This window comes from Allofournierella sp. (assembly GCF_048388525.1).
GTDB lineage: Bacteria > Bacillota > Clostridia > Oscillospirales > Ruminococcaceae > BQOK01.
Window position 1 is genome coordinate 57,163 of the sequence record NZ_DBGCTQ010000049.1, and the last position, 56,324, is coordinate 113,486.

A 56,324-nucleotide genomic window follows, 5' to 3' on the forward strand; every position below is an offset into this window, starting at 1 on the left:
TCTGCCACCCACTCGGCGACCTGCTGGTAGTTAGCCTCGTCGGCGCGGAAATCCTTGGCTTTGTACAGGGCCTTGGTGAACGCCAGAATGGTGTCGGCGTTTTTCTCGGCGTACTCGTTGGTCACGATCCAGCTGGCCACGGAGGCGGACTGGTCGGAGAAGCTCATGTTGTCGGCCAGAACGGTGTAGTTGTCGCCCAACTGCTCCTGGATGGTAAAGGTCATGGGGCTCCAGGCGGCGCAGGCGTCCAGGCTACCGCTGGTCATGGCGGTCACCAGCGCGGAGGCGTCCATCTCCATCGCTTTGATGTCGTTCATGGTCATGCCGTTGGCTTCCAGGGCGTATTTGAGGATCTGCTCGGAAGAAGTGCCGGAGCTGTAGCCCACGATCTTACCCTTCAGGTCGGCCACGCCGTTGATGCCCTTGCTCTTGTCGGCCACCAGGGCGTCGGCGTTGCCCACATGGGCCATGCAGAAGATCTTCGCCTTGCCGTTGATGCACAGCTTGTGAGCGCCGGAACCGATGTAGCCCACCTGCACGCTGCCGGACTCCATGGCCGCGATGATGGTGGGGCCGTCGGCGAACTCGGCCAGCTTCACGGTGAGGCCCTGCTCTTCAAAGTAGCCCTTGTTGATACCGGACACGACCTCCGCCAGGCTGGCGTAGTTGGCCATATAGCCCACCACGATCTCCTGCAGTTCCTTGGGAGCCTCCGGCTGACTGGCCGGCTGGGAAGCGGGCTGGCTGGCCGGCTGTGAGGCCGGGGCCGGGGTGGACGATGTACCGCCGCCGCAGGCCGCAAAGCTCAGAGCCATGGCAGCCGCCAGCACAAACGCTAACAATTTTTTCATGGTATTTCCTCCTTGATATTGTATCTTATATTGCACTTTCAGGCAAGAGGGTCCCGCCCAAAAGCAGGCACATTATTTGCGGACCTCCAGATATTCCTGGTATACCTGGCTCCAGATGTAATTTTTCAGCTCCAGAAAACGGGGGCTCATTTTGGTTTCCTGGGTGCGGGGATACGGGATATCGATCTCCACGATCTCCTTGATCCGGCCGGGGCGGGCGCTCATAATGACCACGCGCTGCCCCAAAATAATCGCTTCCTCCACATCGTGGGTGATAAAGAAGCAGGTCTTCTGTTCCTTTTCCCAGGTCTCCAGCAGCTCGGTCTGCAGCTGGGTGCGGGTCTGCGCGTCCAGCGCGCCGAAGGGTTCGTCCATCAGCAACACCTCGGGGTTCGCAGCGTAGGCGCGGGCAATGGCCACCCGCTGCTTCATCCCGCCCGACAGCTCCTTGGGGTAGTGATCTGCGAATTTTTCCAGATCCACCATCTTTAAGTACTTCTGGATCTCCGCCTCTGCCTCGGGCCCCTTGACCCCCCGCATATCCAGCGCAAATTTGATGTTCTTTCTCACCGTGAGCCAGGGGAACAGGGCGTACTGCTGGAACACCACGCCGCGGTCGGTGCCGGTGCCGTGCACCTCCTGGCCGCTGCAGTACACATGGCCGCTGGTGGGCTCCAAAAGGCCTGCGATGATGTTCAGGATGGTGGACTTGCCGCAGCCGGAGGGGCCTACCACCGTAACGAACTCGTTCTCGGCAACGTCCAGATTCACGCCGTTCAGGGCGACCATTTCGCCGTTGCGGCCGTTGAACTTTTTCACTACATTGTCGATCCTGAGCTTTACAGTTCTCTCTTGTCCTGCCATCCCGTCAGCTTCCTTTCCAAAGTTTTGATGATTTTTTCCACCGTGATGCCAATGATGCCGATGATGATGATGTACAGCAGCATGGGAGCTGTTTCGAAGTTGTTGTTCAGCGTCCGGATGCGCATGCCCAAACCTGCGAATGCGCCGGTGGATTCGGCCGCCACCAGGGTGGTTAAGGCAACGCCCGCGCCCAGCCGCACGGCGGTGAGGATAAAGGGCAGGGTGGCCGGGGCGATGACCCGGATAAAAATATCTTTGTCCTTGGCGCCCAGGACCCGGGCCGCCTTGATGAGAGTCTCATCCACATTGACGACGCCCTGGTAAATGGTCACGCACATGATCAGGAAGGTCGCCAGCGTGATCACGATGATCTGCGGCTTGCGCCCAACGCCCGCGCCGATGACCACCAGGGGCACATACGCCAGGGGCGGGATATTTCGGATGAACTGGATCCAGGGCTCGATGATGTTGCGGACGGGTTTATACCAAGCCATGAGGATGGCCACCGGCAGCGCTATGACAAAGCCCAGTGCGTAGCCCGCGCCCACGCTGATCAAGCTGCTGCCGATATCCGTGAACAGGCAGCCCCGGTCGATCATCACCTTGATCTGCTGCAGCGTCACCACCACGTTGGGGAATACCCGCGCGGTGTTGGGCATGATGGAGAGTATGTACCACAGCACCATTGCCACCGCAAACGAGATGAACAGCCACAGGCGGCTTATCCATTTGCTGTCCGCTTGCATCTTTTTCTTCATTGCCATCGCGCTCCTTCTTTCCTGTTCCGGCCCCGGTCCGGGCCAGGATCTGTTTCTGAGTTTATTGTATCTGTGAAAAAAGGGCAAAACAAGTATGAAATTTCTTGCTACCTTTTTGCTTTTTCGGCGAGGTCATGTGCACAGAACACCCAAAAAAGGCCACCCGCTTTTGTGCGGGTGGCCCAAACCTTGTTACGGAATCGTAAGTTCTCGGTTTTCTTTTCCTGCGGCTTCCAAAATGCTGTCGATATAGCCCAGGGGGTCCTTGACGCCCCTTTCCGCGGCCGCCTGCCCCACCAGCGCGTAATCCTTACCGCCGCGCACGGCTGCCGCGTCGGCCTCGGTCAGCGCACCGGCAAAATAGGCCGGGTTGAGCTCGGCCATCAGCCGCAGCTTGGCCCCCCCCGCCTCCGCGCCCAGGGCGGCAAGTGTTTCCTCCTGCCCGCGGGTGGTGGAATTGTGGGCGAACTGCTCCCTGCCCCAGGCTGAAAAATCCGCAAATACCGGGTCGGTCAGGCCGGCGGCAGCTGCCCATGCTGTCAGGTCGGTCTCCCGGGTGCGGTAGCGGTACGCGGCGCCCTGGGGCCCCGGCTCAACCTCCAATATCCCATATTGGTAAGGCCATACCGCCAGGCTCTCGCCGGCGATATCCCACACCGGCTCGCCCTTTTTGCCCTGCCAGGGAGAAATATCCTGGATGTGCAGGTGACCGCTCAGGGTTACCTGCACGCCATACTGCTGCAGCAGCGCGCCCAGCCGGTCGTTCTCAAACAGGGTATACCCAGAGGAAAACACCGCACTGTGATCGGTCAGGTTCTGGTGCAGGGCCACAAGGGGTGTAGCCCCCGCTTTTTGGCAGGCCTTGAGCTGCTTTTCCAGCCATTGATAGGTTTTTTCCTGCAGCTTGCCTCCCACGAAATAGGGGAGGCCCGGGCTTTGTTCCGCATACTGTTCCGCGTCCAGCATAAACAGCCACACGCTCCTGTTCAGTTTGACCATATAGCTCAGGCTGGCTTTGTCACGGCTGGCAGCGGCGGCAAAACCGCAATTTTTATAGATCGTCTCAAATTCTTCAGCCGTGACCGACTCGGTTCGCTCACGCCCCTCCCCCTCGTAGCGATACGCCGCATAATTGTTGATGTCGTGGTTTCCGGGCAATACATACACCCTGATACCCGCCTCCACCAGCGGCTGCAGCTTTGCCGCCAGCTCTTCATGGCTTGCCTTTTCGCCGTTCAGAGAAACATCTCCGGTGAGCACCAGTGCGTCCGGTTTTTGTGCCAGCACCTCGGCCAAAAAAGCGTCGGTGATGGGGCGGATATAATCCAGCTGGCGGCCATCGCCGTATTCTACCACCTGTTGGAACAATGCGCCTCCATCCTCCACAGCCTGGCCGGTATAGTGCAGGTCGGTTGCCACCACAATACTTGCAGGGCCGGCCTCGGGTACCGTTTCGCCGCAGCTTGCCAGCACGGCCGCCAGGCTCAGGGCGGCCAGCGCCGCCGGGATCGTGTGTTTTTTCATTGCTTTTCCTCTTTTCAAAACAACCCCGCGGGCAGCAGGATATCGGTGGTCGGCACCTTTTCCCAGGAAAATACAGGCGCCAGCTCAGCGGGCATCGCCGGCTCAGGCCGGTCCAACTGGCCCGCCAAAAAGGCCAGTTTTCCCACGATCTCGGGTGCGCTCCATCGGGTTTGGAGCTGTTCCAGGCTCACGTCCCCATCCCGCTTGGAAAGGCGCCTGCCGTCCGGTGCCAGCAGCAGGGGCAGGTGATAAAAACGCGGCTCTGGCAGGCCCAGCAGCCGGTATAGGCAAAGCTGGCGCGGGGTGCTTTGCAGCAGGTCTGCCCCGCGTACCACTTGGGTCACGCCCATCAGCGCGTCGTCCACCACTACGGCCAACTGATAGGCAAACACCCCGTCCCCCCTGCGCAGCACAAAATCCCCGCAGTCGGTGGCCAGCCGTTCACAGTAACGGCCCAGGTGCCCGTCCGCAAACTCCACGGTCCAGTCCGGCACGGCCAGCCGCATGGCGGGCGGGCGTTTTTGCGCCAGCACCGCCTGCCGCTCAGGGCCAAGGCTGCGGCAGGTGCCCGGATAAACAGGGGTCCCATCCTCCCGGTGGGGGGCGCTGGCGGCATGCAGCTGGCTGCGGCTGCAAAAACAGGGGTAAGTGAGTCCTTTTTTCTCCAGCTTTTTGTAATAGGTCTCGTAAATCCCGCCCCGCTCGCTTTGGTAGTAAGGGCCGTTTCGCCCGCCGGTGCTGCCGCCCTCGTCCCAGATCAGGCCCAGCCAGGAAAGATCCGCCTCCAAAAGCCCGGCAAAGGCGCGGGGGCAGCGGGCGGCGTCCAGATCCTCGATGCGCAGCACCACCCGGCCATTTTCGCGTTTTGCGCTCAGCCAGGCCAGCAGGCTGCACAGCAGGTTGCCCAGGTGCATCCTGCCCGAAGGGCTGGGTGCGAAGCGCCCCACCGTGTGCATGGCATTCCCTCCTTTCTTTACCTCCTGCTCGTTTTTGCCTTATCTGCGTTTGCGCCGCTGCGCCTCCTGCTTTTGCCGCTGTGTCAGGCGGCGGCTCTCGCGCATTTTTTGCAGCGCCTTGTTCCAGGTAAAGTCGTCCAGCGCTGCTTGCTCCATGGCTGCCAGTGTGTGGTCAAAATCGGTGGCGGCAAACACGGAATATCCCCATGCCACCCCCATGCGGGCATACAATGCCGGTTGGCGGATGCGTGCATACAATGCCAGGCTCTCTTCCAATTCCTCCGGGCCCGCCCAATACCACAGCAGCATCACCGCCGCAAAACGAGCCTCAAACTCCTGATTGGACGCTACGTATTGTTTTATAAGCTCAATATATTCCTTTTTGTATTCTCTTGCTTCCCGCAAGGCCGCACAAAAGCTGTCGCATACGCCCCAATTATTTATCGCAGGCAAAAATGCCCGGATCAGGCAAAACCGCTCCTCCAGGCTCATTGGCGCGGCCCCAATCACCATGCCCCGCAGCATTACTTCCTCGTAGGTTTCATCCGGACCAGCAAGCGCAGCGCGCCAGTCCCTTTTTGCCAACTGCCGGGCCATTTTCTGAAGCAGCGGCAGCCGCACTCCCAGATAGTTTTCCACCCCGGGCAGCAGCTTTTGTTGAAAAGCCTTGTAGCCCGGGTCCGCCGCCTCGCTCAGTGCAACCCGGATGATGCCGGTCATGGCCGGAACACCCAGCCCTCGCCCTTGGGCGAAAGCCGGGCGGAATACCATGCGGTGCACGCGGTTTTCAGCCAAATGGCATCCTGTGTGCCGGCGGTTTCCACCGCCGAGTGCATAGCCAGCTGCGGCAGGCCCACATCTGCCATGGGCACGCTCACCTGGGCCGCCAGCAGATTTCCCAGCGTGCTGCCGCCCGGCAGGTCCGGGCGGTTATAATATTCCTGTATCGTCACGCCTGCCGCGGCGCACACCGCCTGGAACAGTGCTGCCGTGGCTGCCGTGGTGGTGTATTTTTGGCTGGCGTTGAACTTCAACACCACGCCGCCGTTCAGGCGCACCGGATGGGCTGCGTCGCCCATCTCGGCAAAATTCGGGTGGGTGGCATGTGCGTTGTCGGCGCTGAGCAGCAGGCTTTTTGCCAGCCCCTGCCGGCGCGTTTCGCCGCTTTCCCCCAGCGCCGCACCCGCCCGGGCCAGAATGTCCGGCAAAAAGCTGCTGCAGGCGCCCTGGCGGGTACCGCTACCCACTTCCTCATTATCGAACAGGCAAAACACCGCGCCCTGGCCGTAATCCGTTTCGCCCGCCAGAAACCCTTCCAGCGCGGCCCAGGCACAGCCCAGATCGTCCAGGCGCGGGCAGAGCAGCAGCTGGCCCCCTGGCCCCGCGACCCTGCCGGGCTGGCGGCAGTAAAGCAAAATGTCCTCTGCCAGAAGCTCCTCCGGGGCACAGCCTGCCTCGGAGGCCAGCAGCGCGTGGTAGCTTTCCGGCGCTTCGCCCGGGGCAAAAAGGGCCTGCATGTCCTTTTTTACATCGTATTTATGCCCCTCGTTCATGGCCCGGTCCATGTGGATGGCTAAATGCGGGATTACCGCCAGATCCCCGTCCGGGGCCACAAGGCGGCTCTCGATTCCTTCGGGGGTCTTTACCATCACCCGGCCGGCCAGCCCCAGGGGCCGGTCCAGCCAGGAGGCGCGGATCATTCCGCCATAGCCCTCGGTATCCAGCATGGTGCACCCGGCGTGCACACTGGCGCCCTTTACCTTAAACGCCGGGCTGTCGCTGTGGGCGGCGGCCATCCGCCAGCCCGCACCGGCTGTAAGGGGCATCCGCCAGGCGATCAGACTGGAGCCCGCACGCACCGTGTAATATTTTTGGCCGGGCACCAGCGCCCAAGGCTGCGCCTCTTCCAGCCGTGCATACCCCGCCTCCTCCAGCCGTGCTGCGGTGGTTTCCACCGCGTGCCAGGGGGTGGGGCTTTTTTCTATGAATGTGAACAGGTCCTTTATTTCCTGCATTTCCGCACTCCTCACCTTTCCGTCCTTCTGCTGCTCAAAGCAATTCTATTATACGGCGGCTTTTTGCGGGCCGTCAACGCCGCAAGCCGCCTTTTTTGCAGCGCCTGCTTTTTATGTTTTCCCATCTTGTCCGCTCTGCCCGCATTTTTGCGCCGTTCTACATATACTAAGGGAAAGAAAGGAGCGATCGCAATGAAACAGCTGTGGCTTGCGGTGTGCGCCGCAGCCCTTTTATTTACCTCCTGTGCGGCCGAGCGCGGCAGGGGCGCCGGTTCCGCCCCAGGCGTTCAGCCCTCCCCGCAGGTTGCCGAGGCGGCTGTGCAGGGAGTGCAGGATACGGACGGCCTGGACGCTGCGCTGGATGGCCTGCTTCCCTTTGGTCCCGGCGAGGCCGGCGTCAGCTTAAAAAGCGCCATTGCCGCTGCGGGTCTGCTGGATTGGGCCGAAGACAACGCCGCTTCCAGTGCCATTCCCGCTATGACCGCGCATATGGAACGCTGGCTGGAACGAAAAACTCCGGAGGAGCAAGCCCGGTTCTGGCTGAACTGGCCCGGCGTGAACGACCTGGCCCAAGCCATTGCCCGTGACATGGCGGGCCATCACAGCCTGCTGGCCGACGCTGGCGATCCCCAAACCCACGACCGCTATACCCCGGCCAAATACCAACGGCTGGCCTGCGCGGTGGAAGGGATCGTGGATGTGGGCCTCACCGCCCCTTGATTTTTTGCTGTGCGGTACAAAGTCAGGAAAAAGAACACCCTGCAGCCCGGCTGCTTCAACGCCGGATCGCAGGGTGTTTTTTCTGTGGGGTCAGCCGGTCGCCCGCGCAAAAATCCGGCTTTTGCCCTTTCCTTACAACCTATCTTCTTGGTGATAGGAACTGGTTTCCCGGCTCAAGGTTTTCGGAACCGATAGTTCAGCCTTTCCCGCAGTGCCGCGCCGTCAATTTCGTTCAATGGCATTTTGTTTTTCTGCGCATAAACGCACGCCTCTCCGGCGGCCTGGCCCACATCCAGGCAGGTTGGGATGATACGCACGCTGGCCTGCATCAAAAAGGTGGCCGAAATGCAGCGCCCCGCTGCTACAGCGTTTTTCACCGCGTCGCACACCATACTGCGGTAAGGGATCTCGTAATAGTCCCCATCCTGATACGTGTTGTGATGAAACAACCCCTCTGTGGCCGAGTGGACGTCGATGTACCAGTCGCCGCGGGCGACCCCGTCCGCAAAGCGCGCCTGGCTTGTGTAGTCGTTTTCGGTCAGGACATATTGCCCGGCCAGCCGGTATGACTCCCGAATGCCCAGCATCGAGGCCTCCTGCAGCAGGTACGCGCCCTCAAAGCCGGGCATATACCGCTGCAAAAAGCGCACCAGCCGCTGGATCATGGCATGGCCCTGCACCACCGCGCGCGAGCGCGCCAGCGCACCGGTGTTGTTCGTGAGCGCCGCCAGGTGGGGGCAGTTGAAGGAAAGGCAGCCCGGTTTTCCGGGCAGGCTGAAGGTCTGAAAATAGCGCAGGTCCTCCTCGCGCAGCACCCCGTCCTCCACCCCCCTGCGGAAGAGGGGCTCCAGCACAAAGCCGCGCCCGCCCACCATTGCGGACTCATAAAAGTACCCACGGGGGAAAATGGAATAGGTGTCGTGCAGGCTCATCACATAGGCGCGGTACCGCTCCACGTCGATGCCGCCCATCTCAAACCGCAGGCTGGACATCTGGTTGTTGCCGCGCTCGTCCCCGTGAGCAGTGGGCGCCCCCGCGGCGCGCAGCAGCACGGCATCGCCGCTGGCGTCCACAAAGTGCTTGCCGGCCACCGCGCCGAGCCCCTGCACCGTGGTGACAATGAGGCAGCAGATCGCCCCGTTTTCCACCACACAGTCGCTGAGAGCGGCGTCATATAAGACCTCGCCCCCCGCCTGGGTGTACAATTCTTCCAGCGCCTGGGCGAGCGCCTCAGGGGTGAACCAAAGCATCTCGGTGCCGAGTTCATCCCGCGTGGCATACCCCAGTTCTTCAAGCTTGCGCTCAATGTCAAAAAAGTTTGTGTGGTGCCCTGTGAACGACTTCATCATTGGGGTGACAAGCGCGTTGACCGCCGTGCCCCCCAGGCGGATGTTTTTGTCCACGATCAGCGTGGAGCAGCCGCCCCGTGCGCTGCTGATGCCGGCGCTGGCGCCGGCCGGGCCGCCGCCCACGATCACCGTGTCCCACTCGCCCAGCAGCGGCACGGCGCGGCCCCTATATTCCACCATCTTTTCCATCCTGTTTTCCCTCCTATTTAAAGGCGCCTCACAGGCACTCGGCCTGGTACTCTGCCTCAAGCCCTGCCAGCCGGGCGCATATTTCCTCAAAACTTTTGCCCTCGCGGCCATAGACAAAAACGTAGTCGATCGCCTTTGGGTGCACCGGCAGGCCGCAGAACTCCTTCGAGAACGCAAAGGCCGCGATCTCGCCCGTGCGGCGGATGCGCACCTGACGCGGAAAAAGCCCGAACAGCTTTGTGCAGATGGGCTCACACTGCAGCTCGGTCCCCGCGCCCGAGGAATACTCCAGCCAGTGATAAAATTCGTGTGCCAGAAACAGCCGCTCCAGTTCTTGCGGGCTGACCGGGCAGGGCGTTTTGTCCATGGCGGCGCTCAGCTGCCTTGCCGTGTCGCGGAAGAGATCGACCTGCTTTGCCGCACCGTCGCAGCAAATCTGCGAGTGCAGCCCGCTGGGCGAGGGGTCGGAAAAGCGCCGTATCTCCACGCCGTTGCTGCACAGCAGCGTGCCGAGATCCCTGCCCCGGTAGACCCGCGCGGCCCGCCGCCCGGCGGCAAGCCCTGCGGCAATATAGTACTGCCGTTTTTCGCGCGGGATCCTTGCATAGGCAAAGTCTTCCTTCAAATCGCTGTATGCAAACACCTCGTCGGAAATGCGGCCCAGCTCCATCACTTCCATCGCTTACCCCCTTGCGGCCACGGCGATGACCATCTCCTTGTCGCCCACAAATTCCAGCTCCAGGTCCACCAGCGGCATGAGCTGCTCCTTTTCAGTCACGCCGCTCAGGTCCGCCGCCTTCTGCCGGAAATACAAAAAGCTTTTGGGCAGCAGCGCGCCGCCGTCGTTGTAGGTCGTCATCTCGTCGATAAGCGCGGGCAGCCGCTCTTTCAGCTCGCACTTGGGCACCATGAGCACGCGGGCGTCGTCCTTTTGCAGGCGGATGACCCCCTCCGCGTCCACGATGCGCAGCAGGGTGTTCTTTTTTTTGAGCAGCCCGAAGAACAAGCGGGACGGTTTCGACACCGCGAACGCGTGCCAGTTGCCCGCCTGCGCCAGCTGCATCACATCCCCGGGCTGCACGCCCGCGCTCTCGCTCACGATCGCCGCCAGCTCCTCTTCGGTCTTTTCCACCGCGTTCAGGCTGCGGGTGCGCAGCTCGGTGGCGCCGGTGGCCACCGCCCGCAGGATGTTTTTCTGGCTGTCGATCTCGACCGTCACTTCCACGGTCCCGGGGGTTGCGCCCGCCTTTACCACCATTTCCAGAATGTCGCTGCGCAGTTTGCGGATGTCGTCCGGCGTGGGGTGAACCACGTTGCGCTCCAGCCGCTCCATTACCATGGCCATGGCCACGCCGATGGTGGAGATGTAGGGTGCGTTTTGGGCAAGGCGGTGGCGGATGCCCATGGTTTCGCCCAGACAGGGCGTAAGCACCGCGGCCGAACCGCCGCCGCCCACCAGGTAGATCACGTTCCTATTCAGCTGGTAATCCGCGATCAGGCTCTCCACCACAGCCGCCACCTTGCCCATGGCAATATCCATGGCCCGGCGGCAGGCCCCCTCCACCGTGACCCCCAGCTTGTCGGCCAAGGGCTGCCAAGCCAGGCGCGCCGCCTCCAGGTTGCCGCAGGCATAGTCGCCCTGCGGCACGTAGCCCAGCAGGTTTGCCGCGCCCGCCAGGGTGAGCGCATACCGCTTGCCGCCCGCGCCGCGCACGGCCACGTAGTCCGGCGGGTCCTCCGCGCGCGGGGCGATCAGCTCAAGCTCTGCGCCCTGCAGGTCAGCCGGATCCGCGAACACCTCGTACGCGAGGCCCGCGATGTGGGCGCTGCGCGGGCCGGTGTCGGCGATGGCTCCGCCCCGCAGCACCAGCATGCTGCCGCCCGCGATGCCCAGCGTGCGCACGTCCAGCGAGGTGAGGTACAGCTTGTGGCCGCCCACCTGCGCGTTCTTGATCATCACCCGGCCGTCCTTGATGGCCGAGATGTCCACCGAGGTGCCACCCACCTCAAGAAAAATGCCGTCCGTGATCTTTTCGTACATCAAGGCGCCCGCCACGCCGGCCGCAAGGCCTGAAAGCATGGTGAGGATGGGGCGCTTGCGCACCTCGTCCACGCTCATCACACCACCGTCGCACCGCATGATCATCAGGGGCTTGTCGATGCCCGCCTCCTTTACGCTGGCCTCGGTCATGTCCGCCGTCTCCATCATTTTGGGGATGAGCGCGGCGTTCACCGCGGCGGTGCGTGTGCGGGCCAGCAGGCCATACAGCTGCGATATTTCGTACCCGCCGGTGGCCGGCACGCCGGTCTCGTTCGCTTTTTCAATGATGTGCTTCTCGTTGGCCGGGTCGTCCACCGAATACGCCTCCGAGGCCACGATCACCTCGGCGCCCTGCCCTTTAAGGCTGTTCACCGCGGCAGTGATGTCCCCGTCGGAGCATTTTGCGGCATCGAGATACGTCTGGAACGTGTGCAGGAATTTGCCGGGGGCAAGCTCAATATCGCCCACCTGCGTCTCTTTTTGGGCGCGCATGCCCTCAAGACCCCTGCCCATACCCACGATACCCACCTTTGCCACATCGCCCTCCAGCAGGGCGTTCGTCGCCTGGGTGGTGCCGTGCGCGATGAACACCACATCCGCCGGGTCGATCTGGTTTTCCTGCAGGACCTTATGGATGGCGAGTATAATCCCCGCCGCGACCCCCTTTTCCGCCCGGTGGGTTGTGGGGACCTTAGCCTTTGCCAAAATTTCATGTGTCTCGTTGTCGATGACGACCGCGTCCGTGAACGTGCCGCCCACGTCAATGCCGATGCGGACCTTTGCGCCTGCCATAAAATACTCCCTTTCGCTAAAAAGCAGTTTTGGGCCGGGGCCGCGCACCGGCGGCCCGAACACCTGAAACAAGACCGCCCCCCAGGTGCCGCACACAGCACGCGGGGAGCGGCTTCCAGGTCGATTTAGAAGATGAAAACTGCGCTGTAAACAAGCCCCGCAAAGCACATGAGCATGGTGAACGGCAGCGTCGATTTCAGGATGTCGTTCACATCCACGTGCGCAAAGTCCGCACAGATGACGTTCTGCGTGTTGGTGGGGTCAGAGGCACACTGCACGAAGGTGTTGCAGCGCAGCGCCATGCCCACCGCATAGGGGTTCATGCTGCCGGCGGCCAGCATGATGGTGGCAAGACCGCTGCCCAGCCCGTACATGTTCAGCGGGCCGCGGTACAAAGCCAGCGGCGACAGGATCGCGAACAGCAGCACGTACCCCACCGCCGTTTTGGGGATGATGGCCGTTACCAGCGGCTGGATCAGGGCGGTGGTGGCCACGGCGGTGACGCCGTTCAGCAGGATTCCGATGCCGATCATCAGGCCAATGACGGCAGCCACATCCTTAATACCTTCGATAAAGCAGGCCGAGAGCACATTGACTGCCTGCCTCGGCGTGGTGATAAGCACGGTGAAAAGGATGGCAATGATCAGGCTGGTCAGCGCGTCTATCTTGCACACAAACACCAGGATGAACGGGAGGATGGGAGTGAACAGTGCCACCGCGTTCACGCTCTTTTTCTTGTTTTGGGTGGCCGGCATGGCCCACGAGCTGCGCACCGGGGTGCGCTTTACCTTTACCAGGATGTACACGATGGTGAACACAATGCCGATGGCGGCCAGGATCAAACCCATGGATTTTACCTGCTCCTGGGTCATGCCAAGGGTGTCGATGAACATTTGATACTGGGATACGTTCAACATCAGCCCGACGGTGAGCCCCAGCAGTATAAGGCTGGACGCCACCACCGGGGCAATGCCCGCGGCCAGCAGCAGCGGCACCGCAATGGTGCACACCATGATCACAGGGCCGGCGCCGCTCATGCCGATGAAAATCACGATGATGGCTGCGGTGAGGGCGAACGCCATCGCAAGCGGTTTGTCACCCGCAAGCTCGGCGGCCTTGCGGATGATGGTCTCGGCAATGCCTTGCTTCTCAATGAGCTTGGCAAAGACCGCGCCGAACATGGTAACGATCATGGTGCTGGCCAGTTTTGCAGAGCCGGCGCCGATCACGTAGCCGCAGATTGTCTGGCCATCCTCCGCCGTGCTCGTCAGGAATGGCACCCCGGCGACCGCAGCCACAAGGATGCCGATCAGTGGCAGCGCCAGGATCGCGGGCAGCTTTTTGGCCATCATCAGGGCGATGGCCCCGAAGAACACGGCCAGAATAAGAACGACTTGTACGGTGCTCATAACAACTCCTCACTTTCTTTGCTTTTTCAGTTTGTATATCAAGGGTGCCTCTCGGAAAAGCGCCCTTCTTCCCCAAAGCATTACGCCATTGTCACGTCCGTGCGCTGCGCGACCCGGCGCAGCACCTCAGCGTCGGGCGCGTCCGGTCTCCACAGCAGTTCCGCATACAGCGCCACCGGGTACCAGCACGCCTCCTCCAGCAGGGCGTCCTCGACCAGCGCGTAGACCGCCGCGCCCTTTAAATGCTGCAGCGCGCGGCGGCATTGGCCCAGATTCTCGAGCCAGTAGCTCTGTACGTCGTGCCACTGCGGCCGCAGGGCTTCCATCCGCGCGCGGATCTTTTTTTTGCTTTCACATCCCAGAAGGAACGGCCCCTTCTGGTGTTCAAACCGGTCCCAGTCCAGGCAGACCTGCCCTTTCAGCACCGCACCGCAGCCGCAGCCGGGCCGCAGGGCCATTATTTCGTCGGTAAACGCCAGCGTTTCTTTTTCACCCTCCACCGCGCGGGCCAGGTAGGCATAGGGAAAGGCCCCGCAGTCCTCCCAAAAAATATGGATACGGCTGTCCACCCCCCGGATGGCGGGCAGGCGCCTGCGCACGCTGGTGGCGTGCAGCCCAAACTGGATCTGCAGACCGGGCCACCGCTCCAACATGGCGCCGCCCACCGTGTTCACCCACTTTACCACCGTCTCGGCAATGGGCACTCCATTTATCTCCTCGGCGTCGGTTTCGGTAAAGGACTGGATGTAGATGCCGTCCCCACCCGCGTGTTCATAATCACGCGCATATACCTCGACCGCCCGCTTTTTCCAGCGCGCCAGCTCTTCGTCCGAGCTGATATCCACCGGTTCGTCCCAGCCCCAGGAATAGCCCAGGATTACTTTGATGCCGTAGCTGTGAAAGCACGCCACTACCTCCCGCAGGTTGAGCGGCGCGAAGTCGTTCCAAAGAGTGATGGCGTTCAGGCCCAGCCGCGCCATATTTTCTGCGAAACGCCGGTAGTCGTAAATGCAGTGCCCCCATGTCCAAATACCGCGCTCGGCAAAGGTCGGCGCTTCAGCAGCGGTGTATTCCGGCATTGGTCCCGAAAATACCGCGCGGAAATAGGGCATGTGGTCGCTTCGCTGCCGTGCGAACAGCAGGTAGTGGCCGACAAAATGTGCTGCCGCATAGATCGTCTGCGCCGGGGTGCTGCCCGCCACGATAGCGATCTGCCGGCCGGGCGCGAACGGACTCGCCGTCACCCGCACAAGATAGCCCTCCGGGGGGATCTCCTCCGCCCGCACGGCCTGTGCCAGCAAAAAGTTGCTCTCGCGCGTGCCCACCAAAAGCAGGCTCGCTGTGCTCCGGTCGCGGAGCTTTTCTGCGGTCTCCGCCACCAGAATGTAGGGGACCTCGGCGGATACGCCCGCGTATAACATCTCCGTTGCCCTGCTCTCGGCCCCTTCAAGGCAGCCGCACACGAGCTTCCATCTGTCGCATCCATAGGAATGACGGTCCATCGGCTGATCCCTCGCTATGCTTTTGCAAAACTCTTGCATCTCTGTTTGCTTCATGATACCATAAAAAAAAGCTCGAAAGTGTCACAATTTTGTTCGTTTTTAACACACGGTTGACATTTGCGCTAGGTCAGCCCGCTATGCTTGGGAGGCGCCGCAATGTTAGACAATAGTTTTCAAATCCGGTACGACAAGCTTCCTATCGCCACCTATGCCATTTCCGAACCGCCGCTTAAGGCTTCCATGCCGTTTATGCTGCCCCACCATCACAGCGAGTTTGAGGTAATTGCGGTTGTGTGCGGCCAGTGCGAGGTGACGATCGACCAGGTCCATTATACAGCCGGCGACGGCGACCTGCTGTTTATTCCCCCTTATTCGCTCCACAGCGGCCATATTCTTCCGGGAAAATCGTTTTCACATTTTTGTTTCTGTTTTGATCTGACCCTTCTCAAGGAAGATGGCCTTTGCAAGCAAATCGAAACCGGATATCTGGATGTAGTCCGTGTAGTCCGGCATTCCGCCCCGGGCGCCGCCGCTTTGTTTGGTGCCGCGCAGTGCATCTATCACCAGTGTGAGGGGCGCCCCCGGGGTTGGGATCTCGTGGTGCGGGGGCAGCTTTTGTTCTTGGTTGGGCTGCTGGAGCAATATGAATACTTTTTCAGCGCGATCCGCAAGGATGCACGGTGTGATTTCAGCGCACGGGTATTTGATCTTTTGAACCGCACCTATGCCGCCGATCTCACCTCGCGGGATATTGCGGCGCAGATGTCGTATAGTCAAAGCTACTTTTGCCGGTTGTTCCGCGAAAATTTTTCCGCCAGCTTCCAGCAGTATCTGTGTCAGTTCCGCCTTTGCAAAGCAAAACTTTTGCTGACGCAGGAAAACCTTACCGTAGGGCAGACCGCCGCCCGTGTCGGTTTTAATAGTTCCAGCTATTTTTCCCGGCAGTTCCGCCTGCTTTATGGCTGCACTCCCAAACAGTTTCAGACTGCCAAAGCCTTATCCAACAAGTTTTCCGAGTACTATCTTGGTTCCTCCGTATCTGTCCGTTCGCAGTGATCGGGTGTGATTTATTTCTTATTCCTAAAAAGTCGCGTTGCAGAATAGGAGTTAAAGAATAACGAGGTTAGGAACCCCTTTTGGTTTCCTAACCTCGTTATTTGCGTTAAAAAATGTTCAGGTGGCCGTAAACAGTGAATTCATCATCGGAATTGACGTGTTTTCCCACCGGACAGACTTTTGGGCCCGCTCATCCCTTTTCTCCGCACTAAAAGGCCACGGAGAGAACCGCGGCGCTTCCCAACCCTGCATACATTTCGGCGGAGGGCGGGGTTAAAGCCGCAATGGGTGTGAAATGAACTACACTATAAACTACTTATGTACAGGATGATGAAAATAGCGATCGAATGATTTTTATCAAAATTCCATAGGTCACTGGACCGATCCCTCCCCGCAGAATACAACGATTTTGGTGGATGATTCCAGTTTCGCGCAGCACCTATACCAAAAGTATTTTATCTTTACAATTTTACAATTTTTAGCTCGTATTCCCGGTTTCCGAGACCAATCTTCTCGGCATGTTCCAGGCAGACCCGCCAATCGGTGGTAGGGGCCGAGTCAATAAAATGGTCGCCGCAGCTGCACGCGCCGGGCGCCGCCAGGTTGTCGGCCAGTTGGCTTTTGGGCAGCACGGGCATATTGTTGCAGGCATCGGCACAGGCCTGATCCAGTGCCACTGGGTCAAAGCTTGCGAACATGCCCACATCCGGAATGATGGGCGCATCGTTTTCATCGTGGCAGTCGCAGTTGGGCGAAACGTCGATCACCAGGCTGATATGGAAATTAGGCCGGTGCTGCACCACCGCTTTTGCATACTCGGCCATGCGGCGGTTCAACTCGTCGTTGGCATTGTAGTCCTCGTTTTGAATGGCGTCGAAGTTGCAATGTGCAAGGCAGCGCCCGCAGCCCACACAGCGCCCATGGTCGATCAGTGCTTTGCCGGCGTCGCCAAAGTCGATGGCGTTCTGGCCGCAGGCTTTTGCACAGGCGTGGCAGCCTCGGCACAAAGTTTGATCCACCTGGGGTTTGCCTGCGTTGTGCTGCTCCATTTTGCCTGCCCGGCTTCCGCTGCCCATCCCCAAATTTTTAATGGCACCGCCAAACCCTGTGGACTCATGCCCCTTAAAATGGTTCAGGCTGATTACAATGTCCGCATCCATAATGGCCCGGCCGATCTTGGCCAGCTTCACGCACTCGCCGCCTTCCACTGGCACCTCCGCCTCGTCGGTGCCCTTCAGTCCGTCCGCAATGATAACCTGGCAGCCGGTGGAAAGGGGGGTGAACCCGTTTTCGTACGCGGCCTCGATGTGCTCCAGTGCATGCTTGCGCCGCCCCACGTACAAAGTATTGCAGTCGGTCAAAAAGGGCCGGCCGCCCATCTCCCGGATCACATCGGCCAGGGCTTTCGCATAACCTGGCCGCAGATACGACAGATTGCCCGGCTCGCCAAAATGGATCTTGATGGCCACGAACTTTTGGTCCATATCGATTTTTCCCAAACCCGCGGCTCTCACAAGCCCCTGCAGTTTTTTTGGCAGGTTCATGCCGGGGCGCGCCCGCAGGTCGGTGTAATATACCAGTGATTTTTCCATATTTTCATTCTCCTTTCATCCCCGGGCTCGGTGCCGGGGCCATTCTTGCCGCTATTCCTACCGCTTTTGATCAAAAGCCCAGCAGCGCCGCCGCCAGAACCACTGTTCCCAGCACAATGCGGTACCAGCCGAACGGTTTGAAGTCGTGCTTTTTTACAAACCCCACCAGGAATTTGATGGCGGCCACGCTCACCAAAAACGCGGTCACACAGGCCACTGCCAGCGCAGTCACTTCGCCGCCGGTAAAGGTCAGGCCGGCTGCCAGGTATTTCACGGCTTTCAGAAGGCTGGCGCCAAACATCACCGGAATCGCCAAAAAAAAGGTGAACTCGGTGACCACCGGCCGGCTGGCCCCAAGTAAAAGGCCGCCTACAATGGTGGCTCCGCTGCGGGAGGTGCCGGGGATCATGGCCAGCACCTGCCAAAATCCGATCACGAGCGCCTGTTTATAGCTCAGTTGTGAAAGGTCGGTCACTGTGGGGGTACGGCGGCGGTTTTCCACCACCAGGAACAGCACACCGTACAGGATCAGCATAACCGCCACGGTGATGTAGTTGTACAGATGGGCGTCCAGCCAGTCATCGAACAAAAGCCCCAGTACCAGCGCTGGGAGGGTCGCCACCAAAATTTTAAACCAGAGGGTCCAGGTGTCTTTTTTTACAAATTTTTTGGCCGGGTCTGTGCAAAAAGGCCAGAGCTTGGGGAAATACAGCAGGACCACCGCAAGAATGGCGCCCAGCTGGATGACCACCCGGAACATGCTCATAAACTCGTCGCTGTAGGGCATATCCAAAAGCTTTTCAGCCAGGATCAAATGGCCGGTGCTGCTGATGGGCAGCCATTCGGTGATCCCTTCAATGATGCCGTAAAGGATCGTCTTCAAATATTCCATTGCTTCTGCCTCGTCTCTTTGTGGTCTGGGTCTTTATGACCTATTGTATCAGTATAGCATATCCGCTTTTAAAACAGAACGCTTTTTTGCTGCCCGCTCTTTCTTTTACCCTATAAATAAAGTATAATAAGGGGCGCCGGAACGGGCGCAGAGCTTTGTCTGAAACAGCCCTGGCCGGCATATCCTTTTCTGGGGCTGCCCCTGCGGCGTTTGAGCGCAGCCCATCCGGGGCATCTTATAATAAAACGAGGTGTTTGTTTTTGAATATTTTGGTGGTTGGCTGCGGCCGCGCGGGTGCAAACCTGGTGCGCATTCTGGAACAGCTGGGGCACGAGGTGTCGGTGCTGGATGCCGACCCCGCCGAACTGGAGCGACTGGACGGCTTTGAGGGCTATGAATTTTCAGGCGAGGCCCATGCGGGCATCCCCATCGACACTGATGTGCTGCGGCGGGCGGGCATTGAAACCTGCGATGCGGCGGTGGTGTCCACCAACGACGACAGCGTAAATATCATGGTGGCCCAGATCGCCCGCGAGGTGTTTGGGGTGGAGCGGGTGGTGGCCCGCATCACCGACCCCACGCTGAAGGACTTTTTTGTGAAACAGTACGGCATTCAAGCCGTGTGCCCCACCAATCTATCGGTGCAAAGCATGCTGCTGGGCGTTCTGCAGGATCAGGAAAGCCGAACCCTTACCGTGGGCGCTTCCACCGCTGCCTTTTTTACCGTGCCGGCTACTGAGCATGATGTGGGCCGCCTTTTAAACCGGATCAAGGCGCCCCGGGGCGAGGCGGTGTTCGGGGTGCTGCACCAAAACGGCTCAATGGAATTGGCCGCGCAGCCCAGCCCTGTGCTGCGCCAGGGCGACGCCATTATCTATGCCCGCATCGCGGACTGAAAGGAAGCAAACATTCATGAAAGTGTTAATCGTAGGCGGCGGCAAGGTGGGTTATTATATGGCAAAGACCCTGCTTGCCCACGGCCACCAGCCCCGCGTTTTGGAACGGGATCACAAACTATGCGAGCAGATCGCGAATGAGCTGGATATCCCGGTGACGAATGGCGACGGCTCCACAGTGGAGTACCTGCGGGCCGCCGGGTGCGACAAATGCCAGGCCCTTGTGGCGGTGACCGGCCGGGATGAGGTCAACCTCATTACCTGCCAGATCGCCAAAAAGGCTTTTGCTGTGGAAAAAACGGTAGCCCGGGTCAACAATCCCAAAAATGCGGTCGTTCTGCGCAAGCTGGGGGTGGACATTGCGGTGTCCAGCACCGACAATCTGGCCCGCATTTTGGAGCGCGAGGTGGAAACTGCCGCCATTCAGCAGGTGCTCAGCCTGGCGGGCGGCACCGCCACCCTGATCGAGATCCAGGTACCGGAGGAGTTTAAGTACCACGGCAAAAGCCTGGCCAATATCCCCATTTCCCAGGATGCGGTCATTATCTCCATCACTCGTTCGGGTGAATTGTTGATCCCCCGCGGCAACACCGAGGTGCGCTCTGGCGATAAGGTTCTCTGCGTTGCGCGGGATACCGCGATGCACGAGCTTGCGGCAGATTGGGGCCTGGCCGAACACTGACAGCGAGGCGCTTTGGGTATTCTGTGATTTTTGTGAGAGGAGGTGTGCGGTGTGCTGCATTTTCGCATCGATCCCGCGGGTTCGAAGGTCCTTGGCCTATGGCTGTTTTTGCCCGGTGCGGTGATTTCGCCTTTTTTGTTTTGGCAGACCTTTTGGGGCGGGGCCGCTTTTTTGGTTGCATGGAGCCTTCTTGCGCTTTGGTTGGCTCCTCTGCGCGCACGCACGCTGGAGGGCAGTGTTTCCCTGGGTGAGGTGCGCCTTGCCCAGGGAATCCTTTTTAAAACCAATCATCGGGTACCCACCCGCTTTGTGACCGGCATTTCCCGCTTTCGCACTCCCCTTTTGCGGGCCTGCCGGTGCAGTTTGTTGCTTCTTTATACCAGCGGCGCCGTACTCATCCTCCCCGGTATCGCCGACGAAACTGCCGACCGGCTGGTGGAAGCGCTGCAGGGGGGTCGCTCATGAGCGCGATACAAGTGCAAGGCCGTTTCCATTTTGTATATATCGCGAAATTTATACGTTATGGCCTTATCCTCTGCCTGGTTCCTATGCTGCAGGCCCTGATTCGTTTTGACTTGCAAAGCCTTTACACCGCACTTCGGCAGGATGCTGTGATTCTGGTGGTGATGGCGGTGATCTCGGTGTGGCTGTGGCGGCAGGCCGGCTTTTCCCTCACACAGGAAGCTCTCACTCTGAAGCTTGGGTTTCTTATCACGCGCCAGATCACCCTCCCCTGCAATCAGGTGGCTGTTTTGGAACAAAGCCGCCCCCTGTGGCTGCGCTTGCTGGGGGCCAGCCGGGTCACCGTTTATGCCGCCCGCAGCGCCCATTTTAAAACGGTGCAGTTTTTTTTGCCAAAGCACCAGGCTGCCATTTTGGCCGAAACCATGCTTCCTGTGCGTTCGGACGCCACCTTTTTTGAGCCTACCGGTGCCGAGCGCATCCGCTTTACCGTACTGAGCGCCAACATTGCCACCACCGCAGCTCTTTTGTGGGTGAGTGCGCGGGAAACTACCCGCATTCTCGGCGAGGGGATCGAGGAACAGCTCAATCACCTGGCGCTGGATAATCTTACCCGCATCGAGCAGATTGCCGAATTGTTTTTGCCGGCGGGTGTGGCCTGGCTCTTTACGCTTGTTTTCGTATTTTGGGGCGTGGCGCTTTTCTGGTCTCTTCTCTCTACCGCAGGTTTCCGGGTCAGCCGCAGCGGCGGGGTCATTCTTGCCAAGGGTGGCCACGTAAACCATATCGAGCGGCGCATCCTGGCCAGTGCTGTGATCTGGTGCGACGTGCGCACCACTCCCTCGGCCCGGTTGCTGCGCCGTTATCCGGTGTATCTGTGCGCGGGCAGCTTTGATGGCGGCGATATCCCCATCCTTGTTTATAAAAAGGGTCAGGAAGCGCTTTTGGAAGCTTTGATGCCTCAATTCCGCCTATGTCCTGCTGCGCTGGGTCCGGTCGCGGACCGTTCTCTGCCCCAATTTCTGTGGAAAGGTGGAACTGCCTTTGCCTTCTGCGGCGCTCTGGCCGGGGTATCGGTGTGGCAGCTGCCTCAACTTACCCCTGTGCTGATCATTCCGCTACTGCTCAGCCTGGGCCTGGTTTTGGTTTCCCTTGAAGCCTGGTTTACCGAAGGGGTGCATCGCAATTCCAACCATACCCTGGCGATCCAGTATAGCCGCTGGTTTACCCGGCACAGCCTGTGTATATTTACTCGGGACCGGGCTTTTTCCACGTTTCAAACGCCTTTTTCCGAAAACGTGGCCCGCTGCAATTTTACGCTGCGGCTGCCCTGCCGCCGCAGGATAAAGCTTCGCGGCATCAAACGCTATCAGGCCGACCAGCTCAAGCTGGCAGATTAAAGAGAAAGGGCCATGCAATGTACCATACTGTACTTTTTGACCTGGACGGCACGCTGCTGAATACCATTCAGGATCTGGCCGACGCTGCCAATTGGGTCTGCGCCCAAAACGGCTGGCCACAGCATACTTTAGAGGAATACAAGCGGTTTGTGGGCAATGGCATTCCCAGGCTCTGTGAGCGGTTTACCCCACCCCAGGCCCGCGGGCCGCAGCAGCTGGCGCACACACTGGCAGCCTTTGAAGCCCGTTATGGGCTTCACAAACAGGATGCCACCGCGCCCTATCCCGGCATTTCCGACCTGCTGAATCATCTTTCCTCTGCCGGAATCTGCTTTGGGGTACTCACCAACAAGGAGCACCGCCTTGCTCAGGCTGTGGTGGAATACTATTTTCCGGGTGTGTTTTCCTTTGTGCAGGGTGCAGTGCCCGGCGTGCCCCCCAAACCCGATCCTGCCGGGGCAAAGGCCCTGATGGCCCGTATGGGCGCCGTGCCCCAAAGCACTCTTTTTGTAGGCGACAGCGACGTGGATGTTTTCACCGCCCACAATGCGGGCCTGCCTGCCTGCGGGGTGTTGTGGGGGTTCCGCGGCAAAACGGAACTGCAGAATGCAGGAGCCGAGCGCCTGGTTGCCAGTCCCCCTGAATTGCTGGATATTATCCTTACATAAAAAACGAAAGGGTTGCCTTTCTGTTCGATTCCCACGGGCCATGCCAAAAAAAGAGAACCAAACCGGGGTACGGTTTTTGCTGGGATCTCCCCCTTTGGTTTTTTGCTTTCCGGGCCCCGTCCCTCGCGGGCTAAGCAACAGCCCACCGGGCTGTTGCTTGCGGGCTGCGGCCCGCCGCCCTGTTCGATTCCCACGGCCCATGCCAAAAAAAGAGAACCAAACCGGGGTACGGTTTGGTTCTCTTTTTTTGGTGACCCGTCCGGGAATCGAACCCGGGTTACCGCCGTGAAAGGGCGATGTCTTGACCGCTTGACCAACGGGCCTTATAAATACAAGGCTTAGCTAAAACAGCAAGCATTTTGTCGCCCACTATTGCGGGCGACCCCCCATGTATTCTAGCTAAACCTTGTATCAGTGGTAGCGGTAACTGGATTCGAACCGGTGACACTTCGGGTATGAACCGAATGCTCTAGCCAACTGAGCTATACCGCCACATTTATCCGCCGTTTGAAAGGCGCCCTTATATTATATTAAACAGGCTGGGGCTTGTCAATACTTTTTTGCCCCGTTTTTACAAAATTATCCCCTGCAAAACAAAAGGCGCGGGGCCGGAAAATTTTGCCCCGCACCTTTTGCTGCTTCTGCAATTAGCCTTGTTTGGGCAGCAATTTTTCTTTGCCGCCCATATAGGGCCGCAGGACCTCAGGAACCAACACGCTGCCGTCGGCCTGCAGGTTGTTTTCCAAAAATGCGATCAGCATACGCGGAGGCGCCACGCAGGTGTTGTTCAAAGTGTGAGGAAGGTAATTGCGGCCGTCCTCGCCCTTGACCCGGATCTTTAGCCTGCGGCTCTGGGCATCGCCCAGGTTGGAGCAGCTGCACACCTCGAAGTATTTTTGCTGGCGGGGGCTCCACGCTTCGATATCGCAGCTTTTCACCTTCAGGTCTGCCAAATCTCCCGAGCAGCACTCCAGCTGACGCACCGGAATATCCAGGCTGCGGAACAGCTCCACACTGTTGCGCCACAGCTTTTCATACCAGTCCATACTTTCTTCGGGTTTGCAGACCACGATCATTTCCTGCTTTTCGAACTGATGGATGCGGTATACGCCCCGTTCCTCCAGGCCATGGGCGCCCTTTTCCTTGCGGAAGCAGGGGCTGTAACTCGTGAGGGTTTGGGGCAGCTGATTTTCCGGAATGAGCTGATCCACAAAGCGGCCGATCATGGTGTGCTCGCTGGTTCCGATCAGATACAGGTCTTCCCCTTCGATCTTGTACATCATGGCATCCATTTCGGGGAAGCTCATAACGCCCTGCACCACGCTGCCGTGCATCATAAAGGGCGGGATCACATAGGTGAAACCCTTGTCGATCATGAAGTCGCGGGCATAGGCCAGCACCGCCTCGTGCAGGCGGGCAATATCGCCCAGCAGGTAATAAAAGCCGTTGCCGGCCACCCGGCGGGCGCTGTCCAGATCAATGCCGCCAAAGCTCTCCATGATCTCGGTGTGATAAGGAATTTCAAAATCCGGCACTGCCGGTTCGCCAAAGCGCTGCACCTCCATATTGTGGCTGTCGTCCGGCCCGATGGGCACGCTTGGGTCAATCATATTGGGGATGACCAGCATAATCTCCCGGATTTTTTCATCCAGCTGCGCTTCTTTTTCTTCCAGCTCTTTCAACCGGTCAGCCTGAGCTGCCACCTGGGCCTTGGCCACCTCGGCCTCGGCCAGCTTGGTGGGATCCTTTTTCGCCTGCCCCATCAGCATGCCCACCTTTTTGGACAGGGCATTGCGCTCGGCCCGCAGGGTGTTCGCCTCGGTGACGACAGCGCGGTTTTCAGCGTCCAGAGCCAGCACCTGGTCCACCAGCGGAAGCTTGGCATCCTGGAACTTCTTTTTGATGTTTTCTTTTACGGCGTCCGGGTTTTCCCGAACAAAACGCAGATCCAGCATAGTGTTTTGTTCCCCTTTATTTCAGTTTGTGGTTTCTTTCTGGTAACCGCCCAGCAGATTGGCAAAGGCGGTGAGCTGAGCATCCGAGTAAAAGTGTACCGTCAGGCTGCCCCGGCCGTTTTTATAATCCACCCTCACCTCGTTGCCCAGGGTTTCCCGCAGGGCTATTTCCACCTCGCCCGGAAGGGCCGGGCGCTGCGGCTCAGGTTTTTTTTGCGGCTCGGGCCTGGCCAGCTTTTTGCACAGCGCCTCGGTCTGGCGCACATTGAGCCCGTTTTCCACCACGGCGGCAGCGGCGGCAAGCTGTTTTTCCTGATCTTCCAGGCCCAGGATCACCTTTGCATGCCCAGTGCTGAGCGCCCCTTTCTGCAGCCATTCCAGCACTTTTTCCGGGAGATTTAAAAGGCGCAGGCTATTGGCCACAGCGCTGCGGCTTTTGCCCAGCTTTTTTGCCGCCTGTTCCTGGGTGAGGCCGCACCGGTCCATGAGCTGGCGGTAGCCGAACGCTTCCTCCACCGGGTCCAGGTCCTCGCGCTGCAGGTTTTCGATCAGGGCCAGCTCCATGGCCTCGCTCTCGGTCACGTCTTTAATGACTACCGGAACTTCCGTGAGACCTGCCAGGCGGGCGGCCCGCCAGCGGCGTTCACCGGCAATGATCTTGTATCCCCCACTGGGGGCGGAGCGCACAGTGATGGGCTGCAGCACCCCGTGCTCCGTAATGCTGGCGGCCAATTCCGCCAGGCTTTCGTCGCTGAACGATTTGCGGGGCTGATCCTTATCCGGCTCAATTTCCCGCAGGGGCAGGGTCTCGACTCCCCCGCCGCCCACATCCCGGGCCGTTTCCTCGAACAGGCTTTCCAGGCCCCGCCCGAGACCTCCTTTTTTCGGTGCCATTCTATTCCTCCTTTTAACGGTTGTTGCGCAGCAGTTCCCTGGCCATATCCCTGTAGGCCTCGCTGCCCTTGCTCACCGGGTCATAATGGTTGATGGGCATGCCGTAGCTGGGCGCTTCGGACAGGCGCACGTTGCGGGGCACAGTGGTTTTGTAGACCTTGTCGCCAAAAAACTTTTTCACCTGGTCCACCACCTGCAGGGTCAGATTGAGCCGGCCGGCATACATGGTGAACACCACGCCCTCGATTTCCAGATAGCGGTTATACATTTTGCGCACTGTTTTGAGGGTACTCATCAATTCCGACAGGCCTTCCAGCGCGTAGTATTCGCACTGGATGGGGATGAGCACCGAATCGCAGGCGCACAGGCCGTTGAGGGTGAGCAGATCCAGGCTGGGCGGGCAGTCGATGAATATGTAATCGTATTTCCCGGTCACACCAGCCAACGCCTCCCGCAGGCGGCTTTCGCGGCGGGGCAGGTTGACCAGTTCCACCACCGCGCCGGAGAGCTGAATGTTGGAGGGGATGATGTCCACCTGGAACTGGGTGGGCAGAATGGCTTCCTCGGCCTTGGCCTCGCCGATCAGCAGCTCGTAGACGCTTTTGCCCACGCTGCGCTTGGAAATGCCGTATCCGCTGGTGCTGTTGCCCTGAGGGTCCAGGTCTACAACCAGAACCTTTTTGCCCTCGGCCGCCACACAGGAAGAAAGGTTTACTGCCGTGGTGCTTTTGCCCACGCCGCCTTTTTGGTTTGCCACTGCGATCACTTTACCCAAAATTTGTGCCTCCCACATGATCTGTTTCCCCTGCCGGATTTACCCCGGCACAGGGGAGGAAATTGTCGGAAAATTTTGCAGTTTTGTACCTGGAAGCCGTGCAACGGTTTGATTTTGTGTTTTTTACGGCGCAGGCCTGTAGTTGCTATTATAACATAGGTTTTGGGGTTTTTAAACGGGCAATATCTTGTGGTTTTTTCGTTTCATCCCCAATTTACGCCTCTTCTCACAAGATATAGTGGTTTTCAGGAAGAAGCTCCAAAGCTTGCTTACAGGGGAAGAATGTTCCACGTGGAACATTCTTCCCCTGTAAATTGAATTTCATGCGAGTAAACAGAAAAGAAAGTTTGGAGTTTTTCAGAAGCAAAAAACCTTCCCAAATGTTCCACGTGGAACATTTGGGAAGGAATGGACAGCTGAGGCGGGAATGAGGGGCCAGGCGGGAATGAGGGGCCAGGCGGGAATGAAGGGGCCAGGCGGGAATGAAGGGGCCAGGCCGAAATGAGGGGCCAGGCGAAAATGGGCGGCCAGGTAAGAATAGGCGGCCAGACGGAATGGGCGGCCTGGCTGGAAGGGGGCCGCTGGGGCGCAAACAGGTAACCACGGCCGAAGAAGCCAGCCGGACAGAGATGGACAGCCGAGAGGGATCTGAACAGTGAGGGAACGGATGAGTGGCGGAAACAAGGCTGCGGGGAGTGAGGTGCGGAAGAAGAGCTTACCGCAGCGATAGGGGCCAAAAGGGAGCGAACGCAGCTCCGGGCAGGAAGGCGCAAAACAGATGTGCGGCTGGAGCGCAAACAGGCGGGCGCTTGGCGAAACAAAAAATAAAACCGGAATAAAAAACGCAAGGCCCCCGCCGGAGCTTCCGGCAAGAGCCTTGCGCTTGTTAAGGGCTTTGTTACGAGCTGGCGCTGGTGGCGGTGGGAATGTGGACCGTGTATTCCACATACCCCTCCCCTTCCGTGCGCTTGGTGCTGGCGGGTACTCCCGCATCCACCATCAGGCGCACCGCCCGGTTGATGGTGTTCACAAAAATGCGCACGTCCCGCACCATGGGGATCGCGTGCCTGTGGCGGGGCTTATCGGTGAGAAGGCGCTCCACATAGGCGTCGGCCTGGCGGGCGTTCATGCTCTGCTTTACAAATTGCTCCAGGGCCTGGGTGCGCTGCTGCTCGGCGGGCAGCCGGAGCACCGCCCGGGCATGGCGCTCGGTAAGGCCGTGGGCCACGCAGTATTCCTGCTGCTGCGCCGTGAGCGCCAGCAGCCGCAGCTTGTTGTTCAGGGTGGGCTGCGCAATGCCCAGGCGGCGGGCAGCCTCTTCCTGGGTGCAGCCCCACAGGGCGATGACCTCTTTAATGCCCCGGGCCTGCTCGAAGGGGTCGAGCCCCTGCCGCTGCACATTTTCCAAAAGGCCCAAGGCCGCGGTCTGGTCGTCTTCATAATCGCACAGGATGGCCGGGATCTCGGTGAGGCCCGCCAGTTTGCAGGCGCGCAGGCGCCGCTCGCCCGCGATCAGCTGGTAACGGCCGTTTTGCACCTTGCGCACCGTGACCGGCTGCAAAAGGCCGTTCTGGGCGATGCTGAGCGCAAGGCGGGCGATTTCCTGCTGGTCGAAATTTGTGCGCGCCTGAAAAGGCGACGGTTCGATCTGCTGGGGCGCCAGCAGCAAAATTTTGCCGATGCTTTTGACCCGATGTTGTAACATTTCCGTATTCCCCTTTCCTTTGGCCGCAATGCAAAACCAGCCCGCAGCGGGGCGCAAAACAAAAAAACGCACCCGCGGCCTGCCGCAAAACCAGCCCTTTTGCGGGCAGTTCAGCGGTTTTTCCTGCCTGTGAGGCAAGTATACCACGAATGCGATTTATTTACCAGTATTTTCCATCGACAAACAATTACCAATTTTTGCCTTAACCTCTGTCATTTCAGGGGCGACTTGGCAATTTTTCCGCCGTTGCGGGGATAGACGGTCGAAGTTTGCGAAATCTTTTTGCATACCACAAGGCTGCGCGCGTCGCCCCCGGGCAGCTGAAAGGCGCGGGTGGCCTGGTATTCGCCGCCGAGCTTTTGAATGGCGGGGCGGGCGGCTTCCAGCTCTTCGGCAGCGGAGGCGCCCTTCATAGCAATGAAGAAGCCCCCCACCCGCACCAGGGGCAGGCAATATTCGCTGAGGGCGGGCAGCGCGGCCACCGCGCGGGCCGAAGCAAGATCAAAGGCCTCACGCCACTGCTTGCGGGCGGCCTCCTCGGCGCGCTCTTTTGCAAACTCAACCCCGGAAAGGCCCAGCTGGCCGCACACCCAGCGCAGAAACTCCACCCGCTTACCGGTGGGCTCCATGAGGGTGAGGGCGAGATCGGGCTTGTGGATTTTGGCGACCACCCCGGGGAAGCCGGCGCCGCAGCCCACGTCCACCATGCGGCCCGCCACCTCGGGCTGGGCGGCAAAAAGCAGGCTGTCGATAAAATGCTTGTCCTCGACGCCCTCGGGGTCGGTGATGGCGGTGAGGTTGACCTTTTGGTTGTATTCTACCAGGCAGACGGCATAGCGGGCCAGCAGGTCCAGCTGGCCGCCGGTGAGCGCAATTCCGTAAACGGCGGCCTTTTGTTCCAGACGGGATTTGTTGATCATGGGCGTTCCTCCTTTTGTTCTTCGGCAGCGGCGGCGCGGGCGGCGGCCACCGCCACGCTGAGCACCGCGAGATCGGCGGGCGAAACGCCAGGGATGCGCCCGGCCTGGGCCAGATCCCGGGGGCGCAGCTTTGCCAGCTTTTCCCGGGCTTCCAGCCGGAGGCCCGCCAAGGGCGCGTAGTCAAAATCCGGCGGGATGAGGGCGCTTTCCATGCGGCGCACCTCTTTGATGGCCCGCTGCTGGCGCTGGATGTAGCCCGCGTAGCGGATTTCGGTGGCAATGCGCCGGCCAAGGCGCGGGTCGACCCCCTGCCCCGGGCCGATGACCCGGCACACCAGCTCGTAGGTGAGCTCGGGCCGGCGCAGAAGTTCGGCGGCGCTGGCACCCTTTTCCACCGGGGGAAGGCCCTCGGCGGCAAGCACCTGGTTCAGGGCCGCGGCGCGCACGGTGGTGGATTCCAGCCGGGCGCGCTCGGTGCGCTTTTGCTCCATCTCCCGCTCAAAGGCCTGCCAGCGGGCGTCGCTCACAAGGCCCGCCTGCCTGCCGATGGGGGTGAGCCGCTCGGCGGCGTTATCCTGCCGCAGGGTGAGGCGGTATTCGCTGCGGCTGGTCATCATGCGGTAGGGGTCCAGCACGCCTTTGGTAACAAGGTCGTCCACCAGGGTGCCGATGTAGGAGGAGTGGCGTGGCAGCACCAGCTGCTCTTTGCCCTTTACGGCCAGGGCCGCGTTCAGGCCCGCCAAGAGCCCCTGGGCCGCGGCCTCCTCGTAGCCGGAGGTGCCGCAGAATTGGCCCGCGCCGTACAGCCCGGCCACCGCCCGGGTTTCCAGGGTGGGGCGCAGGGCCAGGGGGTCGATGCAATCGTACTCGATGGCATAGGCGGGGCGCAGAATTTCGATGCGCTCGAAACCCCGGATGGTGCGGTACATGGCGTTCTGCACATCCTCGGGAAGGCTGGAACTCATGCCCTGCAGATACATCTCCTCGGTGTTGAGGCCGCAGGGCTCCACAAAGATCTGGTGGCGGTCCTTTTCGGCAAAGCGGACCACCTTATCCTCAATACTGGGGCAGTAGCGGGGGCCGATCCCCTGGATGGCCCCGCCATAGAGGGGGGAGCGGTGCAGGTTCTGCTGAATGATCCGGTGGGTCTGGGGGTTGGTAAAGGCAATGTGGCAATCCACCTGGTTTTTCACCCCGCCCATGGGGGTAAGAAAGCTGAAAGGCTCGGGCGGGTCCTCGCCGGGCTGGCGCTCCAGCACCGAAAAGTCGATGCTGCGGCGGTGCACCCGGGCGGGGGTGCCGGTCTTGAAGCGGCGCAGGGGCAGGCCCGCCCTTTTGAGGCTTTGAGCCAGCAGCTCGGCTGCGTGCTGGCCGTCCGGCCCGCTGGGCACGCTGGCATCGCCCACAAAAATGCGGCCCCCCAGGTTCGTGCCGGTGCACAGCACCACGGCGCGGGCCCCGTAAAAGCCGTGCAGCCGGGTATACACCCCCGCCGCGCGGCCCTGCTCTACCTTTATGTCCACCACCTCGGCCTGCTTGATTTCCAGGCCCGGGCACTGCTCCAGCAGGTGCTTGGTGTAGGAGTGGTAGGCCTGCCGGTCGATTTGGGCGCGCAGCGAGTGCACGGCCGGGCCCTTGCCCCGGTTGAGCATGCGGCTTTGCAGGGTGGTGGCGTCGGCCGCAAGGCCCATAACCCCGCCCAGGGCGTCGATCTCGCGCACCAGATGGCCCTTGGCGGTGCCCCCGATGCTGGGGTTGCAGGGCATGTTGCCAATGCCGTCGAGGCTGAGGGTGAACAGCGCGGTGCGCGCGCCGAGCGCGGACGCGGCGTGCGCCGCCTCGATGCCCGCGTGCCCCGCGCCCACCACGATCACATCATACTCACCCAAAGGGAACGCCCCGTTTTGGGCGGGCGCGTGTTCGCCCCGCCCCGCCGGGGCGCCGCTTGCTAAGATTTCCGGCACCTTTTTACTCTCCCTTTTTAACCGTTTACTTGCCCACGCAAAACTTTGAAAACACTTCCTCCACCACGGAGGCGGCGGCGTCCTCGCCCGAAAGGCGGCACAGCGCGGCCAGCGCGTCGTCCACACAGACGCTCACTGCGTCCAGCCCAAAGCCGCCGGCCAGCGCTTCCAGCGCGTCGGCCAGGGCGGCGCGCGCCTCCACCGCCGCGGCCAGCTGCCGCTGGCTCACAAGGCAGGGGGCGGCAAGATCGAGCTCCGCCACGCCCAGCACCCGGGCCACCGCAGCCTCCAGCTGCGCAAGGCCGCCGCCCCGGCCCGCGGCCATGCGCACAACAGCGCTGAACCCGCCTTGCAGCACGGCTTCGTCGAACCGCTGGGGCAGGTCGTTTTTGTTGATGAGGGCCACGGCCCGCCGCCCGGCGCAGGCGCGCGCAAGTTCCCGGTCGGCAGGCAGAGCGGGGCTGGAGCCGTCGAACACGGCCAGCACCAGCCCGGCCTGGGCCAGCTTTTCGCGGCTTCGGCGGATGCCCTCGGCCTCGACCAGGTCGCCGGTTTCGCGCAGGCCGGCGGTATCGAACAGGTTCAGGCGCACCCCGCCCAGCATGACCGCCTGCTCCACCACGTCGCGGGTGGTGCCCGCCACGGGGGTGACGATGGCCCGGTCGAACCCGGCCAGCAAATTTAAAAGGGTGGATTTGCCCACGTTGGGGCTGCCCACGATGGCCGTATCCACCCCCTGGCGCAGCACCGCGCCCGCGCCGTAGCTTTCCACCAGGGCCGACACGCCGGCCAGTACCTCCCCCAGGGCCTTTTGCAGGGCTGCGGGCTCCAGCGCGGGCACATCCTCCTCGGGAAAATCGACCCAGGCGGCCAGATGCCCGGCCAGGGCCAGCAGGGTTTGCCTGTAGCCCCCGATCTGTTTTGCCAGGGCGCCGCCCAGGGCGTGCTCGGCCAGGGCCGCGCCCTGGCGGCCGGCGGCGGAGATCACATCCATGACGGCCTCGGCCTGGGTGAGGCTGATGCGGCCGTTCAAAAAGGCGCGCTTTGTGTACTCGCCGGGGCCGGCGGGCGCAGCGCCCGCGGCGATGCAGGCTTCGATCAGGGTTTGGGCGATGACCTGGCCCCCGTGGCAGGAGAGCTCCACCACGTCCTCGCCGGTATAGCTGCGGGGGGCGCGGAAGAACAGGGCCACGCCCTCGTCCAGGGTGCAGCCCCTTGCCTGAAAGTGCCCGAACAGCGCGGTGTAGCCCCGCGCGTTTTCCACCTTTTTGGCCGGGTCCTGTGGAAAAAACACCCGGGCCGCCACGGAATAAGCCCCGGGGCCGGACAGGCGCACCACGGCGATGCCCCCCGCCCCCGGGGGGGTGGCCTGGGCCACAATGGTGGACGGCTGCGCCATAGAAAAGCCCCCTTTACACAAAAAGTTCCGATTTATTGTAGCACACACCGAAAGCAAGGGCAAGCGGGGCGCACCTTGCGGGCGTTCGGCCCGCGGCTGCCGCCCGGCGCACCCAAACGGGCCGAAGGCTCATTTTCGGAAGATATCCAGCGCATGGCTTGTGATGCCCCACAGATCGCTGCGCTCACAGGTCGCAAAGTGGTATTGAAGGTACAGCGCAAAGGCGGCGGCATCCATGGCGTCCACCGCCTCGCGCATGAAGAGGGCGCAGCCGTCGGCGGCCACATAATGCAGCCGGGTGACGGGGAACGGGGCCATGAGCGCGTCGATCTCCTCTTTGCGGACAAGCTCAAACAGGTCTTTGGGCTGGGAGCGGGCGGCAAAGGTGCGGCCATCGAGCAGGCCCTCGGCCACATATTGGGCAACGTTGACATTGCCGCGGTGAAAGCCCTCGTCCAGCAGGCAGCCGTCAGAAATGACATAGGCGGCAAAGACCACACCGCCCGGTTTGGTGACCCGGATCGCCTCGCGCAGGGCCTGGCGTTTGTCCGGCACGCTATAGAGATGGTACAGCGGCCCCAGCAGCAGCGTGATATCATAGGCATCGGCCGGAAATGAGGACAGATCCAGGGCGTTGCCCAGGGTGACGGACACGGTTTCGCCCGGGCGGGTGTTTTGGCGAAAGAGCTCCACCTGCCGCGGCACCAGCTCCACCGCGTCGACGGCATAGCCCCGGCGCGCCAGCGCGTGGGAATAGCGGCCGGTTCCGGCCCCGATTTCCAGCACGCGGCTGCCGGGGCGGAGGTATTTTTCAATGTAGCGCATGGTGGTGAGGAACTCAACGGAACCATGCTGGACGGCCAGGCGGCCGTCCTCGTTGTAATGATCGTAAAAATCGATCAGGTATTGGTTTGTTTGCATACTGCACCTCTCCCCTTTTTTTTCGCCGTCAGGCAGAACCGCGGGTGGCCGGTGTTTGCCGCTGCAAAAAAGCCGACAGGACATTTGCCACCATGTTTTCCACATCGCGTTCCCCGAGCGTCAGCTTGTTTGTTGCCGCCAGGACCGCGATCCCGTGGGTATAAAGAAACAGATCCAAAAAAACGACCTTTGCGCGCTCCGGGTCCAGATCCAGGGCCCGGGCGAAGGCCGCCGCCTTTTTTTCGTTGCCGCGCTCTTTGTAAAAATCCTGCGGGCGGTGCAGGGCCAGGTCCATGTCGCTGATGAACAGCAGCCGGAACAGGTTGGGCTCCTGCCGGGCAAATTCCACATAGGAGAGCGGGAGGAGCAGGCCGGGGCCGACCCGGGAGCCGGCGCGGTAAGCGGCCACATAGCGCTCGTAATATTCGTAGGCAAACGCAAGAAATTCACTTTTTAACTGCTCCATGTTTTCGTAGCAGGTAAAGAGCGGCCGGGTGGAGCACTGCAGCTTGCCCGCAATGCTGCGGGCGTTCACCGCTTCAAAGCCCGCTTGCCTTGTAAGTTCCAGAGCCGTATCCAAAATCATCTGCCGGGTTATTTTTGCTTTAGGCGGCATAGCCGTTCACTCTCCATTTGATCTTATTTTGTTACAAGCGTTATGTAACTATTGTTGCACATTAAGACAAGCTTGTCAACGGTATTGGGGGAATAGACGGCATTTTATACGCAAGCCCCACAGCGGATTATCTGACCGCGCTGATCGTGGCGCTGCTGCTGCGGCATAACGGAAAGAGCCCGCAAAAAAGCGGCGGCGTTCTATCCGGCCAGGACCAAAGATGAGAGGACAGGCCCTTTTCCATGGGGTATAATAAAACCTGCAGCGGCCGGGGCATTGAAAGGGAAACGATATGGAGTGGAATGAAAAGCTACAGATCATCATCGACTATGTGGAAAACCGCCTGCAGCGCCGGCAGGAGCCGATTGATCCGCGGGAGATCGCGGAGATTGCGGGCTGCTCCTTTGGCTTTTTTCAAAAGGTATTTTGCTATATGAACGGCATCAGCTTTTCAGAGTATGTGCGTTCCAGAAAAATGACCTTGGCCGGATACGAGCTGAAGAGCACGGATAAAAGAGTGGTGGAGGTGAGTTATCAGTATGGGTACGACTCGCCCACTTCCTTTACAAAAGCCTTCCAGCAATTTCACGGGGCTACGCCCAAGGACGCGCGCCGGCAGGATGTGAGGCTGCGGGCGGTGCCGAAAATGCAGCTCCCGGTGAAACAGGAATATCAATGGAAGCTGGAGCAAAAGGGCCCCTTTCGCCTGATCGGGACGAGCCTTCGCCTATCCCGCAGAAACGGGGACCACGCTGCCAAGATACCGGGATTTTGGAGCGACTGCCAGAAGAACGGCACCTTTTCCCGGCTGGCCTCCATGGACGCCGGAACGCCGAAGGGGCTGTTCGGCCTGTTCCGCCGGGATGAGAAAAACCCGGATGCCCTGGAGTATTGCATTATGGTAAAGGCAGATGCGGCGTTGCCGGAGGGCTGGACGGAAATTGTGATACCAAAAACCGCCTGGGCGGTTTTTGACTGTGTGGGCCCTGTGCCCCAGGCCATCCAGAATGGGTGGAGATTTCTCGAGGAGGAGTGGCTGGTGAACTATCCGTTTGAGCATGCAAACTGCCCGGAGCTGGAGTGGTACAGCGATGGAAACGCTTACGCGGCGGATTATTGGAGCCAGATCCTGATCCCGGTGGCGGACGGCAAACAATCGGCCTGCAAACAAACAGACAGGAGAACCAAAAATGAATAACCCTTTTCGGATCGAAAAAAGAGAGAGCTTTCGCGTTGTGGGCTTTTTGATGCAAACGACAAACCACCGGGGCGAGGGCCGAAGGGCAATCCCCGCGCATTGGGCGGGCTTTCGGGCGGAACACCGGGACGAAGCGCTGCTGGCCCTGGCAAAGCAGGAGCCGCAGGGCCTGTTCGGGATTCATCTATACAACACAGACCCGGCAGACCCCAAAAAATTTGAGTATCTGATCGCTGTTTCCAGCGACCGCGACGCGCCGGATGGATTTGCGGAATACACCGTTCCGGCCATGACCTGGGCGGTGTTTCCCTGCAGGCTGGAAACCCTGGGAAAAACCGAGGCCATGGCGATTTTGAAATGGCTGCCCAAATCGGACTACAGGCCGCTCAACAAGGGCTATCTCACCGGCAGGATGAAAGCGGGAGCGCCGGATGTGGAATATTACGGAAAAGACGGGCTTGTGGAGGTGTGGATCGCCGTGAGGGAGAAACAAGAAGGAAAGCGGCCTTGATCAACAAGGCCGCCCGACAAAACAAACGGGAATTGGATCATTCCGTCATTGAAGAAAATACAAGGTTTATTATGGAGCAAATATCCAACTAAAGTTGTGTTTACCGGGCCTGTACCTTTCGTTGGAAAAGCACTTTTTATGAATTATCATCAAGCCAGAAGCTGTTGGAGGACAATAAGGATGAGTGAAAAATACACGTTTCAGGATTTTTTAGCTTCCGTGGATGGGGAGAACCAAAAATTTGTGAGCGAAGTGCATAACGAGCTGACCGGGCTTGGCTGCAAGGCCGAGGTGAAGGCCGCGAGGAGCGGATATGTGGTTTCCTACAGCCTGAACAAAAAGACCCTCGCCAATTATGTGTTCCGCAAAAAAGGGCTGATGGCCCGCATCTACGCGGGCCATATTGCCCAGTACATGGAACTTTTGGAGCTGCTGCCCGACAGCATGGTATGCGCCATTCAGGCAGCGCCGGTCTGCAAGCGCCTGGTGGACCCGGCGGCCTGCAACCAAACGTGCTCCATGGGCTACGACTTCCTTTTAAAGGGCGAACGGCTGCAAAGGTGCCGCAACAATGCGTTTATGTTTTTGCTTGATGAAGAGAGCAGGCCCCACGTGAGAGCGTTGTTGCTGCAGGAAGCCGGCGCGCTGGTTTGACCGGGATCCAATGCCATTCCTCTGAATCTTTTTTCCTTCATTCCTTCAGTGCCGTTAACGGCGCGACGAATACCCCGTCCGGCCGCTGATATGCGGCATTGGCCAGGCCGCAGAGGACGCAGAGGACAGCGGGGGGCTTGCCCTTTGGATCCTGCGCGATCTGCTTTTTGATCTCAAGAAGATTCTGTGCCGCCGCGTCGATCTGGTTGGCCCCCAGCTTGATTTCAAAGGCGCACCACTGGCCGTCGGGCAGCTCCACCACCGCGTCGATCTCCTGATTTTTGTAGTCCTGGTAGTGATAAAGGTTTCCGCCGAAGGATTCGGCATAAATGCGCAGGTCCCGCTCGCACAGGGCCTCGAACAGGAAACCAAGGGTTTGCAGGTCGCCCAACAGCCCCGACGGTGCGGCCTTCAGCAGGGCACAGGCCAGGGACGGGTCGGCAAAGTGCCGCTTTTCCGCCTGCTTGACCCGGACGGAGGAGCGGATGCCGGCGGAAAAGGGCGGCTGGTCGTCGGTGAGAAAAAGCCGCTTGAAAATATCCAGATAAGCCGCCACGGTATTGCCGTCGATGTCCTCATCATCCACCGCCTTCACGTCCCGCATGAGGGTCTTGTTGGTGACGGTGGTGCTCTCGTTGCGGGCCAGAGAACGCAGCAGCAGGCGCATTTTGCGGGTATCGCGCTTTACGCCGTCGATGCGGTATACATCGTCGGCGATGACAGCGTTCAGGTATTCCATGGGAAGCAGCGCGGCCTGCTGCAAGGGCAGGCCCAAGCTGCCCGGCCAACCGCCGCGGACGATCAGTTCAATGAGCTTTTTTAAATCCACCTCGCCGGTCATAACGGGGGTCAACTCGCCGCGGCACAGCTTTTCCAGGGACACCTTTCCACTGGAATCGCCGGATTCCCAGAGGGCCATGGGGCGCATCCGCAGCCGGGCAATCCGGCCCGCACCGCTGTGGAGGATGCCTTTATGGTTTGGGGTAGCGGAGCCGGTAAGGATAAACTGCCCCTTTTGGGCGGTTTGATCGACCCTGTATCGCACCGCATCCCAAAGGGGCGGCACCTCCTGCCATTCGTCAATGAGGCGGGGCGTTTCGCCCTCCAGCACTAAAGCCGGGGACAGCTCCGCCAGCTTCCGGTTCTGAAAATTGCCGGCGGGGTCGCCGATGCAGATCCCGCTCCTGCTGTGGTAAGTAGAGGTCCAGGTTTTGCCGCACCACTTGGGGCCCTCGATACAGACGGCGCCAAAGGCGGACAGATATTCTTCCAGCTTTTGGTCAATGATGCGCGGCCTATAGCTTTGCTGTTCCACAACGTGTCACCTCGGTTCAGATATTAACTTCATTATATTCTATTCCACTGATTTTTACAATTACAATCAGTCGAATTTTATATTTTCATTCAGTCAAATTATCAAAACTTATTCAGTACAATTTTTAAAACACATATACACTCCCCTGCCACAGCCTGGCAGCGTGTGCCGCGGCAAAAAACAGGTGTGCAAAATATCTTGTACGCCGCAGGCATATAAAGCGATTTTGCGCACCTGTTTTGAAGCAAGGGCATGCGGGCGGGGAGAACGCCTGCCGCCAAAGAAAAAGCCCCGTAAAAGCGCGTTTGCCTTTGAAAGAAACCTGGCCGGAACCTTTGGTCTCCATTCCCTGGCGGAAACCAAAGCCTCCCCGCTTCGCCCCCTGGCGGCCCAAAAGCCACTTGGCATTTTAGCTGAAAAATCGCTCTGATTTTCGCTGGACACCGGCCGGTGTTTTTTCAGCGGGGGTCGGATTTTTTTGTGTTATACTGAAAAAACCTTGTTGATTTGATTTTTTTATCGCTTCAGGCAAAGAAAAAATAAAAGCAACAAGGGCAAAACAACAGATTGTTTGAGGAGGAATACAAAATGAACGAGCAATGGAACGATCTGTTTTCGATGTTCGGCTGGTCCAGGGGCGGCTTTGACCCGGGCACCGCGGAGCTTTTCAGCGATCTGGAACAGATGATGCAGCAGAGAACACAGGAAATGGCGCTGGAGGGCCAGGCGGCGGAGGCATTTGCGGCTTACCGGCAGCACCAGGGCGAACAGCTTGATTTTGTGGCGCTGCAAAACTTTAAGGCAGGGATCTTTTTTGCGCTGTGGCTCACCGGCTCGACCTTTTTTCACATGTATTAAAAGCCGCCGGTTTTCCACAATGCAGGGCCCGGAATGTGCAAAACCCAAAGCGCCCCGCAGCCACAAAAAAGGAACGCCGGCAGATCTGCCGGCGTTCCTTTTTTGCAATGGGATTTACAGCTCGACCTTGCCGTAGAGGGCCAGGCCCTCGGCGTCGTCGATGAGCTGGGTGCGCTTGGGGGCCATGGGCTCGGCGCCCTGGGGGCGGGGGGTATCGGCAAATTCGCGCTCGGGCACGCTGGAACGGCGCTCGCCGCCCCGGTAGCCGCCCTTGCCACCCCGGTCGTTGCGGTCGCTGCGGCCATGGCCGCCCTCGCGGCGGGGTCCGCCGCGATAACCGCCCTGGCCTCCCCTTCCCCCGCGGCCGCCCTCGCGGCGCTCGGGGAGGTTGCTGGCGTTCGGGTCGGTGGAATAAATGACCACACGGCGGTCGGCGCCCTCGCCCTTGGACTCGCTGCGCACGCCCTGCATGGCGCCGATGGTGCTGTGGATGATGCGGCGCTCATAGGGGTTCATGGGGTCCATGGCATGGCTGCGGCCGGTTTTGGCCACCTTGGCGCCGATGCGGCGGGCCAGGGATTCCAGGTCCTTTTCGCGCTTGGAGCGATAGCCGCCCACATCCAGGCCCAGCTTGAGATAATCGCCGGGGAGGCGGTTCGCCACCAGGCCCGCCAGGTAAGACAGGCTCTCCATGGTCTCGCCCCGGTGGCCGATGAGCACGCCCACGTTGGCGCCCTCCACCTTCAGGATGGTGGCCTCGCCCTGCTTGACGGCGGTGAGGGCGACTTCACTCACACCCATGGCGGCGAACACGGTTTTTAAGTATTCCACCGCAGCGGTGAGCTTTTCGCTGGACGCGATGTCCACAGGGCGCTCCTCCATGGCGGGGGCTGGTTCCTGTTTGGGGGCCGGGGAGGGTTCGGGCGCTTTTTGCGGGGCGGGAGCGGCCTGCTGCACAGGCGGCTGGGGCGCGGGGGCCGGAGCCGGCTCTGGCTCGCCGCCCTCGGCGGTGGCCCGGACCTTGGCCGGGGTGGATTTGAACAGCTTGCGGGTGGGCAGCTCGAGAATTTCGATGCTGACCTCTTCCCGCGGGAGGCCCAGCTCACGGCAGGCCTGTTCGGTGGCTTCCTCGACGGTTTTGCCCGTTACAATGACTTCACGCATGGTTATTCCTCCTTTGCCTCTTCGGCCAGCGGGGTGGTGCGCTCGTCCTTATACTTTTCCTCGTCCAGCTTGCGGGCCATTTCCAGCCGCAGGCGCGCCATTTCGCTCTCGGTCACTTCCTTGAGGACCTCCTGGCCGGTGGGATCGACGGTCTTGATCTGCTTTTTGGCTTTTTTGGCCTTTTTCTTGGCCTCGATTTCTTCCTGCACCTGCTGCTTCATCTTTTCGGGGTCGTAGATTTTTTTCAGGATCACGCTCTGAACGAACATGAGCAGGTTGGAAACGGTGTAGTAGAGCGAGAAGGCCACGGGCACGGTGAAGCCGAACCAGACGAACATCAGGCTCATGATCCAGGGCATCCATTTCATGCTGCCCTGCATCTCCTGGCCGCTCATTTTCATGGTGATGACGTTGGTGAGGGCCATGGTGAGGACACTGAGGATGGGGAAAATGAGCAGCGCGTTGAACGCGAGTTCGGGCTTTTGGGTGAGGTCGATGCCCAGGAACACCACGTTGAAGTTCTGGATGGCCTCGAGCTGGCCGGCGGTGAGCAGCTTTGCGGCGTCGGCGGCAAGGGAACCGTTCTGCACCTGCTGGATCAGGGTGCTGCCGAAGTACATGTCGTAATTCAGGCCCATGGCCCCGGCCACCTGGGTGAGCACATCCTTGCCGATGTGCAGGATGTGCTGCAGCGGATAGTACACCGCCTCGATCACGCCGAACAGAACGAAAAAGTTGAGGAACATGGGCAGGCAGCCCGCCATGGGGTTGTAGCCGTATTCCTCCTGCAGGCGCATGAGCTCCTGGTTCTGCTTGTCTTTATCCTTGGCGTACTTTTTCTGGATCTCGGCGATCATCGGCTGATAGGCCGACATGCGGGCCGTGTTTTTTTGCTGCTTGAGCTGCAGCGGGAAGGAGAGCAGCCGGATCAAAATGGTGAATACCACCAGCGCCCAGCCGTAGCTGCCCAAAAAGTCGTACATCCACTTCAGCACATAGCCGAGCGGCGTACCCAGAAAGCCTAGAAAACCCATAACTTGTCCATTCCGCCCCGGTTGCGCGCCGGGGCTTTTTATAGTTTATTCGAAGGACTTGGCACCGGCGCAAACGGGCAAGTCACAAGTGGCTGTGTTGAAAATGGCCTCAGACGCGGCGCAGCCTGCGGCAGTCGTTTTTCCAGCGGCCCTTTTCGGGAACGGGGTCGTAGCCCGTTTTGCCGAAGGGGTTGCAGCGCAAAATGCGCCACACCGCCAGCAGCGTGCCCTTTGCCGCGCCGTGCACCTCCAGCGCCTGGAGCGCATACTCGCTGCAGGTGGGCAGGAAACGGCAGTGATGCCCCAGATGGGGCGAAATGTACTTTTTATAAAAGCGGATGGGCGCCGCCAGCAGCCGGGCGATCATTCCACCAGACCCGCGCTGTGCAGAAGCTGCCGGGCGGCCTTTGCCACCTCGCCGCTTTTGCAGCGGGCCGTTTGGCCCCTGGCCACGAACACCAGGTCCCAGCCGCCCACGTTGTAGGGCAGGGTTTCGTACAGTGCCGCGCGCATGACCCGGCGCGCCCGGTTGCGCTGCACCGCGCCCCCCACCTTTTTGGTGGCGGTGAGGCCCACCCGGGTATGCCCCAGGCGGTTTTTATTTACATAGAGCACCAGTTTGGGGTGCACGTAGGACCTGCCCCGGGCGTAAACCCGGCCAAACTCCCTGTTGCGTGTGATGGGCCGGTAGCGCATGTTCCCTCCATATGGAAAAACAAGGCCACCGATCACTCAGCGGCCTTGCGGTTCGACCTTGCTCTGCGGTCGGTCTTATCAGGCGGACAGCTTGGCGCGGCCCTTGGAACGGCGGGCGGCAATTACCTTGCGGCCGTTCTTGCTGGCCATGCGCTTTAAAAAGCCGTGCACGCCGCTGCGCTGACGCTTCTTGGGCTGGTACGTTCTTTTCATGTTTTTATCCTCCATTTTCCCCATTTTACGGGTCTTATTATTTTGTGCGATGTTCCCCGCCAAAAGGGGACGACCTTGCAACTTAAAAGTATACTGGAAAGGCGCGGAGTTTGTCAACACCCAAAGCTGATATTTTTTGGCTCAAAGGGCGGCGCACGGGCATTTTTTCCAAATTTTAAGCCCATGCTAACCCTGTGCCGGCCCTATATAGCTAAGGTAATTTATATTTGTAAAGGGCGGCGGTTTATGGTATAATCATTTGGATACAAATTTTTGCGATAATGGAGCGTACCATCACTATGGATTCCTTTAACGACGTTTTGAATGCAGCGAAAGAATACTGCAAAGAGCGCCTGGTAGACGCCACCTATAACCTGTACATCGACGGGCTGGAAGCGGTGAGCTTTGAGGGCAGCGGCAAGGTGGTGCTTGCTGTGCGCAACGACTTTATCTGCACCATTGTGCGGGACCGGTACACCCCCCTTTTGAAGGAGGCCCTGGCCGCGATGCTGGGCTTTGAGGTGGAGGTGGAGTTGATGGTGCCCGCCGCCGCGCCCGCGCAGCCCGAGGCCGCCGCGGAAAAGCCCCTGCCCCGCACCGACCCGGACGGCCGCTACGATTTTAATTTTGAAAACTTTATCAAGGGCCCCTCGAACCAGTTCGCCTATGCGGCGGCGCAGGCCGTGGCCTCGAACCCGTCGGGCGCTTACAACCCCCTGTTCATCTACGGCCAGTCGGGCCTGGGCAAGACCCACCTGCTGACCGCCATTCAGATTGAGATCAAAAAGAACCACCCGGATTTCAACATTGTTTACGTGGACTGTGAAAAATTCACCAACGAGATCATCACCGCCATCCGGGAGGGCAGCACCGAGCAGTTCCGGCTGAAATACCGGGCCGCGGACGTGCTGCTGGTGGACGACATCCAGTTTATTGCGGGCAAAGAGAGCACCCAGGAGGAATTCTTCCACACTTTTAATACCCTGCACAACGCCGGCAAGCAGATCGTGCTGGCCAGCGACCGCCCGGCCAAGGAGATCAAGAGCCTGGAGGAGCGTTTGCGCACCCGGTTCGAGTGGGGCCTGACCGCGGACATCCAGCCGCCGGACTTTGAAACCCGGGTGGCGATCATCCGCCGCAAGGCCGAGCTGTTCCACCTGGAAATCCCGGACGACGTGGCCGAATTCATCGCGAACCACCTGAAAAACAACATCCGGCAGCTGGAGGGCGCAGTGAAAAAGCTGAACGCCTATTACATGCTGGAGGGCATCCAGCCGGTGATCGGCGTGGCCCAGAACGCCATCAAGGATATTCTGAACGAAACCCAGCCCGTGCCCGTGACCATTGAAAAGATCATTGGAGAGGTGGGCCGCACCTACAACGTGAGCCCGGCGGAAATACGGGGCATGCGGCGCACGGCCAATATCTCCTCGGCACGGCAGACCGCCATTTATGTGGTGCGCGAGATCACCGGCATGAGCATGGAGGACATCGGCAAGGAATTCGGCGGCCGCGACCACTCCACCATCGTGTACTCGCTGAAAGCCCTGGAAAGCAACCTGGAAAACGACCGGCACCTGAAAGAAACCGTGGAAGACATTATTAAAAATGTACGCACCTGAACCGGCACAAAAAAAGAGCAAGTCTTTCACATAGTTTTCCACAATTAACAACAGGTTTTCCACATAGGGTGTGCAAAACATCGCCGTTTATTCTTATCAACATCTTGTCCACAAAAACAGTGGAATTTTAAACGGCAGGAAAAACGGCTTGTCCAAAGGGCGGAAAGGGCTTTTCCACGGTTTCAACGGCCCCTACTATTACGTCTATTGAAAAGTATGTTTTAAAGAGCTATTTTTGAATTTTTCTTCCCAGGGAAGATTTCCTTACGAAAGGAGCGGCAAATATGAATATCGTATGCGATAAGACCCTGTTGTCGGCAGCCATCGACGGCGTGTCCAAGGCGGTGACCCTGCGCTCTTCCATTCCCGCGCTGGAGGGCATCCTGCTGAAAGCGGAGGGATTCCAGCTGACCCTGACCGGCTACGACCTGGAAATGGGCATTACCACCACCATTGAGGCCAACGTGCGGGAGCCGGGCGAGATCGTGCTCTCGGCAAAGCTTTTGGGTGATATGGTGCGCAGGCTGCCCGGGGGCGAGGTGACCATCTGCACCAACGAGGCGGGCAACGCCACGGTGAAAGGCGGCGTTGCGGAGTTTGATATCCTGGCCATGAGCGCCTCGGATTACCCCGACCTGCCTAACCCCGGCGCGGACCGGACCTTTACCATTTCGGCCGGGATGCTGCGGGACATGATCGACAAGACCCTGTACGCCGTGAGCCAGGACGACAAAAAACCCGCCCATACCGGCGAGCTGTTTGCCATTGAAGAGGACAAACTTACCGTAGTGGCGCTGGACGGCTACCGGCTGGCAATTGTGGAGCGGCCAATCCAGGCGGAAAAGCACATCCGCATTATCATCCCCGCCAAGACCCTGACCGAGGTGAACAAGCTTTTGGGCGAGGACGACCAGGAGGTCGCCATCTCGGCAAACCGGCGGTTCGTGGTGTTTGAGACCGGCAGGTATGTGATTCTTTCGCGGCTGATCGAGGGCGAGTTTTTGAATTACGCCAACGTGATCCCGGAGGGCTACAAGACCCGGGTAGTGCTGGAAAGCCGGGATTTTATCGACACCATTGAGCGGGCCTCGCTGATCATTACCGAGCGGCTGAAAAACCCGCTGCGCATTCTGTTTGACAACAAGGTGACCGTGCGCTGCCAGACAAACCTGGGCAAGGTGGTGGACGAGTTCGAGGCGAAGATCGAGGGCGAACAGGTGGAAATCGGCTTCAACAACCGCTACCTGCTGGACGCGCTGCGCAATTCCAAGTGCGAAAAGGTGGTGCTGGAGATGAGCGGCCCCCTGTCCCCCGTGAAGATCCTGCCGGAGGAGGGCGCCGACTTTATCTACCTGGTGCTGCCAGTGCGCTTTAAAAACGATTGAGGGGCCTCTTCCCTTTTGAAAGACAGGAATGGAAACGATGGAACGGATCTTGATCCATACGGAATTTATAAAACTGGATTCCCTTTTGAAGCTGGCGGGCCTGGCCGAGACCGGCGGCGAGGCAAAGCTGCTGGTGCAGGAGGGCCGGGTTCTGGTGAACGGCGAGGTGTGCGAAATGCGGGGCAAAAAGCTGCGCGGCGGCGACACCGTGACCCTGGACGGCCGCACCGTGACCGTTGGGCAGGGAAAATAAGCCGGTGCGCCTTGTATCGCTTGCCGTGACCGACCACCGCAACCTGAAACAGGTGGAATTCGCCCCCGGGCCGGAACTGACCGTGCTGTGCGGCCCCAACGGCCAGGGCAAGACAAACCTTTTGGAGGCTGTGTGGCTGCTCACGGGGGGAAAGAGCTTTCGCGGCTCGAAGGACGCCGAGCTGATCCGCCGTGGCGCGGAGTTTTCCGTGCTGGACGGGGTGAGCGAGGCGCAGGACGGGCGGCAGGACCACATTCGCCTGACCGTGGGGGGAAAGGACACCCCCCGCCCCGGGCGCACCGCGCGCCTGAACGGGGCCGAGGTGGGCCGGGCGGCGGCTTTGGCGGGCCGGTTTACCGCCGTGGTGTTCGAGCCGGACGATCTGAGCCTTGTGAAAAGCGGGCCGGCCGGGCGGCGGCGCTTTTTGGACGCGGCGCTGTGCCAGCTGTGGCCGGGCTATGTGGCCACGCTGCGGCGTTACAGCCGGCTGCTGGCACAAAAAAACAGCCTGCTGAAATATTGGGATCGCACCCCCGGCGCCGGTGAGATGTGCGACGCGTTCGACACGGACCTTGCGGTGCAGGGCGGCGAGATCTGCCGCCGCCGCGGCGATTACCTGGCGCGGCTGGCACCTTTGGCGGCGCAGAATTACGCCGAGCTGAGCCGGGGCGGCGAGGCCCTGAGCCTTGCCTACCGCGCAGACCAGGGGCCGGAGGATATGCTGGACGCTTTGCGGGCTGCCCGCGCCGCGGACCGGAGGGCGGGTTTTTGCACCGTGGGCCCCCATCGGGAGGATTTTACCTTTGCCCTGGACGGCCAGCCGGCCCGGGTGTTTGCCAGCCAGGGCCAGCAGCGCAGTGCGGTGCTGAGCCTGAAGCTGGCCGAGGCCAGCGTGGCCCAGAGCGTGACCGGCGAGCACCCGGTGATGCTGCTGGACGACGTGCTGAGCGAGCTGGACCTCCAGCGGCAGGAATACCTGCTGACCCGCATGCGGGAGAAGCAGACCATTGTGACCGCCTGCGATTCCAGCCTGTTCCACAAAACAGAGGGCGCCATGTTCCGGGTGGAGCAGGGCGAAGTAAAAGAGATGTGAGGGGAAGCTTTTGTATCTGCATTTGGGGCAGGATTATGTGGTCCACACGCGGGACATCATTGGAATTTTTGACATTGACACCAGCTCGGTGGCAAAGCACACCCGCGCGTTTTTGCGCCATGCCGAGGAGGAGGGCGCGGTGGTGACCCTGAGCGACGAGCTGCCGAAAAGTTTTGTGGTGGCTGATTTCCCCGATGACACGGTGTTCATCAGCCCCATCTCGTCGAAAACGCTGGAAAAGCGCTGCGGCCGGATGGACCAATTGAACCAATACTGACACCCCAGAGCCGAAGGCTCTGTTTTCATGTTGGCGGCGGGATAAACGCCCCGCGCGCCGGGTTGTAAGACGCAAAGCACAGGAGGAACGACAATGGCAGAAGAACTGAACCAGGAACAGCAGATCGGCCAGGCCGAGGATTACGACGGCAGCCAGATCCAGGTATTGGAAGGCCTTGAGGCGGTGCGCAAGCGCCCGGGCATGTATATCGGGTCCACCGGGCCCCGGGGCCTGCATCATCTGGTGTATGAGATCGTGGACAACGCCATCGACGAGGCGCTGGCCGGTTTTTGCGACCACATTGAGGTCACCATCAAAAAGGGCAACATCATAGAGGTGAGCGATAACGGCCGCGGCATCCCCGTGGACATTCAGCCGAAAATGGGCATTCCCGCCGTGACGGTGGTGTTTACCATCCTGCATGCGGGCGGCAAGTTCGGGGGGGATAACTCCGGCTACAAGGTGGCGGGCGGCCTGCACGGCGTGGGCGCCAGCGTGGTGAACGCGCTTTCAGAGTGGCTGGAGGTGCGGGTGCGCAAAGCCGGCAGTGAGTATGTGCAGACTTTCCGGCGCGGCGTTGCCGACGGCGAATTGAAAAAGGTGGGCCCCGCCGCTTCCAGCGGCACGGTGGTGACCTTTAAGGCCGATCCGGTGATGTTTACCGAGAGCACCGAGTATGATTATGAGATCCTGCGCACCCGCCTGCGGGAAGAGGCGTTTTTGAACGCCGGCGTGCGCATTACCCTGACCGACGAGCGGGGCGAAGAGGTTCTGCGGGAGTCGATGTGCTACGAGGGCGGCGTGCGCAGCTTTGTGGAGCACATCCACGAGAAGCGCCAGATGACCGTGCTGCACCCCCAGGTGATCTACCTGAAAGGCCAGCAGAACGACATCATTGCCGAGATCGCCCTACAATACAACGACAGCTTCAACGAGCTGGTGCTGAGCTTTGCCAACAATGTGCACACCCCGGACGGCGGCACCCACGAGGAGGGCTTCAAGGCGGCCCTGACCCGGGTGTTCAACGATTTTGGCCGGGAAAAGGGCTATTTGAAGGAAAAGGACGACAACCTTTCGGGCAGCGACGTGCGGGAAGGCCTGACCGCGGTGATCAGCGTAAAGCTGACCGACGCCCAGTTCGAGGGCCAGACCAAGGCAAAGCTTGGAAACACCGAGGTGCGGAGCCTTGTTTCCGGCATGGTGTACGAAAAGCTCAAGGAATTTTTTGAGGAGAACCCGGGCGTTGCCAAGGCCGTGTTTGAAAAGGCGACCCAGGCCGCCCGGGCCCGCGAGGCGGCAAAGCGCGCCCGCGAGCTGGTGCGCCGCAAGTCGGCGCTGGAAACGAGCCGCATGCCCGGCAAGCTGGCCGACTGCCGGGAAAAGGATCCCACCAAGACCGAGATCTACATCGTCGAGGGCGATTCGGCCGGCGGCAGCGCCAAGATGGGGCGGGACTCGAACATCCAGGCGATCCTGCCCCTGTGGGGCAAGATGCTGAATGTGGAAAAGGCGCGGCTGGACAAGGTGTACGGCAACGAGAAGCTGATGCCGGTGGTGACGGCCCTGGGGTGCGGCATCGGCGAGGAGTTCGACGTTTCCAAGCTGCGCTACCACAAGGTGTTCATCATGGCCGACGCGGACGTGGACGGCAGCCACATCTGCACCCTGATGCTGACCTTCTTTTTCCGGTTTATGCGCCCGCTGATCGACGGGGGCTATGTGTATATCGCCCAGCCGCCCCTGTTCAAATTGCAGAAGGGCCAGCAGGTGAAGTATGCCTACGACGAAACCGAAATGGCAAGGCTTTCGGCCGAGATGCCGGGCTCCAAGATCAGCCGGTACAAGGGCCTGGGCGAGATGAACCCGGAGCAGCTGTGGGAGACCACCATGGACCCGAACAACCGGGTGATCGTGCAGATCAGCATTGAGGACGCGGAAAAGGCCGACGAGGCGTTTACCATCCTGATGGGCGACAAGGTGGAGCCCCGGCGCGAGTTCATTGAGCGCAACGCCAAGTATGCCACGCTCGATGTGTAATGGGCCAACGGCAAGAAAGTGACAGGTGAACACCAGTGAATGAAGATTTTGTGATGATCCCGGGAACCGGCACCAAGCTGATTATTCGGGACGTGAAGGAAGAAATAGAGAGCGCGTTTTTGGATTACTCCATGTCGGTGATTGTGGCGCGGGCGCTGCCCGACGTGCGGGACGGGCTCAAGCCGGTGCACCGGCGCATCCTTTACACCATGCACGAGCGGAACAACGACCCGCAGCACCCCTACCGCAAGTCGGCCGACACGGTGGGCGCGGTGCTGGGCGCTTACCACCCTCACGGCGACGCCAGCGTATACGACGCCATGGTGCGCCTTGCGCAGGATTTTTCGATGCGGTACCCCCTGGTGGACGGCCAGGGCAACTTCGGCAGCGTGGACGGCGACCCCCCGGCCGCCTACCGGTACACCGAGGCCCGCATGAGCAAAATGGCCGTGGAGCTGCTGACCGACATTGAAAAGGACACCGTGGACTTTGGCCCGAACTTTGACGAGACCAAAAAAGAGCCCATCGTGCTGCCCAGCCGCTTTCCGAACCTGCTTGTAAACGGGTCCACCGGCATTGCGGTGGGCATGGCCACCAACATCCCGCCCCACAACATGAGCGAGGTGATCGACGGGGCGGTAGCCCTGATCGATGAGCCGGAGCTGGACCTGGCCGGCCTGATGGAGCATATCAAGGGGCCGGACTTCCCCACCGGCGGCATTATCATGGGCCGTTCGGGCATCCGGGCCGCCTACGCCACCGGCCGGGGCAAGATCACCCTGCGGGGCCGCGCCGAGATCGAGGAGAAAAAGAACGGCCGGTTCCAGATCGTGATCACCGAGATCCCCTATATGGTGAACAAGGCCCGGATGATTGAGAACATCGCGGACCTGGTGAAGGACAAGCGGATCGAGGGGATCAGCGACCTGAACGACGAGTCGAACCGCCACGGCATGCGGGTGGTGGTGGAGCTGAAAAAAGAGGCCAACCCCCAGGTGGTGTTAAACCAGCTGTACCGCTACACCCAATTGCAGGACACGGTGGGAGTGATCCTGCTGGCGCTGGACGGCGGCGTGCCCAAGATCATGACCCTGAAGACCATGCTGGAGCGGTATGTGGAGTTCCAGGACGAGGTCATCCGCCGGCGCACCCAGTTTGACCTGAAAAAGGCCCAGGAGCGGGCCCACATTCTGGAAGGCCTTGCCCGCGCGGTGGACATTGTGGACGAGGTGATCTACGCCATCCGTCACTGCGGCGGCGGCCAGGCCGAGGCAAAGGCCGCCATTATGGAACAGTTTGGGTTTGACGAGCCCCAGGCCGAGGCCATCTGCAAATTCCCCCTGGGGCGGCTTGCGGGCCTGGAGATCAAAAAGATCCAGAACGAGCTGGACGAGCTGCACGGCAGGATCGCCGACTGGCAGGCCATTCTGGCCGACGACGCCCGGGTGCGCGCCATTGTGAAGGAAGAGCTGATGGCCTTAAAGGAAAAATACGGCGACGCGCGCCGCACCGAGATCGCCCATGTGAGCGGCGAGGTGGACATTGAGGACCTGATCCCGGTGGAGGAGTGCGTGTTCACCCTGACCCACGAGGGGTATATTAAGCGCCAGAGCCAGGACACCTATCAGGTGCAAAGGCGCGGCGGGCGCGGGATCTCGGGCCTTTCGCACAAGGACGAGGACTTTGTGGAGGAGCTTTTCATCGGCTCGACCCACGATTTTGTGCTGTTCGTGACCGACCAGGGCCGGGTGTACCGGCTGAAGGGCTACCAGATCTACGAGGGAAGCCGCACCAGCAAGGGCACCAACATCGTGAACCTGCTGCCGCTGCAGAACGGGGAAAAGGTGATCCGCATGCTGCGCATGCCCGCCGAGAACGCCTCGGGCTACCTGACCATGATCACCCGGCGGGGCGTGATCAAGCGCACCCCCATTGAGGCCTATGCCAACATCCGCAAAAACGGCCTGCTTGCCGTGACCATGTACGAGGGCGACGCGCTGGCCTGGTGCCGCATCACCGGCGGCGGGGACGAACTGCTGGTGGCTACCCACGGCGGTATGGCCATCCGCTTTACCGAGGCGGGGGCCCGCAGCATGGGCCGCCTGGGCCACGGGGTGCGCGCCATCCGGCTGGCCGGGGACGACTATGTGATCGGCGCGGGCATCCTGCGGCCGGGGGCCACCGTGTTCACGGTGACCGACAGCGGCAAGGGCCGCCGCAGCCGGATCGACGATTACCGGCTGCAAAGCCGGGGCGGCAAGGGCATCCGCAATTACCGCAAGGGAGAAGTGGCGGGCATCAAGATCCTGGACGACCAGGACGATATCATCCTGATCAGCCAGGAGGGGATCATTATCCGGATGCACGCGGAGGACATCAACGTGCAGAGCCGCTACGGCAGCGGCGTGCGGGTGATGCGGATCGCCGAGGGCGACCGGGTGGTGACCGTGGCCCGCACCGACCGCTCGGAGGAGGCGGAGACCGAAAAGCCCGAAGCGGAACCCGAGGAGGAGCTGACCGAGGAGGAGATTGCCGCGCTGGCCGCCGAGGAGGCACAGCAGGCAGAGGAAGAAGCCCCCGCCGACGAGGAATAACCCCGCGGGCAGCAGATGCAACGCACGGCGCGCCGCCGGGGTTCCCCTGGCGGCGCGTTTTGATAAAATCACCCGACATATGTGAGGAGTTTTGAAAATGAAAGACAACAACCGGACCCTTTCCGCCGTTTTTTTTGCGCTGGCCTTTGGCTGGATGGCCCTGTGCATGCGCATGGCCCTGACAAATATGGGGCTGGCAAATTCCCCCATGCAGGTGGGCTTTGAGTTTGCCGCCCTGTTCGTGTTCGGCTGGGTGGTGGTGAAAGCCTTTGCCCGCACCGAGCCTTTCACCTGCGCCCAAAAGCGCCAGCTGTGCGCGCTGGTGGGGGTGTATTTTGTGGTGAACCTGGCGGCCATCGACCTGGAACAGCAGATCGTGGTGGTGACCCTTTCCGGCTTTAACCAGAGCCTGGCGCAGAACGCCGCTTTGAGCTGGGCCGTGCTGGCGGTGAAGTTTGTGTTCCTGGCGGCCGCGCTGTACTTTGCCTGCGCCGAGAAAAAGCAGGCCACCGTGGTGTTCGACGAGGGCGCCGCCCCCGAGGCGCTGGAGAGCGAGGAGGCCATCGAGCAGCTGACCGAACAGCTGGACGAGGCCGAGGAGGAAAAGCCCGCCCAGTGAGCGCTCCCCTGCCCCGCTGAAAAGAACAAACCCCCGCGCAGAGCCCTTTCAGGGCAAAGCGCGGGGGCTCTTTTTGTTTTTTTGCCCCGAGCAGGAAGTGTTTTTAAAGAGAGCGCGGGGTCAGGCCGCTTCCTCCCGCAGGCGTTCCACCACGCTCTCGCCCGCCGAGAAGCGCAGGGCCAGCCGGGGCACCAGCACGGCCAGGATCAGAAGGAACGGCATGGCCGCGAGCACGGGCCAGAGCAAAAAGCGGTAGTTAAAGAACCACATGCCGCTGACGACGCCCTTTACCACAATCACCGAGGCCAGCGCGCTGAGGGCCAGCGAGGCCGCGCCCGCAAACAGGGCGTAATAGAGCCCCTCGAGGGTGAGCATACGGCGCAGCTGGGGGCCTGTCATGCCCACGGCCTGCAGGGTGGCGAACTCGCGCCGGCGGGTGACGATGCTGGTGAGCACCGAGTTGATGAAGTTCAGGACGCCGACGAGGCCGACGATGAGCGAGAGCGCCCCGCCGATCAGAAGCACGGTGTTCTGCATGTTTTCGAATTCCGCCACGCGGGTGCCCTTGGAGGAGTAGTGCATGGTGGGCTCGACGGTCTCGGTGTAATTTTTGAGGAAGGCCTCCATGGCTTCGTCCCCGCCGTCGGTCACATTGAAGGCGTAGCTCATGAGGCCGGGGTCGGCCACCATCCCCTTGTACACCGCCGCGGGCAGATAATAGTTGTAATCCCAGGAGCTGCCGTCGCTGCCGGTGAAAGTTTTGATGCGGACCTTTGCCAGCAGGGTGAAGCTGCGGGTGGTGTATTCGCCGGGGGTTTGGTCGGTACGGCCCTTGTTGTTGTGCAGGGTGACGGTGTCGCCGATCTTAAAATGGGAGCTCTCGGGATAGGGCTGGTCCTGGTCGTCGCACTGGATGCCCTCGAGGATGTAATCGCCGGTGGCCAGCTTTGCGAGGTCCAGCTCGCCCTCGATCACCTCCAGGCGGGAGAGGGGCAGGTCTTCGAGACCGTAGACCGCGCACAGGGGGTTGCCCTTGGCGTCGAGGCCCTGATTGAGATCATTGAGATGTTCGTCCTCCACCGTGAAATACTCGAAGTCCCGGTTGTTGGAGAAAAAGCGGCCGCCCCCGGCAAAGCCGGGCTGGGCCCGGACGGCCTCGATGAGGGTTTCGGAGAGCTCGTTTTCCGGGCCGCGGAACTGGTAGTTGAAGTATTCGGCCTGGGCGGCAAGAAAGTCGGTGTCGGTGAAGCGGGAGAGGAATTTGTCCATGTCGAAGCCGCCGGCCAGGGTGAAAACGGTGTTGAAGAGCACCAGGCTGAGGGTCATGGAGAGCACGGCCAGCACGGTGCGCCTTCGGTTACGGGAGAGATTGGAGAGCGCCATGCGGGGCAGCCTGCCGCCGTCGGTGCTGCGTTTTTCTTTTTTGGCCTTTGTGCCGCCGCCGGTGTAGCGGGCGGCCTCGACCGGAGAGACCGAGGCCGCAAGCCGCCCGGGCTTGCCGGTGCTCAAAAACACCGTGACGAGGGCGAACAGGGCGCTGCCCACAAAGATCAGGGGGTCGGCGCGCACCTGGACCTGGCCCGCGCCCATGCCGTTGAAGGTGGTTTGCAGCAGCACGGGCACAAGCACCCTGCCCAGGAAAAAGCCCAGAAGAAGCCCCGCGGGGATGCCCAGGGCGGCCAGCAGCAGCGCCTGCCGCCGGATGACGGACTTGAGCTGTTTGCCTGTGGCGCCCACGGTCTTGAGCAGGCCGTAGAAGCGGATGTCTTTTACCACCGAGATCTGGAAGATGTTGTAGATGATGAGATAGCCGGTGAACACGATGAGCGCCAGTGCGCCCGCGGCGGCCAGCAGCAGGGCGGGATCAAAGGAGAAGCCCGCCGAGAGGTAGGCCCAGTTGGTGTTGGAGGCCATGTAATCGGCGGCGTTTTGGTCAACGCTTTGATAGCCGGAGTCGGCAAGGAGGGTATCCAGCTTACCCTGGAGGTCGAAGGTGTTGCGGAACATCACGTAGCTGTTGATGACGCCGGTCATGGAGCGGTCGGCCGCATAGGTGTTTGCGAGCTCGGCGGCGTGGGCGTCCACATAGGCGCGGGAGGTGCTGAAGATGGCCACGTTGAACACAGGGTCGGCCTGCCACCAGCCCGAGAGCACGAACTCGCGGGTGACCTTTTTGCCGTGCACCGTGAGCTGGAGGGTGAGGGGGGCGCCGATCTGCTGCGGTACGCCCAACATCTGCAGGGTCTTGGTGTCGGTGATGATCTCGTTTTCGGCCTGGGGGGCGCGGCCGGTGGTGGGGGTGCAGAAGGTGAGGTCCAGGCCGGTCTCATCCATATAATAAAATTCGCCGCGGCGCTTGAGGAGCTCGGGATTGTCGACACTGTCGGCCAGAAGGCGGTTGTAGGAGATGCGGTCGATGAGGCGGTGATCCTTTACCGCATCGTATTGCTGGTCGGTGAGGTATTTGAGAACCGCGTGCCCGTCGCCGCCCGACTGGCGCATGGTGGCCTTTTGCAGGTTGTCGACGGCGCCGAGGCCCAGGGTGAACAGGGTGGTGAAGAGCACCGCGGTGAGGGCGATGGCGCCCACCGCGATAAGGTTGCGGGTGCGGTTTGCGGCAAAGCTGCGCAGCGCCAGCCGGCTGACCGCTTTGCGGTTGTTGACCTTCAGCATTGCCCGTTGCCCCCTTTGATGCGGCCGTCCTCGATACGCACGATCCGGTCGGCCAGTTGAGCGATCTCGTCGTTGTGGGTGATCATGACGATGGTCTGGCCGAACTTGTGGCTGGTAATCTTGATGAGGCCCAGCACGTCCTGGCTGGTCTTGGAGTCCAGGTTGCCGGTGGGCTCGTCGGCCAGGACGATGGCGGGCTTTGCGGCCAGGGCGCGGGCGATGGCCACCCGCTGCTGCTGGCCGCCCGAGAGCTGGCTGGGCAGCCGGGTGAGCCGGTCCGAGAGGCCCAGGGTGGCGATGACCTGGTCCACGTAGCCCCGATCCACCTGATTGCCGTCCAGCTCGATGGGGAGCACGATGTTTTCGTATACGTTCAGCACCGGCACCAGGTTGTAGCTCTGGAACACAAAGCCGATCTTGCGGCGGCGGAAGATGGTGAGCTCGTCGTCTTTTAAAGAAAAAATATCCTTGCCGCCCACCAGCACCGAGCCGGAGGAGGGGCGGTCCAGCCCGCCCAGCATGTGCAGCAGGGTGGATTTGCCGCTGCCGGAGGTGCCCACGATGGACACGAACTCCCCTTCCTCCACCGCCAGATCCACCCCGTCCAGGGCTTTCACCTGCGCCTCGCCGGCACCGTAGTATTTTTTGAGATCGCGCGTTTGCAAAATGGCCATTGCCGATTGCCTCCTGTAGTTTAAGTTTGGGCGGGGGCTCCCCCCTTTCCACACCAAAAGCTTAACAAAACAATCTTACCACAAACTTACGGGAGGAAAAAACATTCTAACAGGTCTGTCACAATAGAGAGAAGACAAAGCAAAGAGCGCCCCAAAGCCGGCAGAAAAGCGGTTTTGGGGCGCGGTTTTAAAATCAATTGAGGGAAAGGTCGGAGACCGAGACCATGGAGTGCCAGTAATGAACGTACAGGTCCTGCCCCGCGGCACCGGGCTCAAAGGGAAGCAAGGGCTCTTCCAGCTCTTCCAGGCGCTGTGCAGCGCCCCCGAGATACGCGCCCAGGCGTTCGGCCGCGGTATCCAGCCGCTGCAGAAGGCCGCCCACCCGCAGATCGATTACATCCAGCCCGAAGGCCCGGTTTTCCTGAAGCCACTGCCGGTGGAACAGGGCGAGAAACTGCCGGAGGCTGCTGCGCAGCGCGGGAAGCGCCTCGCGCTGGAGCGCCTGCAGGGCGGCCCGGTCGCCCGCCTGGTAGGCCTGGCGGAGCTGCCTGCCCAGGGCGCATTTTTGTTCCAGCACCCGGCACAGCGCGAGCGAGGTGTCGAAGAGATACTGCCAGCAGGCCGGGTTTTTCTGCCGGGCTTCGGTCAGAAGGGACGCGCAGCGCGCAAAGTGCGCGGGATAGGAGGCAGGGTCGAGGTGCGCGTCGAACAGGCCGCACAGGGGATCCTGGTAAAACAGGTATTTGGTGGGATTGACCGATACCCGGCCGGGCTTTGGGTTACCGGGGGTGTACTGCGGTTCGTCCAGGCAGAGAAAGCTTTGCAGGTCCGCACCCTGGCAGCAGCTGGAAAAATGACGCTCCAGCCGGGCCGGGCCGTTTTGATAGCACAGCTCGGCCCAGTATTGCAGGGTGGGCAGCACCGCAAAGGGCGAGCACTCGGCGCCGTTGTCGGCCCAGGCGGTGACCAGGGCCCGGTCCACCCCGTTTTTGCGGCAGCTGGCGTGGGCCAGATCCGCCACATGCATGCTGAACCCATTGCCCGGGAAATAGCCCAGCCATTTCCAGGCCCCGCCCGCGAACAGAAGGTTCTGGGTCATTTCGCGGTGCTTTTGGAACATGCGGTCGTAAAGGGCCGGATCCTCGGAATAATAGTCCCAGTAGATCAGGGTCACGTCCGGCGGCAGGGCGGCCCGGATGGCGGGATCCACCCGGCAGCCCGGCGCATAGTAATCGCCGCCGGTGGCCAGGCGGAAGAACATGTCGCTCCACAGCATCACCGAAAAACCGTGCTGTTTGGCGAGCTGGTACACCCGGTCGAAATGGCGCAGCATGAGCTGCATCCGGTCCTGATAGCCGTGCTGCCGGAGGTAATTGCCAAGCCCCACCAGGTGCGCCTCGTCCATGCCGATGTTGACCCGCCGGCTGCGGAAGCTGCGGGCCAGCGAGGCGAACATGGCGCCGATGAGGCGGTAGGTGTTTTCGTCGTCGATCAAGAGGATATCACCCAGGTCCCGCACCGGCTCGAAGGCCTTCCATTTGAGCGACTGCCCCAGATGCGCCAGGGTCTGGATGGCGGGCACCAGCTCGAGCCCCAGCTGCGCGGCAAAGTCGTCCATGCGGCGCAGCTCGGCTTCGGTGTAGCCGCCCCGCCGGTAGCCAAAATAGGGGTAGCCTTCCAGCTGGTA

General features: G+C 60.5%; 51 protein-coding genes and 2 tRNA genes (2 of these 53 only partly in view). 19 read left to right on the forward strand and 34 right to left on the reverse strand.

Annotated elements, in window-relative coordinates:
• The 7 genes from ACMLHZ_RS05620 to ACMLHZ_RS05650 all read right to left on the reverse strand — a co-directional run.
• On the reverse strand, positions 1-851 hold the 5' portion of the coding sequence (locus ACMLHZ_RS05620; protein ID WP_418666799.1) for an ABC transporter substrate-binding protein. Its footprint begins 214 nt before the window's first position; the window shows 851 of its 1,065 coding nt (coding positions 1-851); the start codon lies at positions 849-851; its stop codon lies off the left edge, out of view.
• Positions 852-923: 72 nt separating this feature from the next.
• Positions 924-1,715, reverse strand: coding sequence for an ABC transporter ATP-binding protein (locus ACMLHZ_RS05625; protein WP_418666800.1), 792 nt, complete (start codon positions 1,713-1,715; stop codon positions 924-926).
• The gene (locus tag ACMLHZ_RS05630; protein WP_418666801.1) at positions 1,691-2,473 is read right to left on the reverse strand and encodes an ABC transporter permease; all 783 of its coding nucleotides are present in this window, start codon (positions 2,471-2,473) and stop codon (positions 1,691-1,693) included. Before ACMLHZ_RS05630 ends, ACMLHZ_RS05625 begins: the two co-directional genes overlap by 25 nt.
• 192 nt (positions 2,474-2,665) lie before the next feature.
• Entirely contained in the window at positions 2,666-3,997 is a 1,332-nt protein-coding gene (locus ACMLHZ_RS05635) for a metallophosphoesterase family protein (protein WP_418666802.1), read from the reverse strand.
• A gap of 14 nt (positions 3,998-4,011) precedes the next feature.
• A complete protein-coding gene (gene gluQRS / locus ACMLHZ_RS05640; RefSeq protein ID WP_418666803.1) occupies positions 4,012-4,953 on the reverse strand; it encodes a tRNA glutamyl-Q(34) synthetase GluQRS in 942 nt (313 codons plus the stop codon).
• A gap of 39 nt (positions 4,954-4,992) precedes the next feature.
• The gene (locus tag ACMLHZ_RS05645; protein WP_418666804.1) at positions 4,993-5,673 is read right to left on the reverse strand and encodes a DNA alkylation repair protein; all 681 of its coding nucleotides are present in this window, start codon (positions 5,671-5,673) and stop codon (positions 4,993-4,995) included.
• Positions 5,670-6,968 (reverse strand): M18 family aminopeptidase, encoded by a 1,299-nt coding sequence (locus tag ACMLHZ_RS05650; protein ID WP_418666805.1) that lies wholly within the window; start codon positions 6,966-6,968, stop codon positions 5,670-5,672. Before ACMLHZ_RS05650 ends, ACMLHZ_RS05645 begins: the two co-directional genes overlap by 4 nt.
• A gap of 192 nt (positions 6,969-7,160) precedes the next feature.
• On the opposite strand from ACMLHZ_RS05650, the gene ACMLHZ_RS05655 reads away from it, so the two are divergent.
• The gene (locus ACMLHZ_RS05655; protein ID WP_418666806.1) at positions 7,161-7,688 is read left to right on the forward strand and encodes a hypothetical protein; all 528 of its coding nucleotides are present in this window, start codon (positions 7,161-7,163) and stop codon (positions 7,686-7,688) included.
• 173 nt (positions 7,689-7,861) lie between these two features.
• Here the strand turns inward: ACMLHZ_RS05655 and ACMLHZ_RS05660 are convergent, their stop codons facing one another.
• From ACMLHZ_RS05660 to ACMLHZ_RS05680, 5 genes are all read right to left on the reverse strand, one after another.
• Positions 7,862-9,226, reverse strand: a complete 1,365-nt coding sequence (locus ACMLHZ_RS05660; protein WP_418666807.1) for an FAD-dependent oxidoreductase — start codon at positions 9,224-9,226, stop codon at positions 7,862-7,864.
• Between the two features lie 28 nt (positions 9,227-9,254).
• Positions 9,255-9,905 (reverse strand): hypothetical protein, encoded by a 651-nt coding sequence (locus tag ACMLHZ_RS05665; RefSeq protein ID WP_418666808.1) that lies wholly within the window; start codon positions 9,903-9,905, stop codon positions 9,255-9,257.
• 3 nt (positions 9,906-9,908) lie between these two features.
• Positions 9,909-12,059, reverse strand: coding sequence for a hydantoinase/oxoprolinase family protein (locus ACMLHZ_RS05670; RefSeq protein ID WP_418666809.1), 2,151 nt, complete (start codon positions 12,057-12,059; stop codon positions 9,909-9,911).
• Positions 12,060-12,184: 125 nt separating this feature from the next.
• A complete protein-coding gene (locus tag ACMLHZ_RS05675) occupies positions 12,185-13,468 on the reverse strand; it encodes a transporter (protein ID WP_418666810.1) in 1,284 nt (427 codons plus the stop codon).
• An 80-nt stretch (positions 13,469-13,548) separates the two neighbouring features.
• Positions 13,549-14,970 carry a hypothetical protein gene (locus tag ACMLHZ_RS05680; RefSeq protein ID WP_418666811.1) on the reverse strand — a complete coding sequence of 474 codons (1,422 nt, stop codon included), beginning with the start codon at positions 14,968-14,970 and terminating at the stop codon, positions 13,549-13,551.
• 249 nt (positions 14,971-15,219) lie between these two features.
• Here ACMLHZ_RS05680 and ACMLHZ_RS05685 point away from each other — a divergent pair, with 249 nt between their 5' ends.
• Positions 15,220-16,026, forward strand: a complete 807-nt coding sequence (locus tag ACMLHZ_RS05685) for an AraC family transcriptional regulator (protein WP_418666883.1) — start codon at positions 15,220-15,222, stop codon at positions 16,024-16,026.
• A 461-nt stretch (positions 16,027-16,487) separates the two neighbouring features.
• Here ACMLHZ_RS05685 and ACMLHZ_RS05690 read toward each other — a convergent pair whose 3' ends face one another.
• The gene (locus tag ACMLHZ_RS05690) at positions 16,488-17,618 is read right to left on the reverse strand and encodes a DUF362 domain-containing protein (RefSeq protein WP_418666812.1); all 1,131 of its coding nucleotides are present in this window, start codon (positions 17,616-17,618) and stop codon (positions 16,488-16,490) included.
• A 70-nt stretch (positions 17,619-17,688) separates the two neighbouring features.
• Positions 17,689-18,510 (reverse strand): undecaprenyl-diphosphate phosphatase, encoded by an 822-nt coding sequence (locus ACMLHZ_RS05695; RefSeq protein WP_418455294.1) that lies wholly within the window; start codon positions 18,508-18,510, stop codon positions 17,689-17,691.
• A 260-nt stretch (positions 18,511-18,770) separates the two neighbouring features.
• On the opposite strand from ACMLHZ_RS05695, the gene ACMLHZ_RS05700 reads away from it, so the two are divergent.
• Genes ACMLHZ_RS05700 through ACMLHZ_RS05720 form a run of 5 tightly spaced genes read left to right on the forward strand, consistent with a single transcriptional unit; the run spans position 18,771 to position 22,618 of the window.
• On the forward strand, positions 18,771-19,406 hold the full coding sequence (locus ACMLHZ_RS05700) for a potassium channel family protein (RefSeq protein ID WP_418666813.1): 636 nt from the start codon (positions 18,771-18,773) through the stop codon (positions 19,404-19,406).
• A gap of 16 nt (positions 19,407-19,422) precedes the next feature.
• Entirely contained in the window at positions 19,423-20,088 is a 666-nt protein-coding gene (locus ACMLHZ_RS05705; protein ID WP_177562285.1) for a potassium channel family protein, read from the forward strand.
• A gap of 51 nt (positions 20,089-20,139) precedes the next feature.
• Positions 20,140-20,553 carry a hypothetical protein gene (locus tag ACMLHZ_RS05710; protein WP_418666814.1) on the forward strand — a complete coding sequence of 138 codons (414 nt, stop codon included), beginning with the start codon at positions 20,140-20,142 and terminating at the stop codon, positions 20,551-20,553.
• Positions 20,550-21,950: a hypothetical protein gene (locus ACMLHZ_RS05715; protein WP_418666815.1), complete on the forward strand. Its 1,401-nt coding sequence runs from the start codon at positions 20,550-20,552 to the stop codon at positions 21,948-21,950. The genes ACMLHZ_RS05710 and ACMLHZ_RS05715 overlap by 4 nt, the downstream gene beginning before the upstream one ends.
• Positions 21,951-21,967: 17 nt before the next feature.
• Positions 21,968-22,618 (forward strand): HAD family hydrolase, encoded by a 651-nt coding sequence (locus tag ACMLHZ_RS05720; RefSeq protein ID WP_418666816.1) that lies wholly within the window; start codon positions 21,968-21,970, stop codon positions 22,616-22,618.
• A 248-nt stretch (positions 22,619-22,866) separates the two neighbouring features.
• Here the strand turns inward: ACMLHZ_RS05720 and ACMLHZ_RS05725 are convergent.
• From ACMLHZ_RS05725 to ACMLHZ_RS05775, 11 genes are all read right to left on the reverse strand, one after another.
• A tRNA-Glu gene (locus ACMLHZ_RS05725) sits at positions 22,867-22,941 on the reverse strand.
• A gap of 92 nt (positions 22,942-23,033) precedes the next feature.
• Positions 23,034-23,110 (reverse strand) — tRNA-Met (locus ACMLHZ_RS05730).
• 155 nt (positions 23,111-23,265) lie between these two features.
• The gene (gene serS / locus ACMLHZ_RS05735; RefSeq protein WP_418666817.1) at positions 23,266-24,573 is read right to left on the reverse strand and encodes a serine--tRNA ligase; all 1,308 of its coding nucleotides are present in this window, start codon (positions 24,571-24,573) and stop codon (positions 23,266-23,268) included.
• Between the two features lie 21 nt (positions 24,574-24,594).
• Positions 24,595-25,467, reverse strand: coding sequence for a ParB/RepB/Spo0J family partition protein (locus ACMLHZ_RS05740; protein ID WP_418666818.1), 873 nt, complete (start codon positions 25,465-25,467; stop codon positions 24,595-24,597).
• Between the two features lie 13 nt (positions 25,468-25,480).
• The gene (locus ACMLHZ_RS05745; RefSeq protein WP_418666819.1) at positions 25,481-26,242 is read right to left on the reverse strand and encodes a ParA family protein; all 762 of its coding nucleotides are present in this window, start codon (positions 26,240-26,242) and stop codon (positions 25,481-25,483) included.
• 898 nt (positions 26,243-27,140) lie between these two features.
• The gene (locus tag ACMLHZ_RS05750; protein WP_418666820.1) at positions 27,141-27,947 is read right to left on the reverse strand and encodes a ParB/RepB/Spo0J family partition protein; all 807 of its coding nucleotides are present in this window, start codon (positions 27,945-27,947) and stop codon (positions 27,141-27,143) included.
• A 212-nt stretch (positions 27,948-28,159) separates the two neighbouring features.
• Positions 28,160-28,867, reverse strand: a complete 708-nt coding sequence (gene rsmG / locus ACMLHZ_RS05755) for a 16S rRNA (guanine(527)-N(7))-methyltransferase RsmG (protein ID WP_418666821.1) — start codon at positions 28,865-28,867, stop codon at positions 28,160-28,162.
• Complete coding sequence (gene mnmG / locus ACMLHZ_RS05760; RefSeq protein WP_418666884.1) at positions 28,864-30,756, reverse strand: tRNA uridine-5-carboxymethylaminomethyl(34) synthesis enzyme MnmG; 1,893 nt, start codon at positions 30,754-30,756, stop codon at positions 28,864-28,866. The genes rsmG and mnmG overlap by 4 nt, the downstream gene beginning before the upstream one ends.
• Before the next feature lie 100 nt (positions 30,757-30,856).
• Positions 30,857-32,230, reverse strand: coding sequence for a tRNA uridine-5-carboxymethylaminomethyl(34) synthesis GTPase MnmE (gene mnmE, locus ACMLHZ_RS05765; protein ID WP_418666822.1), 1,374 nt, complete (start codon positions 32,228-32,230; stop codon positions 30,857-30,859).
• Positions 32,231-32,359: 129 nt separating this feature from the next.
• Complete coding sequence (locus ACMLHZ_RS05770) at positions 32,360-33,151, reverse strand: class I SAM-dependent methyltransferase (protein WP_418666823.1); 792 nt, start codon at positions 33,149-33,151, stop codon at positions 32,360-32,362.
• Between the two features lie 28 nt (positions 33,152-33,179).
• Entirely contained in the window at positions 33,180-33,767 is a 588-nt protein-coding gene (locus ACMLHZ_RS05775) for a TetR/AcrR family transcriptional regulator (RefSeq protein ID WP_418666824.1), read from the reverse strand.
• Positions 33,768-34,059: 292 nt separating this feature from the next.
• Between ACMLHZ_RS05775 and ACMLHZ_RS05780 the strand changes: the two genes are divergently transcribed.
• From ACMLHZ_RS05780 to ACMLHZ_RS05790, 3 genes are all read left to right on the forward strand, one after another.
• Positions 34,060-34,965 carry an AraC family transcriptional regulator gene (locus ACMLHZ_RS05780; protein WP_418666825.1) on the forward strand — a complete coding sequence of 302 codons (906 nt, stop codon included), beginning with the start codon at positions 34,060-34,062 and terminating at the stop codon, positions 34,963-34,965.
• A complete protein-coding gene (locus ACMLHZ_RS05785) occupies positions 34,958-35,476 on the forward strand; it encodes a GyrI-like domain-containing protein (protein WP_418666826.1) in 519 nt (172 codons plus the stop codon). The genes ACMLHZ_RS05780 and ACMLHZ_RS05785 overlap by 8 nt, the downstream gene beginning before the upstream one ends.
• 243 nt (positions 35,477-35,719) lie before the next feature.
• The gene (locus tag ACMLHZ_RS05790; RefSeq protein ID WP_418666827.1) at positions 35,720-36,130 is read left to right on the forward strand and encodes a hypothetical protein; all 411 of its coding nucleotides are present in this window, start codon (positions 35,720-35,722) and stop codon (positions 36,128-36,130) included.
• Positions 36,131-36,167: 37 nt separating this feature from the next.
• On the opposite strand, the gene ACMLHZ_RS05795 is transcribed toward ACMLHZ_RS05790, so the two are convergent.
• Positions 36,168-37,445, reverse strand: coding sequence for an ATP-binding protein (locus tag ACMLHZ_RS05795; protein WP_418666828.1), 1,278 nt, complete (start codon positions 37,443-37,445; stop codon positions 36,168-36,170).
• 588 nt (positions 37,446-38,033) lie between these two features.
• Here ACMLHZ_RS05795 and ACMLHZ_RS05800 point away from each other — a divergent pair.
• A complete protein-coding gene (locus ACMLHZ_RS05800; protein ID WP_418666829.1) occupies positions 38,034-38,303 on the forward strand; it encodes a hypothetical protein in 270 nt (89 codons plus the stop codon).
• Positions 38,304-38,417: 114 nt separating this feature from the next.
• On the opposite strand, the gene jag is transcribed toward ACMLHZ_RS05800, so the two are convergent.
• The 5 genes from jag to rpmH all read right to left on the reverse strand — a co-directional run bounded on the left by jag (position 38,418) and on the right by rpmH (position 41,410).
• Complete coding sequence (jag, locus tag ACMLHZ_RS05805) at positions 38,418-39,467, reverse strand: RNA-binding cell elongation regulator Jag/EloR (RefSeq protein WP_418666830.1); 1,050 nt, start codon at positions 39,465-39,467, stop codon at positions 38,418-38,420.
• 2 nt (positions 39,468-39,469) lie between these two features.
• Positions 39,470-40,501, reverse strand: a complete 1,032-nt coding sequence (locus tag ACMLHZ_RS05810) for a YidC/Oxa1 family membrane protein insertase (RefSeq protein WP_418666831.1) — start codon at positions 40,499-40,501, stop codon at positions 39,470-39,472.
• 109 nt (positions 40,502-40,610) lie between these two features.
• Positions 40,611-40,868: a membrane protein insertion efficiency factor YidD gene (yidD, locus tag ACMLHZ_RS05815; RefSeq protein WP_418666832.1), complete on the reverse strand. Its 258-nt coding sequence runs from the start codon at positions 40,866-40,868 to the stop codon at positions 40,611-40,613.
• Positions 40,865-41,197, reverse strand: a complete 333-nt coding sequence (rnpA, locus tag ACMLHZ_RS05820) for a ribonuclease P protein component (RefSeq protein WP_418454506.1) — start codon at positions 41,195-41,197, stop codon at positions 40,865-40,867. Before rnpA ends, yidD begins: the two co-directional genes overlap by 4 nt.
• Before the next feature lie 78 nt (positions 41,198-41,275).
• Positions 41,276-41,410, reverse strand: coding sequence for a 50S ribosomal protein L34 (gene rpmH / locus ACMLHZ_RS05825; RefSeq protein WP_177562234.1), 135 nt, complete (start codon positions 41,408-41,410; stop codon positions 41,276-41,278).
• A gap of 299 nt (positions 41,411-41,709) precedes the next feature.
• On the opposite strand from rpmH, the gene dnaA reads away from it, so the two are divergent.
• From dnaA to ACMLHZ_RS05865, 8 genes are all read left to right on the forward strand, one after another.
• Positions 41,710-43,032 carry a chromosomal replication initiator protein DnaA gene (gene dnaA / locus ACMLHZ_RS05830; protein WP_177562232.1) on the forward strand — a complete coding sequence of 441 codons (1,323 nt, stop codon included), beginning with the start codon at positions 41,710-41,712 and terminating at the stop codon, positions 43,030-43,032.
• A 284-nt stretch (positions 43,033-43,316) separates the two neighbouring features.
• A complete protein-coding gene (gene dnaN / locus ACMLHZ_RS05835; RefSeq protein WP_418666833.1) occupies positions 43,317-44,417 on the forward strand; it encodes a DNA polymerase III subunit beta in 1,101 nt (366 codons plus the stop codon).
• A gap of 37 nt (positions 44,418-44,454) precedes the next feature.
• Entirely contained in the window at positions 44,455-44,670 is a 216-nt protein-coding gene (locus ACMLHZ_RS05840; RefSeq protein ID WP_418666834.1) for an RNA-binding S4 domain-containing protein, read from the forward strand.
• A gap of 4 nt (positions 44,671-44,674) precedes the next feature.
• Positions 44,675-45,763 carry a DNA replication/repair protein RecF gene (gene recF, locus ACMLHZ_RS05845; RefSeq protein WP_418666835.1) on the forward strand — a complete coding sequence of 363 codons (1,089 nt, stop codon included), beginning with the start codon at positions 44,675-44,677 and terminating at the stop codon, positions 45,761-45,763.
• 10 nt (positions 45,764-45,773) lie between these two features.
• On the forward strand, positions 45,774-46,040 hold the full coding sequence (remB, locus tag ACMLHZ_RS05850) for an extracellular matrix regulator RemB (protein ID WP_177562224.1): 267 nt from the start codon (positions 45,774-45,776) through the stop codon (positions 46,038-46,040).
• Positions 46,041-46,133: 93 nt separating this feature from the next.
• Positions 46,134-48,077 carry a DNA topoisomerase (ATP-hydrolyzing) subunit B gene (gene gyrB, locus ACMLHZ_RS05855; RefSeq protein WP_418666836.1) on the forward strand — a complete coding sequence of 648 codons (1,944 nt, stop codon included), beginning with the start codon at positions 46,134-46,136 and terminating at the stop codon, positions 48,075-48,077.
• 35 nt (positions 48,078-48,112) lie between these two features.
• Complete coding sequence (gyrA, locus tag ACMLHZ_RS05860) at positions 48,113-50,671, forward strand: DNA gyrase subunit A (protein ID WP_418666837.1); 2,559 nt, start codon at positions 48,113-48,115, stop codon at positions 50,669-50,671.
• A 97-nt stretch (positions 50,672-50,768) separates the two neighbouring features.
• Positions 50,769-51,290, forward strand: coding sequence for a hypothetical protein (locus tag ACMLHZ_RS05865; RefSeq protein WP_418666838.1), 522 nt, complete (start codon positions 50,769-50,771; stop codon positions 51,288-51,290).
• Positions 51,291-51,410: 120 nt separating this feature from the next.
• Here ACMLHZ_RS05865 and ACMLHZ_RS05870 read toward each other — a convergent pair whose 3' ends face one another.
• From ACMLHZ_RS05870 to ACMLHZ_RS05880, 3 genes are all read right to left on the reverse strand, one after another.
• Positions 51,411-53,963, reverse strand: coding sequence for an FtsX-like permease family protein (locus ACMLHZ_RS05870; protein WP_418666839.1), 2,553 nt, complete (start codon positions 53,961-53,963; stop codon positions 51,411-51,413).
• Positions 53,957-54,637 (reverse strand): ABC transporter ATP-binding protein, encoded by a 681-nt coding sequence (locus ACMLHZ_RS05875; RefSeq protein WP_418666840.1) that lies wholly within the window; start codon positions 54,635-54,637, stop codon positions 53,957-53,959. Before ACMLHZ_RS05875 ends, ACMLHZ_RS05870 begins: the two co-directional genes overlap by 7 nt.
• A 193-nt stretch (positions 54,638-54,830) precedes the next feature.
• Positions 54,831-56,324: the 3' portion of a beta-N-acetylhexosaminidase gene (locus tag ACMLHZ_RS05880; RefSeq protein ID WP_418666841.1), read on the reverse strand. 372 nt of this gene lie beyond the right edge of the window; 1,494 of the gene's 1,866 nt are visible here — the last part of the coding sequence; its start codon lies beyond the right edge, outside the window; it ends in the stop codon at positions 54,831-54,833.

Excerpts from the sequence above, each read along its gene's own strand:
- ACMLHZ_RS05785 (WP_418666826.1), top strand. The coding sequence starts at position 34,958 with ATGAATAACCCTTTTCGGATCGAAAAAAGAGAGAGCTTTCGCGTTGTG.
- ACMLHZ_RS05695 (WP_418455294.1), bottom strand. The coding sequence starts at position 18,510 with ATGGAATATTTGAAGACGATCCTTTACGGCATCATTGAAGGGATCACC.
- ACMLHZ_RS05675 (WP_418666810.1), bottom strand. The coding sequence starts at position 13,468 with ATGAGCACCGTACAAGTCGTTCTTATTCTGGCCGTGTTCTTCGGGGCC.
- ACMLHZ_RS05645 (WP_418666804.1), bottom strand. The coding sequence starts at position 5,673 with ATGACCGGCATCATCCGGGTTGCACTGAGCGAGGCGGCGGACCCGGGC.
- ACMLHZ_RS05655 (WP_418666806.1), top strand. The coding sequence starts at position 7,161 with ATGAAACAGCTGTGGCTTGCGGTGTGCGCCGCAGCCCTTTTATTTACC.
- ACMLHZ_RS05660 (WP_418666807.1), bottom strand. The coding sequence starts at position 9,226 with ATGGAAAAGATGGTGGAATATAGGGGCCGCGCCGTGCCGCTGCTGGGC.
- ACMLHZ_RS05665 (WP_418666808.1), bottom strand. The coding sequence starts at position 9,905 with ATGGAAGTGATGGAGCTGGGCCGCATTTCCGACGAGGTGTTTGCATAC.
- ACMLHZ_RS05635 (WP_418666802.1), bottom strand. The coding sequence starts at position 3,997 with ATGAAAAAACACACGATCCCGGCGGCGCTGGCCGCCCTGAGCCTGGCG.
- ACMLHZ_RS05865 (WP_418666838.1), top strand. The coding sequence starts at position 50,769 with ATGAAAGACAACAACCGGACCCTTTCCGCCGTTTTTTTTGCGCTGGCC.
- jag (WP_418666830.1), bottom strand. The coding sequence starts at position 39,467 with ATGCGTGAAGTCATTGTAACGGGCAAAACCGTCGAGGAAGCCACCGAA.
- ACMLHZ_RS05750 (WP_418666820.1), bottom strand. The coding sequence starts at position 27,947 with ATGTTACAACATCGGGTCAAAAGCATCGGCAAAATTTTGCTGCTGGCG.
- ACMLHZ_RS05715 (WP_418666815.1), top strand. The coding sequence starts at position 20,550 with ATGAGCGCGATACAAGTGCAAGGCCGTTTCCATTTTGTATATATCGCG.
- dnaN (WP_418666833.1), top strand. The coding sequence starts at position 43,317 with ATGAATATCGTATGCGATAAGACCCTGTTGTCGGCAGCCATCGACGGC.
- ACMLHZ_RS05705 (WP_177562285.1), top strand. The coding sequence starts at position 19,423 with ATGAAAGTGTTAATCGTAGGCGGCGGCAAGGTGGGTTATTATATGGCA.
- ACMLHZ_RS05720 (WP_418666816.1), top strand. The coding sequence starts at position 21,968 with ATGTACCATACTGTACTTTTTGACCTGGACGGCACGCTGCTGAATACC.
- ACMLHZ_RS05770 (WP_418666823.1), bottom strand. The coding sequence starts at position 33,151 with ATGCAAACAAACCAATACCTGATCGATTTTTACGATCATTACAACGAG.
- ACMLHZ_RS05680 (WP_418666811.1), bottom strand. The coding sequence starts at position 14,970 with ATGGACCGTCATTCCTATGGATGCGACAGATGGAAGCTCGTGTGCGGC.
- mnmE (WP_418666822.1), bottom strand. The coding sequence starts at position 32,230 with ATGGCGCAGCCGTCCACCATTGTGGCCCAGGCCACCCCCCCGGGGGCG.
- serS (WP_418666817.1), bottom strand. The coding sequence starts at position 24,573 with ATGCTGGATCTGCGTTTTGTTCGGGAAAACCCGGACGCCGTAAAAGAA.
- ACMLHZ_RS05670 (WP_418666809.1), bottom strand. The coding sequence starts at position 12,059 with ATGGCAGGCGCAAAGGTCCGCATCGGCATTGACGTGGGCGGCACGTTC.
- yidD (WP_418666832.1), bottom strand. The coding sequence starts at position 40,868 with ATGATCGCCCGGCTGCTGGCGGCGCCCATCCGCTTTTATAAAAAGTAC.
- ACMLHZ_RS05875 (WP_418666840.1), bottom strand. The coding sequence starts at position 54,637 with ATGGCCATTTTGCAAACGCGCGATCTCAAAAAATACTACGGTGCCGGC.
- ACMLHZ_RS05650 (WP_418666805.1), bottom strand. The coding sequence starts at position 6,968 with ATGCAGGAAATAAAGGACCTGTTCACATTCATAGAAAAAAGCCCCACC.
- rnpA (WP_418454506.1), bottom strand. The coding sequence starts at position 41,197 with ATGCGCTACCGGCCCATCACACGCAACAGGGAGTTTGGCCGGGTTTAC.
- ACMLHZ_RS05780 (WP_418666825.1), top strand. The coding sequence starts at position 34,060 with ATGGAGTGGAATGAAAAGCTACAGATCATCATCGACTATGTGGAAAAC.
- gyrB (WP_418666836.1), top strand. The coding sequence starts at position 46,134 with ATGGCAGAAGAACTGAACCAGGAACAGCAGATCGGCCAGGCCGAGGAT.
- ACMLHZ_RS05690 (WP_418666812.1), bottom strand. The coding sequence starts at position 17,618 with ATGGAAAAATCACTGGTATATTACACCGACCTGCGGGCGCGCCCCGGC.
- ACMLHZ_RS05810 (WP_418666831.1), bottom strand. The coding sequence starts at position 40,501 with ATGGGTTTTCTAGGCTTTCTGGGTACGCCGCTCGGCTATGTGCTGAAG.
- ACMLHZ_RS05625 (WP_418666800.1), bottom strand. The coding sequence starts at position 1,715 with ATGGCAGGACAAGAGAGAACTGTAAAGCTCAGGATCGACAATGTAGTG.
- rpmH (WP_177562234.1), bottom strand. The coding sequence starts at position 41,410 with ATGAAAAGAACGTACCAGCCCAAGAAGCGTCAGCGCAGCGGCGTGCAC.
- dnaA (WP_177562232.1), top strand. The coding sequence starts at position 41,710 with ATGGATTCCTTTAACGACGTTTTGAATGCAGCGAAAGAATACTGCAAA.
- ACMLHZ_RS05870 (WP_418666839.1), bottom strand. The coding sequence starts at position 53,963 with ATGCTGAAGGTCAACAACCGCAAAGCGGTCAGCCGGCTGGCGCTGCGC.
- rsmG (WP_418666821.1), bottom strand. The coding sequence starts at position 28,867 with ATGATCAACAAATCCCGTCTGGAACAAAAGGCCGCCGTTTACGGAATT.
- gluQRS (WP_418666803.1), bottom strand. The coding sequence starts at position 4,953 with ATGCACACGGTGGGGCGCTTCGCACCCAGCCCTTCGGGCAGGATGCAC.
- ACMLHZ_RS05685 (WP_418666883.1), top strand. The coding sequence starts at position 15,220 with ATGCTGCCCCACCATCACAGCGAGTTTGAGGTAATTGCGGTTGTGTGC.
- ACMLHZ_RS05630 (WP_418666801.1), bottom strand. The coding sequence starts at position 2,473 with ATGAAGAAAAAGATGCAAGCGGACAGCAAATGGATAAGCCGCCTGTGG.
- ACMLHZ_RS05775 (WP_418666824.1), bottom strand. The coding sequence starts at position 33,767 with ATGCCGCCTAAAGCAAAAATAACCCGGCAGATGATTTTGGATACGGCT.
- ACMLHZ_RS05800 (WP_418666829.1), top strand. The coding sequence starts at position 38,034 with ATGAACGAGCAATGGAACGATCTGTTTTCGATGTTCGGCTGGTCCAGG.
- ACMLHZ_RS05840 (WP_418666834.1), top strand. The coding sequence starts at position 44,455 with ATGGAACGGATCTTGATCCATACGGAATTTATAAAACTGGATTCCCTT.
- ACMLHZ_RS05740 (WP_418666818.1), bottom strand. The coding sequence starts at position 25,467 with ATGGCACCGAAAAAAGGAGGTCTCGGGCGGGGCCTGGAAAGCCTGTTC.